The organism is Enterococcus sp. 22-H-5-01, from assembly GCF_050310005.1.
GTDB lineage: Bacteria > Bacillota > Bacilli > Lactobacillales > Enterococcaceae > Enterococcus_A > Enterococcus_A hailinensis.
This window is the reverse complement of the sequence record NZ_CP189993.1, coordinates 864,251-921,921: the sequence shown is the minus strand read 5'-3', so window position 1 is coordinate 921,921 and position 57,671 is coordinate 864,251. Positions and strand designations below refer to the sequence as shown.

At 37.0% G+C, this 57,671-nt stretch carries 55 protein-coding genes, 1 other RNA gene, 1 pseudogene and 1 other annotated feature (2 of these 58 running past the window's edge); of the genes and pseudogenes, 34 read left to right on the top strand and 23 right to left on the bottom strand.

Annotation, left to right across the window (positions count from 1 at the left end; translation table 11 throughout):
* Positions 1-968, top strand: the 3' portion of a protein-coding gene (gene eno, locus ACQKTA_RS04670) for a phosphopyruvate hydratase (RefSeq protein WP_427814369.1). It extends 346 nt beyond the left edge of the window; 968 of the gene's 1,314 nt are visible here — the last part of the coding sequence; its start codon lies off the left edge, out of view; its stop codon occupies positions 966-968.
* A gap of 46 nt (positions 969-1,014) precedes the next feature.
* Here eno and ACQKTA_RS04665 read toward each other — a convergent pair whose 3' ends face one another.
* Positions 1,015-2,640, bottom strand: coding sequence for a SulP family inorganic anion transporter (locus tag ACQKTA_RS04665; protein WP_427814368.1), 1,626 nt, complete (start codon positions 2,638-2,640; stop codon positions 1,015-1,017).
* A 244-nt stretch (positions 2,641-2,884) separates the two neighbouring features.
* On the opposite strand from ACQKTA_RS04665, the gene ACQKTA_RS04660 reads away from it, so the two are divergent.
* The 13 genes from ACQKTA_RS04660 (at position 2,885) to ACQKTA_RS04600 (ending at position 12,416) form a co-directional block, all read left to right on the top strand.
* Positions 2,885-3,334 carry a YueI family protein gene (locus ACQKTA_RS04660; RefSeq protein ID WP_332581201.1) on the top strand — a complete coding sequence of 150 codons (450 nt, stop codon included), beginning with the start codon at positions 2,885-2,887 and terminating at the stop codon, positions 3,332-3,334.
* A gap of 189 nt (positions 3,335-3,523) precedes the next feature.
* Entirely contained in the window at positions 3,524-5,134 is a 1,611-nt protein-coding gene (locus ACQKTA_RS04655) for a CTP synthase (protein WP_332581200.1), read from the top strand.
* Positions 5,135-5,316: 182 nt separating this feature from the next.
* A complete protein-coding gene (locus ACQKTA_RS04650) occupies positions 5,317-6,186 on the top strand; it encodes a class II fructose-bisphosphate aldolase (RefSeq protein WP_427814367.1) in 870 nt (289 codons plus the stop codon).
* A gap of 258 nt (positions 6,187-6,444) precedes the next feature.
* Positions 6,445-7,716 carry a UDP-N-acetylglucosamine 1-carboxyvinyltransferase gene (locus ACQKTA_RS04645; RefSeq protein WP_332581197.1) on the top strand — a complete coding sequence of 424 codons (1,272 nt, stop codon included), beginning with the start codon at positions 6,445-6,447 and terminating at the stop codon, positions 7,714-7,716.
* Entirely contained in the window at positions 7,717-9,012 is a 1,296-nt protein-coding gene (gene rho / locus ACQKTA_RS04640) for a transcription termination factor Rho (RefSeq protein WP_332654251.1), read from the top strand. It abuts the gene before it with no gap.
* 99 nt (positions 9,013-9,111) lie between these two features.
* Entirely contained in the window at positions 9,112-9,375 is a 264-nt protein-coding gene (locus ACQKTA_RS04635; RefSeq protein ID WP_071858506.1) for a type B 50S ribosomal protein L31, read from the top strand.
* A 163-nt stretch (positions 9,376-9,538) separates the two neighbouring features.
* Positions 9,539-9,856 carry a DsrE family protein gene (locus ACQKTA_RS04630; RefSeq protein ID WP_427814366.1) on the top strand — a complete coding sequence of 106 codons (318 nt, stop codon included), beginning with the start codon at positions 9,539-9,541 and terminating at the stop codon, positions 9,854-9,856.
* Between the two features lie 304 nt (positions 9,857-10,160).
* On the top strand, positions 10,161-10,430 hold the full coding sequence (gene rpsN, locus ACQKTA_RS04625; RefSeq protein WP_332581194.1) for a 30S ribosomal protein S14: 270 nt from the start codon (positions 10,161-10,163) through the stop codon (positions 10,428-10,430).
* A gap of 64 nt (positions 10,431-10,494) precedes the next feature.
* Positions 10,495-10,668, top strand: a complete 174-nt coding sequence (rpmF, locus tag ACQKTA_RS04620) for a 50S ribosomal protein L32 (RefSeq protein ID WP_332581193.1) — start codon at positions 10,495-10,497, stop codon at positions 10,666-10,668.
* Between the two features lie 12 nt (positions 10,669-10,680).
* Complete coding sequence (locus tag ACQKTA_RS04615) at positions 10,681-11,058, top strand: hypothetical protein (RefSeq protein ID WP_332654242.1); 378 nt, start codon at positions 10,681-10,683, stop codon at positions 11,056-11,058.
* A 19-nt stretch (positions 11,059-11,077) separates the two neighbouring features.
* Positions 11,078-11,227 carry a 50S ribosomal protein L33 gene (rpmG, locus tag ACQKTA_RS04610; RefSeq protein ID WP_332581191.1) on the top strand — a complete coding sequence of 50 codons (150 nt, stop codon included), beginning with the start codon at positions 11,078-11,080 and terminating at the stop codon, positions 11,225-11,227.
* 27 nt (positions 11,228-11,254) lie between these two features.
* The gene (locus ACQKTA_RS04605) at positions 11,255-12,277 is read left to right on the top strand and encodes a CobW family GTP-binding protein (protein WP_427814365.1); all 1,023 of its coding nucleotides are present in this window, start codon (positions 11,255-11,257) and stop codon (positions 12,275-12,277) included.
* 28 nt (positions 12,278-12,305) lie between these two features.
* On the top strand, positions 12,306-12,416 hold the full coding sequence (locus ACQKTA_RS04600; protein WP_427814364.1) for a putative metal homeostasis protein: 111 nt from the start codon (positions 12,306-12,308) through the stop codon (positions 12,414-12,416).
* Positions 12,417-12,435: 19 nt separating this feature from the next.
* Here ACQKTA_RS04600 and ACQKTA_RS04595 read toward each other — a convergent pair whose 3' ends face one another.
* Positions 12,436-13,935 (bottom strand): helix-turn-helix domain-containing protein, encoded by a 1,500-nt coding sequence (locus tag ACQKTA_RS04595; protein ID WP_427814363.1) that lies wholly within the window; start codon positions 13,933-13,935, stop codon positions 12,436-12,438.
* A gap of 316 nt (positions 13,936-14,251) precedes the next feature.
* On the opposite strand from ACQKTA_RS04595, the gene ACQKTA_RS04590 reads away from it, so the two are divergent.
* On the top strand, positions 14,252-14,869 hold the full coding sequence (locus tag ACQKTA_RS04590) for a PepSY domain-containing protein (RefSeq protein ID WP_427814362.1): 618 nt from the start codon (positions 14,252-14,254) through the stop codon (positions 14,867-14,869).
* Between the two features lie 50 nt (positions 14,870-14,919).
* Here ACQKTA_RS04590 and ACQKTA_RS04585 read toward each other — a convergent pair whose 3' ends face one another.
* From ACQKTA_RS04585 to ACQKTA_RS04575, 3 genes are all read right to left on the bottom strand, one after another.
* Positions 14,920-15,843, bottom strand: a complete 924-nt coding sequence (locus ACQKTA_RS04585) for a LacI family DNA-binding transcriptional regulator (RefSeq protein ID WP_427814361.1) — start codon at positions 15,841-15,843, stop codon at positions 14,920-14,922.
* Positions 15,844-15,864: 21 nt separating this feature from the next.
* Positions 15,865-16,137: a hypothetical protein gene (locus ACQKTA_RS04580; protein WP_407855636.1), complete on the bottom strand. Its 273-nt coding sequence runs from the start codon at positions 16,135-16,137 to the stop codon at positions 15,865-15,867.
* A 73-nt stretch (positions 16,138-16,210) separates the two neighbouring features.
* Entirely contained in the window at positions 16,211-17,074 is an 864-nt protein-coding gene (locus tag ACQKTA_RS04575) for a radical SAM protein (RefSeq protein ID WP_427814360.1), read from the bottom strand.
* Positions 17,075-17,325: 251 nt separating this feature from the next.
* Between ACQKTA_RS04575 and alsS the strand changes: the two genes are divergently transcribed.
* The 4 genes from alsS to ACQKTA_RS04555 all read left to right on the top strand — a co-directional run bounded on the left by alsS (position 17,326) and on the right by ACQKTA_RS04555 (position 20,704).
* Positions 17,326-18,978 carry an acetolactate synthase AlsS gene (gene alsS / locus ACQKTA_RS04570; protein WP_407857423.1) on the top strand — a complete coding sequence of 551 codons (1,653 nt, stop codon included), beginning with the start codon at positions 17,326-17,328 and terminating at the stop codon, positions 18,976-18,978.
* Positions 18,979-18,991: 13 nt separating this feature from the next.
* Positions 18,992-19,705 carry an acetolactate decarboxylase gene (budA, locus tag ACQKTA_RS04565; RefSeq protein WP_427814359.1) on the top strand — a complete coding sequence of 238 codons (714 nt, stop codon included), beginning with the start codon at positions 18,992-18,994 and terminating at the stop codon, positions 19,703-19,705.
* A gap of 176 nt (positions 19,706-19,881) precedes the next feature.
* Complete coding sequence (locus tag ACQKTA_RS04560) at positions 19,882-20,358, top strand: GAF domain-containing protein (RefSeq protein WP_332654207.1); 477 nt, start codon at positions 19,882-19,884, stop codon at positions 20,356-20,358.
* Between the two features lie 118 nt (positions 20,359-20,476).
* Positions 20,477-20,704, top strand: coding sequence for a hypothetical protein (locus tag ACQKTA_RS04555; protein WP_427814358.1), 228 nt, complete (start codon positions 20,477-20,479; stop codon positions 20,702-20,704).
* Positions 20,705-20,772: 68 nt separating this feature from the next.
* On the opposite strand, the gene icd is transcribed toward ACQKTA_RS04555, so the two are convergent.
* Positions 20,773-21,999, bottom strand: a complete 1,227-nt coding sequence (gene icd, locus ACQKTA_RS04550; RefSeq protein ID WP_427814357.1) for an NADP-dependent isocitrate dehydrogenase — start codon at positions 21,997-21,999, stop codon at positions 20,773-20,775.
* A gap of 2 nt (positions 22,000-22,001) precedes the next feature.
* Positions 22,002-24,656 (bottom strand): aconitate hydratase AcnA, encoded by a 2,655-nt coding sequence (gene acnA / locus ACQKTA_RS04545; protein WP_427814356.1) that lies wholly within the window; start codon positions 24,654-24,656, stop codon positions 22,002-22,004.
* A 166-nt stretch (positions 24,657-24,822) separates the two neighbouring features.
* On the opposite strand from acnA, the gene ACQKTA_RS04540 reads away from it, so the two are divergent.
* Positions 24,823-26,166: a citrate/2-methylcitrate synthase gene (locus ACQKTA_RS04540; protein WP_427814355.1), complete on the top strand. Its 1,344-nt coding sequence runs from the start codon at positions 24,823-24,825 to the stop codon at positions 26,164-26,166.
* Positions 26,167-26,206: 40 nt separating this feature from the next.
* Here ACQKTA_RS04540 and ACQKTA_RS04535 read toward each other — a convergent pair whose 3' ends face one another.
* The gene (locus ACQKTA_RS04535) at positions 26,207-26,995 is read right to left on the bottom strand and encodes a Cof-type HAD-IIB family hydrolase (RefSeq protein WP_427814354.1); all 789 of its coding nucleotides are present in this window, start codon (positions 26,993-26,995) and stop codon (positions 26,207-26,209) included.
* 353 nt (positions 26,996-27,348) lie between these two features.
* Between ACQKTA_RS04535 and ACQKTA_RS04530 the strand changes: the two genes are divergently transcribed.
* The 6 genes from ACQKTA_RS04530 (at position 27,349) to ACQKTA_RS04505 (ending at position 34,122) form a co-directional block, all read left to right on the top strand.
* Positions 27,349-28,542, top strand: coding sequence for an amidohydrolase (locus tag ACQKTA_RS04530; RefSeq protein ID WP_427814353.1), 1,194 nt, complete (start codon positions 27,349-27,351; stop codon positions 28,540-28,542).
* Position 28,543: 1 nt separating this feature from the next.
* Positions 28,544-29,791 (top strand): MFS transporter, encoded by a 1,248-nt coding sequence (locus tag ACQKTA_RS04525; RefSeq protein ID WP_427814352.1) that lies wholly within the window; start codon positions 28,544-28,546, stop codon positions 29,789-29,791.
* 64 nt (positions 29,792-29,855) lie between these two features.
* Positions 29,856-30,096, top strand: a binding site (T-box leader).
* A 74-nt stretch (positions 30,097-30,170) separates the two neighbouring features.
* A complete protein-coding gene (locus ACQKTA_RS04520) occupies positions 30,171-31,010 on the top strand; it encodes an SAM hydrolase/SAM-dependent halogenase family protein (protein WP_427814351.1) in 840 nt (279 codons plus the stop codon).
* 35 nt (positions 31,011-31,045) lie between these two features.
* A complete protein-coding gene (locus ACQKTA_RS04515; protein WP_071858525.1) occupies positions 31,046-31,597 on the top strand; it encodes an ECF-type riboflavin transporter substrate-binding protein in 552 nt (183 codons plus the stop codon).
* Positions 31,598-31,613: 16 nt separating this feature from the next.
* The gene (locus ACQKTA_RS04510; RefSeq protein ID WP_427814350.1) at positions 31,614-33,302 is read left to right on the top strand and encodes an ABC transporter ATP-binding protein; all 1,689 of its coding nucleotides are present in this window, start codon (positions 31,614-31,616) and stop codon (positions 33,300-33,302) included.
* Complete coding sequence (locus ACQKTA_RS04505) at positions 33,289-34,122, top strand: energy-coupling factor transporter transmembrane component T family protein (RefSeq protein WP_427814349.1); 834 nt, start codon at positions 33,289-33,291, stop codon at positions 34,120-34,122. Before ACQKTA_RS04510 ends, ACQKTA_RS04505 begins: the two co-directional genes overlap by 14 nt.
* Positions 34,123-34,159: 37 nt before the next feature.
* Here the strand turns inward: ACQKTA_RS04505 and queG are convergent, their stop codons facing one another.
* The 7 genes and pseudogenes from queG to ssrA all read right to left on the bottom strand — a co-directional run bounded on the left by queG (position 34,160) and on the right by ssrA (position 39,524).
* A complete protein-coding gene (gene queG / locus ACQKTA_RS04500) occupies positions 34,160-35,326 on the bottom strand; it encodes a tRNA epoxyqueuosine(34) reductase QueG (protein WP_427814348.1) in 1,167 nt (388 codons plus the stop codon).
* Positions 35,316-35,834: an ECF transporter S component gene (locus ACQKTA_RS04495; protein WP_427814347.1), complete on the bottom strand. Its 519-nt coding sequence runs from the start codon at positions 35,832-35,834 to the stop codon at positions 35,316-35,318. The genes queG and ACQKTA_RS04495 overlap by 11 nt, the downstream gene beginning before the upstream one ends.
* 220 nt (positions 35,835-36,054) lie before the next feature.
* Positions 36,055-36,255 (bottom strand): annotated as a pseudogene (locus ACQKTA_RS04490) (tyrosine-type recombinase/integrase); the annotation flags it as partial.
* Between the two features lie 223 nt (positions 36,256-36,478).
* Positions 36,479-37,288 carry a hypothetical protein gene (locus ACQKTA_RS04485; protein WP_427814346.1) on the bottom strand — a complete coding sequence of 270 codons (810 nt, stop codon included), beginning with the start codon at positions 37,286-37,288 and terminating at the stop codon, positions 36,479-36,481.
* Between the two features lie 72 nt (positions 37,289-37,360).
* Entirely contained in the window at positions 37,361-37,996 is a 636-nt protein-coding gene (locus tag ACQKTA_RS04480) for a glycosyltransferase family 39 protein (protein ID WP_427814345.1), read from the bottom strand.
* Entirely contained in the window at positions 37,993-38,925 is a 933-nt protein-coding gene (locus ACQKTA_RS04475) for a glycosyltransferase family 2 protein (protein WP_427814344.1), read from the bottom strand. Before ACQKTA_RS04475 ends, ACQKTA_RS04480 begins: the two co-directional genes overlap by 4 nt.
* Before the next feature lie 231 nt (positions 38,926-39,156).
* Positions 39,157-39,524: a transfer-messenger RNA gene (gene ssrA, locus ACQKTA_RS04470) on the bottom strand.
* A gap of 236 nt (positions 39,525-39,760) precedes the next feature.
* Here ssrA and ACQKTA_RS04465 point away from each other — a divergent pair.
* Positions 39,761-40,483, top strand: a complete 723-nt coding sequence (locus tag ACQKTA_RS04465; protein WP_427814343.1) for a winged helix-turn-helix domain-containing protein — start codon at positions 39,761-39,763, stop codon at positions 40,481-40,483.
* A complete protein-coding gene (locus tag ACQKTA_RS04460; RefSeq protein WP_427814342.1) occupies positions 40,480-41,949 on the top strand; it encodes an ATP-binding protein in 1,470 nt (489 codons plus the stop codon). The genes ACQKTA_RS04465 and ACQKTA_RS04460 overlap by 4 nt, the downstream gene beginning before the upstream one ends.
* A gap of 31 nt (positions 41,950-41,980) precedes the next feature.
* Here the strand turns inward: ACQKTA_RS04460 and ACQKTA_RS04455 are convergent, their stop codons facing one another.
* From ACQKTA_RS04455 to ACQKTA_RS04445, 3 genes are all read right to left on the bottom strand, one after another.
* Positions 41,981-43,420: an NCS2 family permease gene (locus tag ACQKTA_RS04455; protein WP_427814341.1), complete on the bottom strand. Its 1,440-nt coding sequence runs from the start codon at positions 43,418-43,420 to the stop codon at positions 41,981-41,983.
* A gap of 134 nt (positions 43,421-43,554) precedes the next feature.
* Complete coding sequence (locus ACQKTA_RS04450) at positions 43,555-44,211, bottom strand: hypothetical protein (RefSeq protein ID WP_427814340.1); 657 nt, start codon at positions 44,209-44,211, stop codon at positions 43,555-43,557.
* Between the two features lie 118 nt (positions 44,212-44,329).
* Positions 44,330-46,441, bottom strand: coding sequence for an LTA synthase family protein (locus ACQKTA_RS04445; RefSeq protein WP_427814339.1), 2,112 nt, complete (start codon positions 46,439-46,441; stop codon positions 44,330-44,332).
* A 174-nt stretch (positions 46,442-46,615) separates the two neighbouring features.
* On the opposite strand from ACQKTA_RS04445, the gene ACQKTA_RS04440 reads away from it, so the two are divergent.
* Both ACQKTA_RS04440 and ACQKTA_RS04435 read left to right on the top strand, forming a co-directional pair.
* Entirely contained in the window at positions 46,616-47,785 is a 1,170-nt protein-coding gene (locus ACQKTA_RS04440) for a class I SAM-dependent rRNA methyltransferase (RefSeq protein WP_427814506.1), read from the top strand.
* Positions 47,786-47,804: 19 nt separating this feature from the next.
* A complete protein-coding gene (locus ACQKTA_RS04435; protein WP_427814338.1) occupies positions 47,805-48,554 on the top strand; it encodes a type I 3-dehydroquinate dehydratase in 750 nt (249 codons plus the stop codon).
* Positions 48,555-48,598: 44 nt separating this feature from the next.
* Here ACQKTA_RS04435 and ACQKTA_RS04430 read toward each other — a convergent pair whose 3' ends face one another.
* Positions 48,599-49,636, bottom strand: a complete 1,038-nt coding sequence (locus tag ACQKTA_RS04430; RefSeq protein WP_427814337.1) for a tagatose 1,6-diphosphate aldolase — start codon at positions 49,634-49,636, stop codon at positions 48,599-48,601.
* Positions 49,637-49,767: 131 nt separating this feature from the next.
* Between ACQKTA_RS04430 and ybaK the strand changes: the two genes are divergently transcribed.
* Entirely contained in the window at positions 49,768-50,253 is a 486-nt protein-coding gene (ybaK, locus tag ACQKTA_RS04425) for a Cys-tRNA(Pro) deacylase (RefSeq protein WP_427814336.1), read from the top strand.
* Here ybaK and ACQKTA_RS04420 read toward each other — a convergent pair.
* Positions 50,250-51,506, bottom strand: coding sequence for an NAD(P)/FAD-dependent oxidoreductase (locus ACQKTA_RS04420; RefSeq protein ID WP_427814335.1), 1,257 nt, complete (start codon positions 51,504-51,506; stop codon positions 50,250-50,252). The two genes, ybaK and ACQKTA_RS04420, sit on opposite strands and share 4 nt — an antisense overlap.
* Before the next feature lie 160 nt (positions 51,507-51,666).
* On the opposite strand from ACQKTA_RS04420, the gene gdhA reads away from it, so the two are divergent.
* From gdhA to ACQKTA_RS04405, 3 genes are all read left to right on the top strand, one after another.
* Positions 51,667-53,010, top strand: a complete 1,344-nt coding sequence (gene gdhA, locus ACQKTA_RS04415; protein WP_427814334.1) for an NADP-specific glutamate dehydrogenase — start codon at positions 51,667-51,669, stop codon at positions 53,008-53,010.
* An 84-nt stretch (positions 53,011-53,094) separates the two neighbouring features.
* Entirely contained in the window at positions 53,095-54,441 is a 1,347-nt protein-coding gene (locus ACQKTA_RS04410) for a glucose-6-phosphate isomerase (RefSeq protein WP_427814333.1), read from the top strand.
* Positions 54,442-54,896: 455 nt separating this feature from the next.
* On the top strand, positions 54,897-55,115 hold the full coding sequence (locus tag ACQKTA_RS04405; RefSeq protein ID WP_427814332.1) for a hypothetical protein: 219 nt from the start codon (positions 54,897-54,899) through the stop codon (positions 55,113-55,115).
* Positions 55,116-55,194: 79 nt separating this feature from the next.
* Here the strand turns inward: ACQKTA_RS04405 and ACQKTA_RS04400 are convergent, their stop codons facing one another.
* From ACQKTA_RS04400 to ACQKTA_RS04390, 3 genes are all read right to left on the bottom strand, one after another.
* Positions 55,195-56,748, bottom strand: coding sequence for a glycerophosphodiester phosphodiesterase family protein (locus tag ACQKTA_RS04400; protein ID WP_427814331.1), 1,554 nt, complete (start codon positions 56,746-56,748; stop codon positions 55,195-55,197).
* Between the two features lie 44 nt (positions 56,749-56,792).
* Positions 56,793-57,392, bottom strand: a complete 600-nt coding sequence (locus ACQKTA_RS04395; protein ID WP_407856362.1) for a TVP38/TMEM64 family protein — start codon at positions 57,390-57,392, stop codon at positions 56,793-56,795.
* 111 nt (positions 57,393-57,503) lie between these two features.
* Positions 57,504-57,671, bottom strand: the end of a protein-coding gene (locus ACQKTA_RS04390; RefSeq protein WP_332581500.1) for a threonine/serine exporter family protein. It continues 282 nt past the right edge of the window; only the last 168 of its 450 coding nucleotides appear in the window; its start codon lies off the right edge, out of view — the gene reads right to left on this strand; its stop codon occupies positions 57,504-57,506.

Below are 57,671 nucleotides of genomic sequence, written 5' to 3'. Positions count from 1 at the left end.
TCGCTGTTGCTCGTGCAGCTGCTGACTTCTTAGAAATCCCATTGTATAACTACCTTGGCGGATTCAACACTAAAGTATTGCCTACTCCTATGATGAACATCATCAATGGTGGATCACATGCTGATAACTCAATCGACTTCCAAGAATTTATGATCATGCCAGTTGGCGCTCCTACATTCAAAGAAGCTTTACGTTATGGTGCAGAAGTATTCCACGCTTTAGCTTCAATCTTAAAATCAAAAGGTTTAGCTACTTCAGTTGGTGACGAAGGTGGATTCGCTCCTAACCTTGGTTCTAACGAAGAAGGTTTCGAAGTAATCATCGAAGCTATCGAAAAAGCTGGCTATGTACCTGGTAAAGACATCGTTCTTGCTATGGATGCTGCTTCTTCAGAATTCTACGACAAAGAAAAAGGTGTTTACGTTTTAGCTGACTCAGGCGAAGGCGAAAAAACAACTGAAGAAATGATCGCATTCTACGAAGAATTAGTTGCTAAATACCCAATCATCTCAATCGAAGACGGCTTAGACGAAAACGACTGGGAAGGTACTAAAAAATTAACTGAAGCTTTAGGCGATAAAGTTCAATTAGTTGGTGACGATTTATTCGTTACAAACACTCAAAAATTATCTAAAGGTATTGAAATGGGCGTTGATAACTCAATCCTTATCAAAGTTAACCAAATCGGTACTTTAACAGAAACTTTTGAAGCTATTGAAATGGCTAAAGAAGCTGGCTACACTGCAGTAGTTTCTCACCGTTCAGGTGAAACAGAAGATTCAACAATTGCTGACATCTCTGTTGCTACTAATGCTGGTCAAATCAAAACTGGTTCTCTTTCACGTACTGACCGTATTACTAAATACAATCAACTATTACGTATCGAAGACCAATTGGGTGATGTTGCAGAATACAAAGGTATCAAATCTTTCTACAACTTAAAAAACAACCCATTCATCGCTAAATAATTAGCAAATCAAAGAGCTGTGAGGATATCCCTCACAGCTCTTTTTTTTACAATTGATGCATGGCTTGTAAGGCATGAGCAACTGTTGGGTGTTGCTTTGGTGATTGATGTTTTTGTTTCTCCCATAATTGCTGGAATTGTTTTTCTACTTCTGGTTGCATAGATGTGAAAATTAATTGTTGGTTATTCAACGCTGCGACTGAGAAATAGTCAGCAAAGATATCTAATGCCGTTAAATCGATGCTGGGAACACCGCGTAAAGAGAAAATCAAGCCTTCTTTATCGATGACCTGGTCTAATTCTTTTTTCAACTGGCTGGCAGACATAAAGAACAAGGGACCAGTGATATACATGACAGCCCAATCGGAACCGGCGCTTGAGTTAGGCAGAGCCATGCGATCCCAATCGATTTCTTCCGTTGTAATTGAAATTCGTGCACTTTTAGCAATAAAGAAAATACAACCGCAGATAATCCCGACGACGATTGCGATACTTAAATCAAAAATGATTGTACATAACATGGTGACAAAAAATAAAATTAAAGCCGTACGTTTCTTTTGAGTGATCATATTTTTGATCGTAGCCCATTCATGCATACGCCAACTAGTAATCATTAAAACACTAGCTAGAGCAGCCATTGGAATTTGCGACATGATTGGTGCGAAGATCAACATAGATAGAAATAAGAACAAGGCATGAAAAATTCCAGTTAAGCGGGTTTGTGCACCAGATTTAATCGCGACGCTCGTCCGTGCAATCGCCGCTGTAGCAGGAATACCGCCAAAGAAAGGTAAGATGATGTTCCCAATACCTTGAGCAACTAATTCTTGATTGCTGTCTAAATCTTTGCCCGTCATTCTACCAGCCGAAGCACCGCAGAGTAAACTCTCAATCATTCCGAGCATTGCAATGCTAATTGCCGGAACGATTAAGGATTGAATCATCGGCAAATTCAATTGTGACAATTTCAAGTGGGTGCCGGTTAATAGAGACGTTGGGATCGTCCCGATCTTTGCAACGGGCAGTTTGAAGACGACAGTAACAAAGGTGGACAAGATAATCACCACTAATGAGCCGGGCAAGACTTGATTCCATTTTTTAGGATAAAAAATTAAAATCAATAAAACAATCAGACCTAACAAAACGGTTGGAATATCAGGTGAAAAACCTAGTGACGAATAACTGAGCAGCTTTTTAATTGCTGAATCACCGGTTGATGTAGTCCCGAAAAAGTTATCGATTTGGCCTAAAGCAATAATAATGGCGATCCCTGAAGTAAAACCAGTAATAACTGGTGATGGGATAAACGAAGTTAAACTGCCTAATTTAAATATTCCGGCAAGTAATAAAAAGATCCCCGCAATAAATGTAGCGACTAAAACACCTTGTAGGCCTTGACTAGCAATAATGCCCATTAAGACAGCAGCCATGGCACCAGTTGGTCCGGATATCTGATAGAAACCACCAGAAAAACTCCCAATCACAACTCCCGCAATAATAGCAGTAACCATGCCTGCGGCAGCATCTGCTCCGCTAGAAACTCCAAAAGCTAAAGCTAGAGGCAAGGCAACAGCAGCAACAGTTAGACCAGCTAATAGATCTTTCTTGAGCTTGTCTAAAGAATAATGTGAAAACTCTTGTTGCAATAAATTTTTGTAACGTTTGATTATCATACACTCCTTGTTGAAAACACGACAAAAGCCCGTATGCAACGGACTTTTGGTTGATTTTCAAATTTTTAAAAACCATTTTTAACTATAAAATAGTAGAAATAAAAGTACAATGGTTTTTCTTTGATTCTTAGGAGACTCTTTCTTGTTTGTTAAAAAGTGCGCATGTATTCCGGCAATTATTCAGCATTTTTTGAGTTCTTTTGATATACTTAGAACAATAAAATCAATTTTAGGAAGTGATTGTTTGGCAAAGGATGAATTGCAACAGCATTTGGATAAAGGAAGATATGGTTCTCCTAAAATCAATCCTGATGAGCAAAGAAAATATTTAGGCACATTTCGTGAACGATGTCTCGTAAGTATGACTGTCCGAGAAATGAGTAATCAAACTGACTGTGAACATCTATTGATGGAGATCAAAAAGTATCCGGAGGGTAAGTTATTGATTAATGGAGAAGTAGCGGAAAAGGTGCAGCAAGCCTTTATCAAACTAGCTTCTAAAAACGCAGTTGATTTTACGATTGTTAATGATGCTACTGTTGAAAACGAAGATAGCATTGGAGCGTTACTGGTCACAGATCATGCGGTCAATGAAGAAATCATCGATATTGAAGAAAAATATCCAACGGATAAAACAATTACAGAAGCAGAACCGAAAGAGAAAAAAAGCTTTTTTGGACGGCTATTTGATTAAATAAAAATAAGCTGTAATTAATTTCTGTTGACATTTTCGGCAAGTGTGGGTATTATACTGCTTGGGCACCCTTTTAGTAAGGGTCAAGTGTTTAGTGAATTCATAGCTCCCTATTCAGTTTGGATAGGGAGCTTTATTTGTTTTTTCTAGACGTTTCCTGCAAATTAGTATGAAGGAGTTTTATCATTTATGACAAAGTATATTTTTGTAACTGGCGGCGTAGTTTCATCAATCGGGAAAGGGATCGTGGCAGCTTCACTGGGACGTTTGCTTAAAAATAGAGGATTGAAAGTTACTATCCAAAAATTCGATCCTTACATCAATGTCGATCCAGGTACGATGAGTCCTTACCAACACGGAGAAGTTTTTGTAACAGATGATGGTGCTGAAACGGACTTAGACTTGGGTCACTATGAACGTTTTATCGACATCAATTTAAACCAATACTCCAACGTAACGACAGGAAAAATCTATTCAGAAGTTATTCGTAAAGAGCGTAAAGGCGAATATCTAGGTGCAACAGTTCAAGTTATCCCACATATCACAAATGAGATCAAATCAAAAATCATGCGTGCGGCTAAAATGACTGATTCAGATGTGATCATTACCGAAGTCGGCGGAACAGTTGGGGATATCGAATCTTTACCATTCCTAGAAGCTTTACGTCAAATGAAAGCAGAAGTTGGTGCGGACAACGTAATGTATATCCATACAACATTGATTCCATACTTAAAAGCTGCTGGTGAAATGAAAACTAAACCAACACAACACAGCGTAAAAGAATTACGCGGTTTAGGTATTCAACCAAATATTTTAGTCGTTCGTACGGAACAACCTGTTTCTCAAGGAACAAAAAATAAATTAGCGCAATTCTGTGATGTTGATCCAGAAGCAGTCATTGAATCACGCGATGTTGAAACATTGTACTCTATTCCATTGGCATTACAAGCACAAGGAATGGATCGAATCGTTTGTGAACATTTAAAAATCGATGCACCAGAAGCAGACATGACAGAATGGCGTGCGCTTGAATCAAAAGTCTTGAACCTTAAGAAAAAAGTTAAGATCGCTTTAGTTGGTAAATATGTTGAATTACCTGATGCTTATATTTCTGTTGTTGAAGCGTTGAAACATTCTGGTTTTGCTTTTGATTCAGATATCGAAATCGATTGGGTCAAATCAGAAGATGTGACACGTGAAAATGTTGCTGAAAAATTGGCAAGTGCTGATGGTATTTTAGTACCTGGCGGATTTGGTGATCGTGGGATCGAAGGAAAAATCGAAGCGATTCGTTTTGCTCGTGAAAATGACGTCCCATTCTTAGGAATTTGTTTAGGTATGCAAATGGCCTGCGTAGAATTTGGTCGTAATGTCGCTGGACTTGAAGATGCTCATTCAGCAGAAACAGTTCCAGGTGTAAAACACAATATCATTGATTTAATGGCAGACCAAGAAAATGTAGAAAACCTTGGTGGAACATTACGTTTAGGTCTATACCCATGTAAATTGAAAAAAGGTACCAAAACTGCAATGGCGTACAATAATGAAGAAGTAATCCAAGAACGTCACCGTCACCGTTTTGAATTTAACAATCAATACCGTGAAATGTTTGAAGAAAAAGGCTTGGTCTTCTCTGGTGTCTCTCCAGACAATCGTTTAGTTGAGATCGTAGAAATTCCTGAAAATAAATTCTTTGTCGGATGTCAATTCCACCCAGAATTAATTTCTCGTCCAAATCGCCCTCAACCATTAATCAAAGCTTTTGTCGGTGCATCATTAGAAAGTAAAGAAGCAAAATAGTAAAAAAGACTGAAAGGATTTGAATCCTTTCAGTTTTTTTTTGTAAGAAAAGAAAAAAAGTTGCAATGTAAAGGTTTTATCGGATAGTTGGGAGTAGCAAAGCGGGCGAATATTTGTTAGAATTAACACGTTAGTTAAGCAATGCTTAACCAAATAGTAAAAAACCTTAGGAGGAATTTTTTATGCCAGTAGTATCAGGAGCAGAATTTCTAAAAGCTGCACGTCAAGGCGGATATGCAGTAGGTGGATTCAACACAAACAACTTAGAATGGACGCAATCAATTTTAAAAGCTGCAGAAGCTAAAAAAGCACCAGTTCTAATCCAAACTTCAATGGGCGCTGCAAAATACATGGGTGGTTACAAAGTTGCAAAAGACTTAATCACTAACTTAGTTGATTCAATGGGTATCACTGTACCAGTTGCAATCCACTTAGACCATGGTGACTATGAAGCTGCTTTAGAATGTATCGAAGTTGGCTATACTTCAATCATGTTCGATGGTTCTCATTTACCATTTGAAGAAAACTTGAAATTAGCTAAAGACGTAGTTGAAAAAGCTCACGCTAAAGGTATCTCTGTTGAATGTGAAGTTGGTTCAATCGGTGGTGAAGAAGACGGAATCATCGGCGCTGGTGAATTAGCTGACGTTGAAGAATGTAAACAAATGGTTGCTACAGGTCTAGATTACCTAGCATGCGGAATCGGTAACATTCATGGTGTATACCCTGAAAACTGGAAAGGTTTAGCATTCGACCACTTACAAGAAATCGCTGATGCTGTAGGTTCTGAAGTACCTCTAGTATTACACGGCGGTTCTGGTATTCCTCAAGAACAAATCGAAAAAGCTATCTCAATGGGTATCTCAAAAGTTAACGTTAATACTGAATTCCAATTATCATTTGCTCAAGCAACTCGTGAATATATCGAAGCTGGTAAAGATAAAGAAGGAAAAGGCTTTGACCCTCGTAAATTGTTAGCACCAGGTGCTGCTGCAATCGTTAGAGATGCTGAAGAACATATCGACTGGTTCGGTTCAGCAAACAAAGCTTAATTTGTTTGAATCAAGAAGATGTATGCCAACTATTGGCATGCATCTTTTTTTACATAGAAAAAGAAAAAATTAATTGTTTAAACATTTACAGAGTTATTTAAAACGTTTTTTCTAATATTCATCTTTTAAAGGTTTTTGTAAGGCTTTTCATTTAATAATCTTCTGAGTTTTGGGAATGCTTCCTTTTTATGCTAGTAATAATATGCTAAAATAATTCATGGTCTATCAACTTAAAAATAATTAATTAGGTGAATATAAATGAAAAAAATTGAAATCCATGGCGGAAAGCCATTATCAGGTAATATTACAATCAGCGGCGCTAAAAATAGTGCGGTCGCATTAATTCCAGCAGCAATCATGGCAGATTCTCCCGTGACTTTAGAGGGAGTACCCGATATCCAAGATGTTCATTCATTGATTGAGATTTTAGAGATCATGGGTGCAGAAGTTACTTTTGAAAACAATCGAATGGTCATTGATCCGACGAATGTTAAATCAATCCCGATGCCGAGCGGCAAAATCAATTCTTTACGTGCTTCTTATTATTTTATGGGATCTTTAGTTGGTAAATTTGGTGAAGCCGTCGTAGGATTACCAGGAGGTTGTTTCTTAGGTCCTCGTCCAATCGATTTGCACATCAAAGGATTTGAGAGTCTAGGGATCAATGTATCCAATGAATTAGGAGTAATTTATTTACGAACAGAAGAAGACGGCATGAAAGGCGACCGCATTTTTATGGATGTGGTTTCTATTGGTGCGACTATCAATGTTATGTTAGCGGCTGTAAAAGCCAAAGGAAAAACAATCATTGAAAATGCTGCAAAAGAACCCGAAATCATTGACGTTGCTACATTGTTGAACAACATGGGTGCGAAAATTCGCGGAGCAGGTACAGATGAAATTAGAATCGAAGGTGTTGAAGAATTGCATGGCTGTGTGCATTCGATCATTCCTGACCGAATTGAAGCAGGAACTTATTTAGCTTTAGCAGCCGCAATCGGTGAAGGCGTAACAGTCAATAATGTCATCTATGAGCATATCGAAAGTTTCATTGCTAAGTTAGAAGAAATCGGTGTAGAGATGAATATTTCTGAAGACAGTATTGAAGTCTTACCATCGAAAAACTTGGAAATGGTTGATGTGAAGACATCACCATATCCTGGTTTTGCGACGGACTTGCAACAACCTTTGACTCCGTTATTACTAAAAGCCAAAGGTTCAGCAGAAATCATCGATACAATCTATTCTAAACGTGTCAATCACATTCCCGAATTGGTCCGCATGGGTGCTGATGCACGCGTAGAAGGAAATATGATCGTATTGAATGGTCCAAACAAATTACATGGTGCAGAAGTAGTCGCTTCTGATTTACGTGCAGGTGCGTGCCTTGTGATCGCTGGATTGATGGCCGAAGGAAAAACAACGATCTATAACGTAGAATATATTTTACGTGGATATGATCATATTATTGAAAAATTGACAGCTCTTGGTGCGACTATCGAAATGATCGATGAGGAAGAGGCAGAGTAAATGAGCGATTATTTAACAATGGCGGAACTTGAAAACAAGACGCTAAAAGAAATCTATGCTTATGCTAAAGATTTCAAAATTCCCTATTACAGTCAAATGAATAAAAAAGAATTGTCATTGTCTGTGATTCGTGCTCAAGCAGAAAAACAAGGATTCTTCTATATGGAAGGCGTCTTAGATATCGTAGGACAAGATGGCTATGGTTTCTTACGCCCAATCAATTATGGCTCAAGTGCAGAAGACATCTATATTTCTTCTTCACAGATCCGTCGTTTCGGTTTGCGAAACGGGGATTTGGTTGCGGGGAAAGCGCGGCCGCCGAAAGAATCTGAACGCTATTATGGCTTGATGCATGTTGAAAGTGTGAACGGCAAAGACCCAGAAGAAGCAAAAGAACGACCACATTTTCCAGCTTTGACGGCGTTATATCCGGAAGAGCAATTAGTTTTGGAAACGACATCTGGCCGCTTATCGACTCGAATGATCGATATTTTTTCACCAGTCGGTTTTGGACAACGTGGCTTGATCGTGGCGCCACCCAAAGCAGGTAAAACAACGATTCTAAAAGAAATCGCCAATGGTATCACAGACAATCATCCAGATGTTGAATTAATCGTATTATTGATCGATGAGCGTCCGGAAGAAGTAACTGATTTAGAGCGTAGCGTCAAAGGCGAAGTCGTGTATTCTACCTTTGATCAACAACCGCAAAATCATACCCGCGTTTCTGAATTAGTTTTAGAACGTGCGATGCGTTTAGTAGAGGACAAACGTGATGTAGTGATCTTAATGGATAGCATCACGCGTTTAGCGCGGGCCTATAACTTAGTAGTTCCGCCAAGTGGACGTACGTTAAGCGGAGGGATCGATCCAGCAGCTTTATATAAACCGAAAAAATTCTTTGGTGCCGCTAGAAATATCGAAGAAGGCGGAAGTTTAACGATTTTAGCGACGGCCTTAGTCGATACAGGCAGTCGGATGGATGATGTTATTTACGAAGAGTTCAAAGGAACCGGAAATCTAGAATTGCAGCTTTCTCGTGACTTAGCTGAACGTCGTATTTTCCCTGCTATTGACATCAAAAAATCAGGGACTCGTAAAGAAGAATTATTGATGCCGGCCAATCGTCTCGAAGAAATTTGGAAAATTCGCAATAATATGGTCGGTGATTCACTAGAATATACCGCACAATTTATTAACTTTTTGAAAAAATCTAAGAATAACGAAGAAGTCTTCAAAGCATTCAAGGATGTTTCTTTCGGTGGAAAAACTCCCCGTCGAAATCAAAAAAGATAATTGCATTGTTAGATTATTCATGATAGTATATTCATGTTGCGAATTGCAAAAATAACTCTGAACCAGCAAATGATTCAGGGCAAAGGAGCGAAAAAAACTATGAAACAAGGAATTCATCCAGAATATCACCCAGTAGTATTTATGGACTCAACTACAGGTTTCAAATTCTTGTCAGGTTCTACTAAATCTTCACAAGAAACAGTTGAATGGGAAGACGGAAATACTTACCCAGTAATCCGTGTCGAAGTTACTTCAGACTCTCATCCTTTCTACACTGGTCGTCAAAAATTCACTCAAGCAGATGGACGTGTGGACCGTTTCAACAAAAAATACGGTCTCAAAGACGAAAACGCTGCAGAATAATCAAAACATTGTTAAGACAACGTTTAGCAGACTATCCACTTTGGATAGTCTGTTTTTTTATTTATCTGGTTTGATGTGTGTCTTTTGAAAAAGCGTCATGACTTAAAAAAATTGAAATTATTGCTACAATAGAGTAACAAGTGTTATGGAGAGGATGATTTTAATGAAAGTAGTTTTTCATGTAGATGAATTAGAAAAATGGTCAGAAGCTGCTAAAAATATCAAAAATTTACTAAAATTGAAACCTGATGCTGAAATTATTTTAGTCGTTAATGGAAGTGGGATTCAAAGTTATCAATTAAAAGTAGCGCATGAGTTTATCTCGAGTTATCCAATGGTTTCTTTTCATGCTTGTCAAAATGCTTTGAAAGCTTTTCATTTAGAAAAGTCGGATTTACCTCAGGGGGTAGAAGTCGTACCAGCTGGTGTGATCGATTTAATTGAATTACAGGAAAAGGGCTATGCCTATATCAAGCCTTAGAAACGAAAAAAATCTCTTTGATCCGTCTTAAGCGTAGCTGCTTTAAGAACGTAATCAAGAGATTTTTTTTACTTATTTTAGGAGTTTGATTTTGAGGGCTACTTCCATTTTAGAAAATATTTTGGCTGAAACGTTATCTTTAGAGTGTTTTTAGCACGCTTATATGTTTCTGCATTCATCTGAATAAAATTTCATGTTATTTTTTATTGACAGAAGTGAAATTTATTGGTAAAGTTCTTTTTGTCAAATCGTAACAGTTACGAATTACTGAGTGTAAATCGGAATGGAAGGAAGCAAAAAAAGAATGGCTAAGAAATCTAAAATCGCAAAAGCGAAAAAGCAACAAGAAATGATCGAAAAATATGCTGAAATACGTATGGAGCTAAAAGCTAATAAAGATTATGCAGGTTTAGCAAAACTTCCAAAAGATTCAAATCCAAATCGTCTAAAATTACGTGATCAAATCGACGGACGCCCTCGTGGATACATGCGTAAATTTGGGATGTCACGTGTTAAATTTCGTGAATTAGCCCATAAAGGCGTGATTCCAGGTGTGAAAAAAGCCAGCTGGTAATCAATTAAATAAAAGTATAGCATAAAAAATCAAAGTAACAATATGAATATTAGGAGGAATTACCTTGGCAGTACCAGCTAGAAAAACATCTAAAGCAAAAAAAAGACTACGTCGTACACATGATAAAATTGTAAAACCTGAAATTTCTTTTGATGATGCAACTGGTGATTATCACCGTAGTCACCATGTATCACTTAAAGGATATTATAAGGGCCGCAAAGTAATCGACAAGAAATAAGAGGTGAAGGTCTTGAATATCATTTATCCGCCACTTGTAGAACAAAGTTTTCATTTTTATCGTGAAAATGGTGAAGAACAATTTAGTAAAAGCGAATTATATCGCTCAATGGTGGAAAACCATATTATCACTGAAAATGGTTCTCCCACAGTTGAAGCAATTGAACGAGGATTGATTCAAGATTTTTATGAAGAACAGGGTCTGTCGTTTGATGAATTTTTGACAATCTACCCAATTTTTGAAGCATATGATCCTGAGCTTTTCCAAAACATCGATGGTTTTTGGGAGATGCCTGTATCATTGAAACAAGAATTATTAGCTCAATTAAAACAAGGTCAGTTCGACTATGATAGCAAAACGCAGCTCGAAGAGTATTTTAGCGAAAGATAATAGGAAAAGGTGAGTAAGAATGAGACAAAATATTATTTTAGAATGTGTTGAAACAGGAGAACGTTTGTACTTAACAAGCAAAAACAAACGTAACAACCCAGATCGTTTGGAATTAAAAAAATATTCTCCAAAATTACGCCGTCGTGCGATTTTCCGAGAAGTTAAATAGAAATTTAAAAGAAATAAGGTGGATATTTTGGGAATTCCAGTCACGATTGTTTCCGGCTTTTTAGGTTCTGGTAAAACGACGCTGATTAATCAAGTATTAGCAGCCAGTAATTTACCAAAAGAGGAAATCATCATTATTGAAAATGAATTTGGAGAAACAGGAATCGATCACGAACTGTTATTGCACACGAAAGAGCAAGTTCTTCAGCTGAACAATGGCTGTATGTGCTGTAGCTTAAGAGGCGACTTGATCAATACATTGGAAAGTATTGAAGATGTAACGAGAGAATGGCGGATCACTGTATCACAAATCATTATTGAAACGACCGGGATCGCGGATCCACAACCGATCATTCAAACATTATTGACAGCGCCGACGTTACATAATCGTTACTATATCGATAGTATTTTGACGGTCGTTGATACGCATCATATCATGGATTATCTAAAAGAACCATTGATCATGAAGCAGATCGCGATCGCTGATCGGATGTTTCTTTCTGTTAAAGAAGAAGCAGATAAAGAACGATTGCCAGAAATTGGCCGTCTTTTGTATAGCATTAACCCATTGGCAGATCAGCTTGAATTTTATAAAGATCAAGCCGTCATGGCAACTGAATTTTTCAATTTGAATAAATTTCAGGCACCTGTTTTGATAGAAGAAGAGCACAGAGAGCATGCTGAAGAGCATCATCATGACGATCATGGCCATGAACATCATGAGCACGAGCATCACCATGATCATGATGACACCCATGGTTTCCAATCATTATTACTTGAAACAGATAAAGTTTTGAATAAAGCATTATTGGTACGCTGGTTAGATTGGTTAGTTTTTTCTAATCAAGAACGCCTTTACCGCTTCAAGGGAATGGTCACTTTAAAAGATCAAGAATTGGCAATGGCATTACAGGGTGTCAATCAACAAATCAATTTTCAATTAACGACCTTACCCGCAGGTATGACGAAAATTGTTTTGATCGGAAAAGAATTGAATGTTGAGAAAATCGAGCGCACGTTCGAACGACTTTGTACAGCCAGCAATCAATGAGTTTGATTAAAAACTAGTGGAGGAAATCATGGGAAAAACAGATATTTCAAGTGCATATCGTCGCTTAAGAAGTCCTAATATTAAAACAAGAAAACGAGCGTTGAAAATTATCAAAGAATTTAAACGTAATAAAAAATAGAAAAAAGCGAGCGTCCATCCTAGATGATACGCTCGCTTTTTTCAGTTAGATAAGCTAGTTCACTGATTAATTTATTGATGCGGATGTCATCGATTTTTTTACTTAAGGCAGTCAGATTTTTTCTAGAAGGTACATCAGCAATGACAAAAAGTTTTTCTGCGGGGATATCCTCAGTCGGAAAATTAGTAATGTAGAGATCTGAAGTAAATAATTCTGAAGTAAAATCATTGCCATACGATTGTGGTCGTACGATCAATGAAACTTTCTCATGATAGCTTTTTTCTAAGTAAAAAGCTAGTAGACTAATATGTTTGACGCCTAGATCACTACAAATTTCAGTGACGACCGACTGGCGTAAAGCATCTAATTGTGTAGGCAGATTTTTCCAATGAATAAATAAGCCAAAAAGAAGATGATCGAAGTACATGGAGTACCAGGGAGTCGGATTTTTTGTTTCGAGATTGATCAAGGCTTTTTCTAAGACTTTAGAAAAGACAGTAAAGTCTTTTTTGAGGGTTAAGCTATTGTAGTGTTCGCGATTATACGCAATAAAATTTTCATAAGGATAGACTTTATAAGAAGTGTAGACCGACTTTAATAAATTTAAACAATTTCTACGACTCCTTTTGGAAAAAGTCAGTTTTAAGACGTCACTGACTGTCGTTAATAGATGATCACAAAGCATCTCGACCTGTTGTTCTTCTTCAAGCGAGTCCCAGGCAATCGATTGCCAAAACAATGTGTAAAACAAATCATTTAAGTCTGATTCTTTTAGATAAACTTCCAAATGTCTTGTAGAATCTTTAAGCGCCTCCTGTTGAGCAATAACTGTATTGAGCAAATGTATCGGCTGAGATGGTAAAGTGATGGTATATCCTTGTTCTGATCGAATCAAACTTACGGCAATCAAGAAGGCTAGTTTATTTTGTTCATAGGGTGTTAATTCTAGCTGTAAAATAGTATTGAGGTAGTGGACGGCTTGATCAAGTTGTCCTTTTTCTATGTGAAAAGGCCATTCCAGTGAATCATAGACCTCTAAGAAGTAACTTGTCATAAATAGACGAATTTGTAGTTCATCTGTTCCAGAGATACATAGATCATGACGATCGACAAGGAGTTCACGTCTTTCTAGCCCTTTGTTCAATTGGACGATCCGGCGATAAAGGCTAGAAGAACTTAAAAAAAGTTCTTTTTCTAAGTCAGTTCTTAATTTTCCAGGTTTAAAAAAAAGTAATTCTAGTAATTGAAAACTGGGACTTTCTTTGATCATTTTAGAAAAGATTTCTTGGACAGAACGATTGTCTTTTTCGGATAACCGCAGTTCTGATAGATCATTCTTTTCAATTTGCACAATATCTCCCCACTGAGCATTGATCTCATGACAATTGGTTAAAATTGTTTTTGGTACAGCATCAATTTTTTCGGATATTTCTTTTATTGGGACGAAATTATCAGCATTATGAAGAATCTCGATAATATCGATTTGTCGATTGGTAGTGGAAGATAAAGCGTTTCTCATCATAAATCGCCTCTATTCAGTTAATAATTTTAGTATAAAGCAAAAAAAGCGAACTTGATATAGCAGATTGCTAAATAGATAACTTAATAACAATAAATTTATAAAAATTATCAGCCTAAAATATAAATAAAAGCGAATAAATAATATTAAATAATGGAGTTTGAACTCATTAATTGGTCTAGCTGTAATTTGAATTAATAAGAAATGTTACAAAAAGATGTAACCGTATTCCTTTCTTTATAAAAGACTAGATGATAGTATTTTAAATATGAGAGAGTTGTTATTAATAGAAGCTATTAAAAAAGGAGGATATCTTATGAAACAGATGCTTGTTTTAGGTCTATCTTTAATTGCACTAGGAGGATTAGCTGGATGTGGTTCTTCTTCAACTGGAGATACGAATGAGAGTGCCAGTACTAGCCAAAGTGAATCAGCAATGAGTAGTAATGAAGTAACGAGTAGTAGTGAAGGAACAAATACTAACGGAGAACGAAATGTTAGCGTAGAGGATGCTATTCAAATCTTTAAAGATAACTATTCTGATACAGCGATCACATCACTTGATTTAGAACGATCTTTAGGTAAGTACGTGTATAAAATAGAAGGTGTAGACGATAATAAAGAATATGAACTGCAAATAGATAGCGAAACAAAAGAAGTATCAAAAAAATCAGAAGAATCATTGGATACAGATGAACAAGCTGGCGTGAAACGTAAAGCGGACAAACTAGACTTGAACAAGCTGTTAAGTATTGACGAAGTATCTAAGATCGCAGTCAAAGAGGCCGGCAATGGAGAAGCAATAGAATGGTCACTGGATAAAGATTTGGATATCACTTATTGGGAAGTCAAAGTAAAAGATGGACAAAAAGAAACCGAAGTCAAAATCAATGCACAATCAGGTAAGGTATTGGCAACTGATTTAGACGATTAAAAATACGCTGTTAAAGTAGATAAGTTGTCTACTTTAACGGCGTATTTATTTTAGCGTTCAATAAAATCATGTTGGATACATATTTTTTCTTTTTTATTTTCAAAGAAAGCGTTAAATGCACGTTGCCCAATTTCTGTTAAATGATGATCAATACTAGAAAAGCCCAGTAAGCGACTGACTAGAATATTTTCTCGCCCAACAACTAAAGGAGCTGAATTTCCGTATTGCTCTAAGATAATAGCAGCTACTTCATCACCATTCGTTAAAATTCCGTCTACCTTTCGTTTTTTAAAAAAGGCGGCAGCCTTTTCGCCATCCTGACCATGAACGCAACAATCCCAAAAAATATTTTGTTCATTAAATTGCGGAAAAACCTCTTTTACAACTTGCAAAGTCACCTTTGAATTATGACTGATGTTTTTGCTGCGGCCTAATGTGATCCCAACGTGCTGCACACCATGAGCTTTTAGAAACGTAAAAGCTTCACGTAAAGAGTTATCTAAATTGTAGTACACACAACTAACATCGGCATCAGGTATATTCTCACAAAAAATAATTGGGCCGTAACGATGATAATCTTTAAATGCTTCAATCGGATTTGATTTGGTTGTAACGATCAAGCCATCATACATTTTAGTTGAAAATTCTTCGAGGTAGCGTTGTTCAAGTTGCGGATCATAATCTGTCGGCAACAAAGTAACACGATAATGGTGCTCAAATGCAGCTTCCATGATTCCATTAAGCATCTGATCATAGTATGCATGATTAATGAAAGGCAGTATAACACCAATATTTTTTGTTTTACCATAACTCAGATTCTGAGCCGAACGATTGGGGACATAATTTAGTTCCTTCATCACAGCTAGAATTTGTTCACGTTTTTTTTCATCGACATAAGGATGATTATTGATGACACGTGAGACGGTTGAAACAGAGTAGCCGGTCATTTTTGCAATATCGCGAATATTAGCCATAGAACACCTCGTAGAAATAATTTATGCTGCCAGATTGTCTCTCAAATATTCTGTCACTGCCGGCCCTGTTTCATAAAAAGTATAGCGGCGGTCTTGATAGAAAAAACTAATAATCGGACTACCAAAAGATTCATCGATTATTAAATGCTTGATATCAGCTAAACGCAACGTTGTTGTGATAGGGCGTTTGAAGCCTTGTGGCCGTGTTAGAGTCAATTGGCTTTCAGAAAAGTGTAGAGAAACTTGAAAATGATCCTGTGTTGTATTGCTCTGGATGTTCACATATGTATTCATAAATCTTCCTCCTTTTTCTTTACAAACGAAGTATAGTTTATGAAACGAGTTTCAGAGCAAGTAGTTTGTTTTTCTAAAATAAAGAAAGTTGTTCCCGCTTGTCTTCAAAGGTTTGCAGATACTGGAAAACGTCTTCTGTCTTCCACAGAATACCATGTTTTTTACATGTATCGCTAAAGAGAGCCATTAAATGATCGTGTTGTGGGCTAGTACAAATATAACTATCTCCAAAAACGGATAAATATTTCTGTTTCATACCTGGGAAATATTTATCTAATTGGTGATAAAAATATTCTCGATTTCCAGCACGTAAGGTGACACCGAAACCAAAACACATAATTGCTTTGACGCCTGCTTCGATGCAATAGGCTAAAATACCACGTAAATTCTCTTCACTATCATTGATAAAAGGCAAAATCGGAGAGAGCCAAACGACAGTTGGTACACCGCCTGCTTTAAACTGCATCAAAGTCTCGAAGCGTTCTTTAGTTGTAGAAACATAGGGCTCTAAAATTTTGCATAGTTCTTCATCGTAAGTAGTTAATGTCATTTCTACTACAGCTTTTGTTTTTTGATTGATTTGTTTTAACAGCTCAAGATCACGCAGGATACGAGTGGATTTTGTTTGGATAGCAACTCCGAATTCATAACGTTCAATCAATTCTAAGGCACCGCGAGTGATTCGTAAACGCGGTTCTAATTGAATATACGGATCAGTCATTGCACCGGTAGTAATCATACAAGGCTGTCTTTTACGTTGTAATTCACGCTCAAAAATTTCTAGAGCGTGTTTCTTGATTTCAATGTCTTCAAAGGGATGATTTAATTGATAACAATCACTTCGACTATCACAGTAAATACAACCATGAGTACATCCGCGAAAGAGATTCAAATTATTTTTAGCTGACAAAATGCTTTTGTATTCTTTATAGTGCATAGAAACACCTCCGAACAAATGTTTGCTTAAATTATCTCATAGAAAGGGTATAGGGACAATCAAAATTTATTAACCTAATTTTAAGAAAGGAAAATCTTTTTATATCAATGAAGAAAGCGTTTAACAGAAGATGACCCTTTTTTTACTTTCTAATAAAACAATTATTTTTGATGTTTCATCTTTGATAAATAAAGATATTAGTGCTATATTATCAAAAGTTAGTAATACAGATTTCAAGGAGATGTAGTACAGTGAGTAAAAAAGGTGCAGAAATTATTGTCAATAGTTTAGAAAATCATAACGTTCCTTATATTTTTGGGATTCCCGGTGCGAAAATCGACGGCGTATTTGATACATTAGAAGATCATGGTCCAGAATTGATTTTAGCGCGTCATGAACAGAATGCGGCTTTTATGGCTCAAGCGATTGGCCGTTTAACCGGTGAACCTGGCGTAGTCATCGCTACCAGTGGTCCTGGTGCAAGTAATTTAGCAACGGGATTAGTGACTGCAACGGCAGAAGGCGATCCAGTAGTAGCTTTAGCAGGACAAGTAAAACGTTCAGATCTTTCAAAACTGACCCATCAAAGTATGGATAACGCTGCACTATTTGCTCCGATTACCAAATTTAGTACAGAGATTCAGGACTCGGAAACACTATCAGAAAATATTGCAAATGCTTTTCGAATTGCTAAAACAGCTAAAAAGGGTGCAAGTTTTCTTTCAATTCCGCAAGATGTAACTGATGGAGAAGTAACCAGTGAAGCAATCAAACCGTTATCAGCACCTATATTAGGTACGGCGTCAGATGAAGACATCGCTGATTTGGCTCAACGAATCAGTGAAGCAAAATTACCTACACTATTAGTTGGGATGCGTGCTTCTGGGAAAAAAGAAACCGCAGCAATTCGTAAACTTGTTGAGAAAACCGGCTTACCGGTAGTAGAAACGTTCCAAGGAGCAGGGATTATTTCTCGTGATTTAGAAAAACATTTCTTTGGACGTGTGGGGCTTTTTCGCAATCAACCTGGAGATATGTTGCTAAAACGCAGTGATTTAGTTTTGGCTGTCGGCTATGATCCAATCGAGTATGAAGCTCGAAACTGGAATGCTGAAAAAGATGCACGGATCATTGTGATAGATGAAGTACCAATGGAAATCGATCAATACATGCAACCAGAAGCGGAACTAATCGGGAGTATAGCAAAAACAATTGAAAAACTAAGCGATACGATCACTAATTATCAATTATCTTCAGATGCAGAAAATTATTTAGCGACATTGCAAGAAAGGTTAAGCAACGGGGTACAAAAAAATAAAACTGTAGCTGGCCGTGTCCATCCGTTAGAAGTCATCGACTCTTTACAAAAAAATGTGACAGATGACATGACCGTAACAGTAGATGTGGGCAGTCATTATATTTGGATGGCTCGTCATTTTAGAAGTTATGAACCTCGTCACTTGTTATTTAGCAATGGAATGCAAACCTTGGGTGTGGCGTTACCTTGGGCGATCTCAGCTGCTTTGGTCCGACCAAATACACAAATCGTTTCAATCTCTGGCGATGGGGGCTTCTTATTCTCTGCTCAAGAACTTGAAACAGCTGTTCGTTTGAAACAAAAAATCATTCATTTGATTTGGAATGATGGTAGCTATAACATGGTTGAGTTCCAAGAAGAAATGAAATACAACCGTTCTTCTGGTGTCCACTTCGGACCAGTAGATTTTGTTAAATATGCAGAAGCTTTTGGCGCAAAGGGTTTACGTGCAACAACAAAAGAAGAATTAGAAGCGGCAATCAATGAAGGATTTGCAACAGATGGCCCTGTAATCATTGATATTCCGATCGATTATTCTGATAACAAAGAATTAGGTAAAACGATTCTACCGGATCAATTTTATTAAGAGGGGATTTTGCATGACAGTGAAAACTAAAAAATATATTTATCAACATGGAACACTTGGTGGTTTGATGCAAGATTTGATGGATGGAACAGAAAAAATCGGAAAACTATTAGATAATGGGGATTTTGGTTTAGGAACACTTGCTGGTTCAAATGGTGAAGTGATCATTTTGGACGGTACTATTTATCACGCAAACGAAGCTGGCGAGATCCACCAGCTGTCTGGAGCTGAATTAACACCTTATGCAGCAGTGACTTCTTTTGTTTCGGATCAACAATTCCAAATAAACAACCAGTCTGATGATAAAATAAAGGAAATGATTTTAGCGAAAATCAGTAAAAATTTGTTTTCAGCTGTTCAAATTAAAGGAACTTTTAAAAAGATGCATGTCCGTGTTGCACCTAAACAAGAAAAGCCTTATCCGCGCTTTGTAGATATTACACGTAATCAACCAGAATTCCATGCAGAAAATATCTCAGGAACAATTGTGGGATTCTTTACACCAGAATTATTTCATGGGGCATCAGCAGCTGGTTTTCATCTACACTTTATTAGTGATGATCACCGTTTTGGTGGACATGTTTTAGATTTTGAATTGAATACTGGTGAAGTCGATTTGATGGAATTGGCTGAACTACGTCAACATTTCCCTGTCGATAATGAAGATTATTTGAATAACGAAATTAAATTAGCTGAAATTTCAAAAGATATTGAAGAAGCAGAATAATAAGCAAAAAGCTGAGCCAAAGTATTTAGATACTTTGGCTCGGCTTTTTTGTTAAGAGAAAGGAAATGAAACGATGGTGTTCTTGTTTGGATTACGTTAAAATTAAGCCATCAATTTAGAAAAATTGAAAAAATAGAATTTTAAACAATAAATGATCCATAGTTGGAGGAATAGATATGAGCTGGGAAAATCAGGAAGCCAAAGAAGCGGCCTATCAATTATTATTATTGCAACAAAAAGCATTACTTGAAGGAGAAACAGATTTAATTGCGAATTTAGCAAATTCTTCTGCATTATTGAATCAAACATTGAAAGCAACGATTTTTGCAGGATATTATTTATTTAAAAATGATGAATTGATTTTAGGGCCTTTCCAAGGAAATGTTTCATGTGTGCATATTGCCATGGGCAAAGGTGTTTGCGGAGAATCAGCAGAAAAAAATCAAACATTGATTGTTGAAAATGTTTTGGAGCATAAAAATTATATCGCTTGTGATTCAGCGGCGCGATCAGAAATCGTTGTTCCTATGAAAAAGGGAGAGCAGTTGATTGGTGTGCTAGATTTAGATAGTTCAGAAATAGGCATGTATGATCAAATCGATCAGTTTTATTTAGAACAATATGTCTCATTATTGTTAGATAATCTTGTTTAAAGCACGTATTAAGATTTAAAAAAGAGGGTTATTTAATAAATAGCACCTTTATTGTGGTTTTTTATTATATTTAATGCTATTATATAAATGTATTATAAAACATTAATGAGGTGGTTGAATGAATAAAGAAGCGATTATTGTAGGAGAAAACTATGAATGCCGTAAGACTGATTTTGCTCGGCCAATCATTGGAGAAGTTGTTCATAAAGATGATACTGGTTGTGTAGTAAATGTTGAGCGTTTTAGCGGCTTAGATACTGATAAAATCGATGCTCAAAATGGTCAAGTAGCAATCACATATGATGAAGTGGCGGGAATCGTCACAAATAATAGTTACCTACGTTAGCAAAAACACTTAGCAAACCATTCTTGGTTTGCTAAGTGTTTTTATTTTGTAGACATATTTAGTTAGGATTAATCAGCCTTATTAATTATTTGAATCAGTACATTACCGAATTCATTAGTCGATAGTTCTTTGACTTGCAACATCTGAGCAAAATCATGAGTGACTAACTGATTGTCTAACGCTTGCTCGATGGCTGATATGATTTTCTGACTCGCTTCAGTCCAGCCTAAATAATCTAAGAGCATCGTTGCTGATAACAGCAATGAACAAGGATTGGCCCAACCTTTTCCAACAATATCGGGAGCGGTCCCGTGGGTGGCTTCGAAAATAGCGTGGCCAGATCGATAATTGATATTTGCTCCCGGGGAGATACCAATGCCGCCAACTTGGGCAGCTAAGGCATCTGAAATATAATCGCCGTTTAAATTCGTTGTCGCTATTACTTGATAGTTTTCAGGATAAAGAAGACTTTGTTGTAAAAAATTATCGGCAATCACGTCATCAACGATAATCTTTTTAGCTGCTTTTGCTTGTTCTAACATTTGCTGTGCTTTTAATTTGCCTTTTTCCGTTACTATCAGCTTATATTGGTTCATAGTAAAGATATTTGGATATTCTTGTTCTATCCATGTATAGCCCCAGTTTTTAAAACCACCTTCAGTAAATTTCATAATATTTCCCTTGTGGACTAAAGTGACGCGTGTTTTATGGTGATCAATCGCATAATCAATTGCCGCACGAATCAGACGTTCGCTGCCTTCTTGTGATATTGGTTTGATACCTATAGCACTTGTGTGAGGAAAGCGAATATTTGTCACTTGTAGTTGTGTAGTTAAAAAATCAATTAATTTATTTGCTTCTTCAGAACCTTTAGCAAATTCGATACCGGCATACACATCTTCTGTATTTTCTCTGAATACTGTGATTGCTGTTTTTTCTGGTTGCTTTAATGGAGAAGGGACACCAGCAAAATAGCGAATTGGTCGAACACAGGCGTACAAATCCAATTCTTGCCGCAGAGTTACATTCAAGGAGCGGAACCCTTCGCCAATTGGGGTCGTCAAGGGTCCTTTGATCGCTACTTTGTTTTTTCTGATTGTTTGGATCGTTTCCTCAGGTAACCAATCACCAGTTTGCCGGAAAGCTTTTTCACCGGCTAAAACTTCAAGCCAATTAATCTTTCTTTCGTCAGTGTATGCTGAGGCGATAGCGGCATCGACAACTTTTTTTGTCACTTGCCAAATTTCAGGGCCGATACCATCACCTTCGATATAAGGAATGATTGGATTTGTCATTATTAAAACACCTCTGCATTCATTTTTTTACGAATCACTAAAGGAAGGATTCCTTGATTTTTCCAATAGATGATATCTGCATCAGAATCAAACCGCAGTTTTACTTGGAATGATGTTTCCTTTTCACCTTGGACTGTTACGGTAATCAACTGATTGATTGTAGGTTCTGCAGGAAAATCGAAGCTAAATATTTCAAAGCCAGTTAGACCAAGTGAATCAGCCGTTTGACCAGGTAAATATTCAAAAGGAACCACGCCCATCATGACTAAGTTGCTGCGATGAATCCGTTCATAACTTTCTGCAAGGACAGCTTTTACTCCTAAAAGATTAGTTCCTTTAGCAGCCCAGTCACGGGAAGAACCCATTCCGTAATCTTTTCCAGCTAAAATAATGGTAGAGATATTTTCTGATTGATAATTCATTGCTGCATCGTAAATTGAAAGTTCTTCTCCAGTAAGTCTAAATCTTGTAAACCCACCGCTTGTGTCTGGTGTTAATTGATTTTGAATCCGGATATTACCAAAAGTTCCGCGCATCATTACTTCATGATTTCCTCGACGGGAACCAAAAGAATTAAAATCTTTATATGCTAATCCGTGCTCCTTCAAATATTTTCCGGCCGGTGATCGAAGTCCGATATTTCCGGCTGGGGAAATATGATCTGTAGTGACGGTATCACCAAATTTTGCCAGCACATGAAGATTATTAAGATCTATAGATTTTTTAGTCGTTTGGTCAATCGCAGTAAAAAAAGGCGGGTTAGCAATATAAGTTGAAGTCTCATCCCATTCATAACAATCTCCAGTTGAAGTTTTGATTTTATTCCAACGTTCATTGGAATGATAAATATCTTGATAGGCATTACGAAAATCTTCAGGATCCAAATATTGAGTGATGTAAGAAGCTACCTCTTCTTGAGTAGGCCAAAGATCTTTCAAATAAAGTTCCTTACCATCAACGATTGCGATGGCTTCAGTAGTAAGATCTTTTTGTATAGTTCCAGCTAACGCATAAGCAATTACCAAAGGTGGCGAGGCCAGGTAGTTCGCTTTGATCAAGGGATGGATTCGACCTTCGAAATTTCGATTTCCAGATAAAATAGCTGAGACGACTAATTCACTTTCTCTAAGTGTTGTTTCGATGGCCGGATCTAGCGGTCCAGAATTTCCAATACAAGTAGTACAACCATAACCGACAATATCAAAGCCTAACTGAGCTAACGGTTCTAATAATTGTCCTTTTTCTAAATATTGCGTAACGATTTTTGAGCCAGGTGCCAAAGACGTTTTGATAGTTGGAGCGACAGATAGTCCTAAAGCGACTGCTTTTTTAGCCAAAAGACCTGCCGCCACCATCACAGAAGGGTTGCTGGTATTGGTGCAGCTAGTGATGGCTGCTAAAACTAAATCGCCTGTTTGAATCGAACTATTTGTTCCACCAATAGGTTCTTTGCGAAAGCGTTCATCATTAGTTAGACCAAATCCTTGTGGCCCTTTTTCGTTGGTTAATGAAGTTGAAAAATTTTTAGCGACTTCAGAAAGTATCACACGATCTTGCGGACGCTTCGGGCCGGAAACTGACGATGTGATTGTAGTGAGATCAACTTTGATTATACGAGTATAATTTGGTTGCTCACTTCCATCATAAAAAAGATGGTTGGTTTTGGCATAAGTTTCGACGATTGTAACTAATTCATCTGTTCTGCCAGTTAAACGAAGATATTGAAGAGTCTCTTCATCGATGGGGCAGAATCCGCAAGTAGCACCATACTCAGGTGCCATATTGGCGATTGTTGCGCGGTCAGATAGACTTAAACGCTTATAGCCATCACCAAAATATTCAACAAATTTTCCTACAACTTTTTCATTACGCAAAAGTTCTGTCAGAAATAAAGCCAAATCTGTAGCAGATGCTCCCGGGCTAAGTTCCCCAGTGATTTCAACACCAATCACTTCAGGAGTAGGAAAGTAGGAAGCTTCCCCAAGAATCGCTGCTTCTGCTTCGATACCTCCGACACCCCAACCAAGAACACCTAAGCCGTTGATCATCGTAGTATGTGAGTCTGTGCCCTCTAAAGAATCTGGAAACAATAAATTTTCAGGACTTTTTATAATCACATCGGATAGATATTCTAGATTCACTTGATGGATGATGCCTGTTTCTGGTGGTACGACTTCGAAGTTATCGAAAGCTTGTTGTGCCCACTTTAAAAATTGATAACGTTCATGATTGCGCTCAAATTCTTTTTCAGTATTAAAAGCTAGGCTTTGTTTGCTGCCAGCAGAATCAACTTGCACAGAGTGGTCAACTACTAAAGTTACAGGGATTTCTGGATTGATTACTCGTGGATCACCGCCTAATTTTACGACTGCATCTCTCATCGCAGCTAAATCTACAACTGCAGGCACTCCAGTAAAATCTTGTAAAACAACGCGAGAAGGCCGAAATGGCACGACACCATTGGTTTTTTGCGGATCAAAAGCTGTTAAGTTCTCTAAAGCACCAAATTCTTGATGACGAGCCAAACTTTCGAGTAATATGCGAATGCTATAAGGAAAACTAGCAATACTTTTTCCATAAGAGGCAGTGATAGCTGAAAGATCAAAGTAAGTGTATTGTTCGTTTTTTATTTCTAACGTCTTTTTCCAATCAAACAAAAAATCCCTCCTGATTCCGTTATCTAATATAATTATTTTGGTTTATTATACGAGTAAAAAAAAAGAAAGTAAATCAAATTATTAAAAGTATTTCATTTTAAAACAATGATGTTATAATGTTTTGTAATCGAAATACAATTATCGGCAAAGTGAGGAGGACGTAGTGATGTTAGATTTGAATCAATTAGCTGAAATTTGTCGAACAAGGGATTATCTAGATGCTTCTTTGTATCGAAAGTATGAGGTTAAAAAGGGACTGCGAGACGTTGACGGAAAAGGAGTTTTGGCAGGGCTTACTAATATATCGACCATTCATTCTCAAATAATGAAAAACGGTAAAATTATCTCAAATTTGGGTGAATTAAGGTACCGTGGAATTAACATCAACCAGTTAGTCGATGGTTTTGTATCTGAAAGACGTTTAGGCTTTGAAGAAGTTAGTTATTTGTTATTATTTGGTTCGCTTCCTACAAATGATCAATTGAAAAACTTTAGTACAGCAATTGGTAAAAGACGAACACTTCCAACTCATTTTGTGCGAGATGTTATTATGAAAGCACCGTCGCATAATATTATGAACGTCATGGCTCGCAGTGTTTTAACATTAGGTTGTTATGATCCGCGAGCAGATGATATCAGTATCGAGAATGTTTTGGATCAATCATTGAATTTGATTGCGACTTTTCCGATGCTGGCGGTTTATTCATATCATGCGTATAATCATTATGCAAAAGATGAAAGCATGTATATTCATCGTCCTGACGAATCCCTTAGTACAGCTGAAGCAATTTTAACGATGCTGCGTCCTGATAAAAAATATACTTTTCAAGAAGCGCAAACTCTGGATATGGCTTTAGTTCTCCATATGGAACACGGGGGAGGAAATAATTCGACTTTTACAACACGAGTCGTTACTTCTAGTGGGACGGATACATATTCGACGATCGCAGCAGCGCTAGGTTCTTTAAAAGGTCCGCGGCATGGTGGAGCAAACATCAAAGTGACTCAAATGATGGAATATTTAAAAAGAAGTATAACCAATTGCGATGATGAAGATGCTATTCGAGCATATTTAGAAAAAGTTTTAGCCAAGGAAGCATTTGACTATCAAGGATTGATTTATGGAATGGGCCATGCAGTTTACGCAGAATCAGATCCGCGAGCTGAAATTTTTAAACAATATGTTGAGAAATTAGCGAAAGAAAAAGGTTCCGATGCCTATAAAGAATTTAATTTATACCAAAAAGTAGAACGGATTGCTCCAGAAGTAATCGCACAAAAGCGGAAAGTTTATAAGGGTGTGAGTGCCAATATCGACTTTTTCAGTGGTTTTGTTTATCATATGCTGGCTTTGCCGCAAGAATTATATACACCTATGTTTGCAACTGCAAGAATCGTTGGCTGGTCCGCCCATCGAATTGAAGAACTCGTCAATGCGCAAAAAATTATCCGTCCAGCTTATATGGAAGTTTCTGAGGATAATAGTTATCTCCAATTGAATGAACGATAATCTAAACAGGATGTGACCAATAAAGTCACACCCTGTTTTATTATTCTGAAATTAAATTTAAATGTAAGCAAGCTTTCCAAATGCCATCATCGGAAACACTGTCTGTTACGTAAGCTGCTTTTTCTTTCAAAGAAGGTGTGGCGTTACCCATAGCGATTGGAAAACCGACCGTGTGAAACATAGTAAAATCATTTTCTTCATCACCAAAAGCAAGAGTTTGTACAACATCAATTCCCATAGACGAACAAATTTTTTGGATTCCTTCAGCTTTGGTGCCATTTTTCAAATGAATATTTGCAGTAAAAGGTGCTACCTTTTCTATAATCAAAGGGGAATCTTCAGCCAATTTTAACTGTCTGAGATTTTTTAAGGAAACAATCAATTGAACGATATCTTTTGGTAAAGGATCTTGTTCATTTAGTCTAACTTTTCCAGTCGGATGCTCACCGCGGTAGGTGCTGCCTTCTAAGTAATAAATTCCATGAGGTGTTTCAAGCATAAACTCGATTGTTGCTTGTTTTAATTGTTCAATCAAAGGAATCAATATTTTTGTTGGAATCGTATTTTGATGAATTAATTCACCTCGATAGTGGACGCAGTTACCATTCGAAGAAATAATACTATCGACATCTAGGCTGTGAGCTAGTTCAAGTAACGTTCGATAATGACGACCAGAAGCGATGACAGGTTCAATTTTATTTTCTTTCAATTTTTTTAAGGCTTTTTTGGCTGATTCAGGCACTCTTTCAGTGAATGGTAATTCACGAGGTAATTGATTATCTGCTAATGTTCCATCAATATCGAAAAAAGCGACACGATAATTATCCATAAGATCCCTCCTGATAAATAAACTTTTTCATTAAGTATAAAGGAACAACGAAAAAATGTATAAACAGAAATTTTAATAAGTTTTGACTATCCAGAAAAAGGTCATTTAGGATGATCAGATTATTCAGCGAAAAAGAATAACTATAAAATAATAATTTATTTTTATAAAAATTGTAGCTGTTTTTCTTTCTTAAATAAATGATATAACAATATCTGTTCTTAGAAAAATATTTAAAATGTTGAAAAAACTAGAATATTCATTTTTTTATATCTACTTTAAAACGGCTTGTTTCTGTAGAAAGATTCATGCTACTATTTATTCATCATAAAATATATTCAAATAAGGAGGATATTATGAATAGTTTTGCGGAAAATCTACTAAGCTTAATTGATTCAAAAAAGAAACGTATGGTTGAGATTCGTCGTTATTTACATGCACATCCTGAGTTGTCTTTTGAAGAACAGGAAACAGCTAAATACATCGTGAACTTCTATCAAAATCTAGCGTGTACAGTTAAGAAGAATGTCGGCGGATATGGAGTAGTCGTTGAAATCGATAGTGGAAAACCAGGAAAAAATCTTGCTTTAAGAGCGGACTTTGATGCATTGCCAATCCAAGAAGAAACCGGCTTGCCTTTTGCTTCTGAAAATCCTGGAATTATGCACGCTTGCGGCCATGACGCACACACAGCTTATATGCTGATTTTAGCAGAATGTTTAATTGAATTGAAAGAACAGTTTTCCGGTAAAGTTACTATCCTCCATCAACCTGCCGAAGAAACACCTCCGGGGGGAGCGATTCAAATGATCAAAGACGGCTGTCTTGATGGCGTAGACCATGTAGTGGGTTGTCATGTAATGTCAGGATTTGATTTAGGAACAATCTACTATCACGCAGGTGCGACTCAAACCGGTCGAGCTACTTTCAAGTTGAAAGTACAAGGAAAGGGAAGTCACGGCTCAATGCCTAATGCCGGAATTGATGCTGTACTTGTGGGGAGTCAAATTGTTGTAAATCTACAAAGTATTGTCAGTCGTCGTGTAAACCCATTTGATATGACGACATTAACTGTAGGGTCATTTGATGGAAAAGGCTCTGCAAATGTCTTAAAGGATGCAGTCTTTTTAGAAGGGGACATCCGAATGATGAATGAAGCAAGTCGTAAATTGGTCAAAGAAACCTTTGAAGATACCGTTAGAGGTGTTTGTGAAGTGTATGGCGCTACATATGAATTAGATTATGTAGATGATTATCCGGTCTTGATGAACGATCAACCGTTAACCGAATTTGTTGCTAATAGTTTAGAGCAGCATCCATTTGCAGAATTAAAAAAAGTAGTGGATAGCGGTCCAATCGCTCCTTCTGAAGATTTCGCGTATTATTGCCAAGAACGTCCGAGCTGTTTCTTTTATGTTGGTGCAACAGGAGAAGGACAAGTAGCCTATCCGCATCATCATCCAAAGTTTGATATTGATGAAGCATCTATATTAATTGCAGCCAAAACGATGGCGACAGTTGTTTCAGAGTACTTTAATCAGGAGAAATAGTATGAAAGAAAAGAAAATATTTTATGGTTGGATTGTTGTTCTTGGCTGTGTTTGTATCACTGCGACTGTAGTACCGATGGTTATGTCATTAGCAAATGTCTATCTTTTATCAGTAACAGAAGATATGGCAATATCTCGAAGTGCTTTTACTTTAGTCAATACGATCACACAATCAATGGGGATTATTTTTTCTCCAATCGTAGCTAAAAAGCTAGCGACCGGAGATTTAAAAAAGATCCAAACGATTGCTTTGATTGCTTTTGTGGGAGCCTACTTTAGTTTTTCATTCGCAACTTCCGTTTGGCAATTATATTTATTAGCTATCGTGTTGGGTATTGCCTATACGAGTAGTACTTTGATTCCAGTAAGTATGATGATCACTAATTGGTTTGAAGAAAAACGTGGTTTAGCAATGAGTATTGCAATGGCAGGGATAGGGTTGGGTGGCTTTATCTTCAGTCCGGTATTAAGTTATTTATTGACCACTTTTGGCTGGCGTGCCTCATACCGTATCATGGCTATATTACTTTTAGCTATTACGATTCCAATTTCTTTATTTGTATTAAAGAAGAGCCCTTCAGAAATGGGATTACAAGCATATGGGGCAACGAAAAAAGCAGAACAGACGACACACGAGGAAAAAGAATCTACTTTAACGGTCCATCAGTTGATTAGACAGCCTGTTTTCTTGATGTTAGTATTCGGCATTTTTTGTAATGGTTTATTAAATTCGGGTTCTTTAGGACAATTTCCACCAGCACTAGAAGAAATGCACGGAGTCGTTGTGAAATCATCGATCATTTCCCTATATTCATTAGTTGGGATTTTTGGCAAATTAATTTTAGGCTGGATTGATGACCGATTTGGAACAGTAAAAAGTACGATTTTCGGTTGCGGATTCATGACTTTGGCCTTTATATTATTATTAAATGGCCATCAATTAGTGATGATTTATTTAATGGCCTTCTGCTTTGGACTAGGTACGCCGATCGGAACAGTCTCGCCACCGCTGATTACAGCAAGAATTTATGGCCGAAAGCATTATGCTGAGGTGTATGGAATCATCAGCAGTATTTCCCAAGTAGGGTTGACGTTAGGCTCATTGATTATAGCTAGTATCTATGACAAGACGGGTTCTTATCAAAATGGCTGGAAGTTATTGATTGTTTTAACGATCATTACGATGATAACGTGGATTTTATCAATGCGGATGCCAAGAAAAAAAGGTCAATTATTAGAAACAGAATAAACGAGGTTAAGTTAAACTGAAATTGACAAGTCAAATTATTTCTGCTATTTTATTAACAATTAATGATAACGCGATGAAAAAGAAAGTAAAATAAGATTGTGTGCCAAAGAGAGTTCCTGACTGGTGAAAGGGAATGCAAATGACTTATTTGAAAATGGCTTTTGAGCGGATTTCCTGAAACGTTTAAGGAAATACGGTTGTCCCCGTTAATCAGGCACAGTCTCCAATAATTTGGGTACTGATCGAGGTGAAGTCTGTAAAGTCTTCACATTAAAAGGTGGTAACGCATGTCCAATGCCCTTAGCAATATTTGCTAAGGGTATTTTTTATAGTCAATTTTCAGACATAGAAAGCAGAATAGCAGAAAGGTGGAAAATAAATGGCAGGTTTTTTAGTTGTACAAACAGACTTTGGATTACAAGATGGAGCAGTCAATGCGATGTACGGAGTAGCATACCAAGTGGATTCTTCATTGACGATCAATAATCTAACGCATGAAATTGAACCGTATAATATCCATGACGCGAGTTATCGTTTGTTGCAAGCAGTTAGTTATTGGCCAGCAGGAACAGTCTTTGTTTCTGTAGTCGATCCAGGCGTAGGCTCGACACGCCGTAGTGTAGTAGCAGAACTTGAAGGTGGTCAATATGTCATTACTCCGGACAATGGAACATTGACTTATCTAGCTTGGAATACTGGGATAAAAGAGGTAAGGCAAATCGATGAGGAGACGCAACGTTTACCTGGATCTTCTGAAAGTCATACATTTCATGGCAGAGATGTTTATGTTTATAATGGTGCTCGCTTGGCGAGTGGAAAAGTAGCATTTTCGGAACTAGGTTCAGTGATTAAGCCGGACGAACTTGTCGTCTTTCCCTTGAATCCTCCAATGCAAACAGAAGATTCAATTAGCGGGACTATCGATGTCACAGATATTCGTTTTGGTTCATTATGGACGAATATTCCGGTATCTTTTTTCAAAAATTGGCAAGTTCAATATGGACAAAGTTTATTAGTAAAAATATACTATCAAGGTGTGGTTCGTTATCAAGACGAGGTCATCTTTGGTCGTTCTTTTGCTCAAGTTGCACCCAAAGAAGTGGTTCTTTACATCAATTCATTATTAAATGTAGGTTTAGGTATCAATTTGGATTCATTTTCTGCAGTGTATAAAATAGGTACTGGTAATGATTGGACGGTTGAACTAACAAAGATTTAGCGGATAAGACACTAAAAAATAAAGGGGATAAAAGTATGAATAAAAAATTTACAGTCAAGCATATTGTAGCAATCGGGATTGGTGCAGCAGTTTTCTTCATCTTGAAACGATTCGTGACGATTCCGACGGGAATTCCTAACACAGATATCGCAACAGCATATCCGTTCTTAGCTTTGTTGGGTGTAGTTTATGGACCCGTTGTTGCTGGTTTGGCCGGTTTTATTGGTCATGCCTTAGGTGATTTAACAACTTATGGTGCTTGGTGGTCATGGATCATTGCGACAGGGATTTTAGGAGTATTCTTTGGATTACTAGCAAAACGTATTCCAATCGAACAAGGGATTTTTGGTAAAAAACAAGTAACAACCTTTTTAGTAGGAGAAACAATTGCCAATTTAGTAACGTGGGTGATCATTGCTCCGCTGGGCGATATTTTGATTTATGCAGAAGCACCTAGTAAAGTATTTACTCAAGGTGTCGTCGCAGGGATAACTAATGCAATCGTAACAGGTATCATTGGTTTTATTTTACTAAAAGCATATGCTCAAACAAAAACTAAAAAAGGCAGTCTGAATAAGGAAGCATAGAACGTGAGGATAAATGATGATCAAGTTTCATGATTTTACATTTCAATATGATAGCCAAGCCGAGCCGACATTAAAAGAAATCAATTTGACGATTGATCAAGGCGAAAAAATCTTGATCATGGGGCCCAGCGGTTCTGGAAAATCAACATTAGGAAAATGTTTGAACGGGATCATTCCACAAAATGAAAAAGGCAGTTTCACTGGAACTTTGACCATTAACGATAAAGTTTTTGGCGAGGCTTCGATCTATAATCTTTCTTTAGACGTGGGAACGGTATTGCAAGATACGGATAGCCAGTTTGTGGGACTAACGGTAGCAGAGGATATTGCCTTTTCTTTAGAAAATGAAATGGTCAAACAAGCTGAGATGCGTGAGGCAGTCAATTATTGGGCAGAAAAAACTAATTTAATAGAACAATTGGCAAAACGTCCGCAAGATCTTTCTGGGGGTCAAAAGCAACGTGTGACGATGGCAGGAGTTTTGATCGACGAGACTCCAATCTTATTATTTGATGAACCATTAGCCAATTTAGATCCACAAACTGGTTATGAAGCAATTCAAATGATCGATCAGTTGTATCAATCACAAAAGTTCACAACAATCATCATTGAACATCGCCTAGAAGAAGTTTTAGCAGCTCCGATTGATCGTGTCATTTTGATGGACGAGGGAACAATTATTGCCGATATGACACCAACGGAATTATTAAAAAGTAATTTATTGGCGCAATATGGTATTCGCGAACCGCTGTATATCACTGCATTAAAACGAGCAGGGATTTCTTTAGCAGATTTTGATGATCTGACTAAAGTCGATCAGCTGGTTTCGCCGACAATAGCGGAAGCTTTAAGACGCTCTCAATCAACATTCGATGCTCCAGAAATAAAAGACAAATCATTAGTAACATTGAAGAATGTTTCGTTTGGTTTTCGCACAGATAAGGTCTTAAAAAATATTGATATGACCTTGTATCAAAGAGAAATGGTTAGTTTAGTTGGGCATAATGGTGCTGGAAAATCGACGTTATCAAATGTGATCACAGGTTTTTATCCATTGCAATCAGGTGAATTAATGTGGAAAGAACAATCGCTAGCATCTGAAAGCATCAAAGAACGAGCCGACAAAATCGGCTATGTTTTACAAAATAGCAGTCAAATGCTTTCCAAAAATATGATTTTTGAAGAAGTTGCTTTAGGTTTAGAAAATCGGAATATTGCTCCTGATGTGATCCAAGAAAAAGTTTATGAAACATTAAAAGTATGTGGATTGTATGAATTTCGAAATTGGCCGATTTCAGCGTTGAGTCATGGTCAAAAACGACGGGTAGCGATCGCGGCGATTTTAGTTTTAGAACCAGAGTTGCTGATCTTAGATGAACCAACTGCTGGTCAAGATTATTATCATTACAATGAGATGATGCAATTTTTACGTAAATTAAATCAGTCAGGGATCACAATTTTGATGATCACTCATGATATGCATTTGATGTTAGAACATACAGAACGGACAGTAGTTTTAAAACAAGGAGAAATCATTGCTGATGAAGCACCAGCGTCAGTATTGTCTTCATCAGAATTAGTTGCATCAGCTAGTCTACGGGAAACGAGTTTGTATCGTTTAGCAAAAAATAATCGTTTAACAGATGCGACAGGTTTTGTATCAGCGTTCATCAAACAGGAGGAGGGACTCCATGGAAACCAATAATTTGATCGGTTATATCCCAAAACAAACGATGATCCATCGATTGAGCGGTTTCACTAAGTTGCTCTGCTTTTTGCTGATCTCTGTAGTTGGAATGATTTCTTATGATACACGGTTTCTTTTAGGTTTGGCAGTTTTTTCGGCCATCTTATTTTACTGTGCTAAGATCAGTTATAGCGAAATTTCTTTTGTTTTAAAATTTATTGCCTTTTTCTCTATCTTGAATCTTTTGACAGTGTATTTATTTGCTCCAGAGTATGGGGTGACGATTTATGGAACACGTCATGTGATTTTTGAAGGCATTGGCCGTTACACATTGACTCAAGAACAATTGTTTTATGAATTGAATCTTTTGATCAAATATTTTGTGACGATTCCTCCGGGTCTGATTTTTATTATGACCACTAACCCAAGCGAGCTTGCTTCAAGTATTCATCGTGTGGGTGGATCGTATAAAATCGCGTATGCTTTCTCGTTAGCATTACGTTATATTCCTGATATCCAAGAAGATTTTCGAACGATTTCTAAAGCACAACAAGCTCGAGGAAACGAACTCTCCAATAAAGCTTCGTTGATGAAGCGTGTAAAAGGAAATCTAACGATTGCGATACCATTGATTTTTTCTAGTTTGGAACGGATTGAAACGATTTCTTCAGCGATGGAGTTACGACGGTTTGGTAAGAAAAAAAGTCGTAGTTGGCTATTAGCTAAACCACTTAGACGGAATGATTATCTAGCGATCATCGTCGTTGTTTTATTATGTTCTGTGGGTATTTGGTTATTAGTAGTCAATGGTGGAAGGTTCTATAACCCTTTTAAATAAAAACAGCAGTTCCTTTTAAAGGAACTGCTGTTTTTATTTATGAACGTTTGCGTTTATTTTTCTTTTCTAGTTGTTCAATGGCTTGAGTCAATTCTTGAAGCGCTTCAGGATCGACTTCTTTTTCTAATAGCTCGGTTAAACGTTCGATCCATAACGCAGGTTCTTTATTTCCTAGCCGACCAATTGCCCAAAAGGCCGTTCCACGAATCACCGGGCGAACATCTTGCTGTGCTATTTGGTATAAGTCTGGCAATGCTGTGCGATCACCTAAATTAGCTAATGCAATGATAGCATTTCTTTGCAAGGGTTTCTTTCCACGCCAAGTACCAGATAAATGGCCAAATTGTGTTTTGAATTCCTTGTTAGAAAGACTTAGCATCGGTTTTAATTTTGGATAGACCGTATCGACTTGCGGTTCCATTTCTTGATGAAAATGGAAATCTTTGCCTTGATTGTAAGGACAAACAAGTTGGCAAATATCACAACCATAAATGACATTGCTCATTTTTTTTCGATATTCTTCAGGCATCATCGTTTTTGTTTGAGTTTGGTAAGACAAGCAACGCTTTGCATTCATCCGTCCGTCGCCTAGGAGTGCTTTCGTCGGACAGGCTTTGATACAGCGGGTACACTCGCCGCAACCGAAAGGAACCGGTTCATCGACTTCAAAATCAATATTCGTGACGATTTCTCCCAAATAAACAAAAGAACCAAATTCTTCAGTGATCAATAAGCCGTTTCGGCCAATGAAACCAAGACCCGCCCGTTGCGCCACCGAAACATCGACCAGCTCACCTGTATCTACTTGTGGTCTGAAACGCCATTCTTCAGCTCCGGGTTCGGCGGCGGCTTCTGATTGGATGAAGGCAATCAATTGATTTAAACGATCACGTAAAATGTCGTGATAATCAATTCCCCAAGAAGCCCGAGCAAACATTCCTCGTTTCTCATCTTTTGGAATTTCCTCGTGGATTTTTGTCGGGTAGGCCAGAGCGATTGAAATAATCGTTTTAGGGCCTTCAAATGTTCGTTCAGGATAAATTCGTTCTTCTATTACTGGATGTTCAAATCCAGAAGTATAGCCGCGTTCTTTTTGTTCTCGCAATGAATCTTCTAAATGATCAAATGGTTCTGCAGAAGCAAACCCGATTTTATCGATACCGAGGCGCTGGCTTTCAGCGATGATTTTTTCTTTAAGCGTCATGGTAATTATTCCTCCTTAAATAGTGGTCAAAAACAGTAAGTAAAGGGTGCTTCAATAAAAAATAAAAGACAAGCGTCCCTCCAGCGTGTAGTAGATCAAAGGGTAGACCGCTAAAATAATATGGCCAAAAATGGGTGATTCCAAAAAAAGGAGCTAAAAATAATGAAATTAAAAATCCATAAAGTAAACTCACACAAATACAAGTGATCAATTGCCACGAAAGTTTTTGCTTGAGCGGAGTTATGCGTGTGATTTGATGAATTAAGAGAATCAATAAAATAAATACACCCACTTGGGCAATTGTCCAAATCCCCATTCCTAAATAAAAATTGGTAATAATCATAGATAAAGCACTAATGATGACAGCCGGACGCGGACCCATATATAACGTAATCAATAAAATAATGGCTGTCACTGGCTGAGCATTGGGAATTACTTGCGTCAAAAAGCGCCCAACCACACAAATAGCAGTCAAAAGTGCATAAAGTATTAAATCTTTTGTTTTCATTAGAGCTTATTTTCCTTTACTATAGATAATTCTCATTATAAACGAGAAGAGAGAATATGGTCGACTGATAGATCAGCGAGCAAAACAAAAAGCATTGATCAAAAGATCAATACTTTAGTTGAATAAATCGAATTGGTTTTAATGGAGCTGGCGGGAGTCGCTTAAATGCTCATAAATCAATTTCTAAAGTATGTTGAATGCCATATTGAATGCTATTGAGTTAAAAATCAATGAATTCATTAAACTTATTTGCTAATTTTTCCTTTGCAGATTTAGAAACATGAGAGTAAACATTCATAGTAGTTTGAATGTCGGTATGACCTAAACGATATTGAATATCTTTTAAAAAAGCGCCCATTTCTACAAGGAGACTAGCATGTGTGTGCCTAAATCCGTGTGTTGTAATTCTGTGAATAGGTTTATACTTATCATGGACTCCTGTAAAAAAAACTACAAGATATAATAACGTTAGTTAAAAGTATGTGTATTAACTAGTCCTCTACAATTTTGTAGGGGGCTTATTTTTGTGCTTTCTCGATCGTGATTAGGATAGATATAAAATCATCGTATGCCCACCGGATTCGAATCGAATTTCTAAAGTACATAAAAATACCTCCTCAAAGAGAAGGTACGAGAATTAATAATTATTTTTCTTCAAACATTAAGTATTCAGTATTTTTATATTTAGGTACTATTTTATAATTTTCATTGATGATCTTTTTTAGGCTTAAATTAATTCTCTCGTCAGTATCACTATTTTTTTCAAACGTTTCTTTTCTTAAAACAATGAATTTAGGCGGATTAGATTCCATATCATCTAAAAATTCATTTTTCAAGTGTTTAAATTTTGTATAGTCTAACGATGGTAAAACAAAATATTTTGAGTTGGAATATCGATTACTATACAAATAAATATTCGCATCAATATTATGGATGTAAATAGAGTCGTTTTTATTTGAGTGAGTTTGAATATACTCAGCTTGGTTAATCGTCAGAGATTCTACTTTCTGATTTGGACTAGTTGTCAAAGGTTTTTTTACTAAATCTCTTAGTGATAAGTAACTATAACTCATAGTAAGAGAACATAAAGCGAATAAAAAAATAAAACGTCGAATATCATTTTTAATAAAGCTTAAAAATCCATTTATGCCTACCACAGATATTACTACTACAGGGAAAATCATTGTTATATAGTAGTGGTTATAATATCTTCCAGAAATTATAACCGTAATAAAATTTATTATCAGGTAAACATACGTCACCATAAAGTAAGTAAATTTTTTCGAACTTATAAGATCTTTGTTTAACACTAAATATATAGTCGTTAAGACAATAAGCGGTATTATGCCTATCCTTGAACTAAATTCTAAAAATGATTTCGCAGTGCTAATTTTTTCTATTGTGCTATTGCCGGAAGAGTATTGCGCGTTTAAAACAAATGTTTGGTAAATCATTTCGTGAAAATTATTATGGATTATAGAGTAAATAATAATTACAGCACAAATTAGAATACCACCAATGAATATTTACAAAGCTCTTTCAAAAAGAAGTTTGAAGTTCTTTTCTCGAAAGCTCTCAAAAATAAAATAAATACAAAAAACTAACCAAAGCGCAACCATGTTAGATCGTATAAAAAAAGTTAATGCGCCAGTAATTCCAATTAAAACTAACGACAATTTACTTTGTTTTTCATGCACTAATATCTTTGTAAATAAATATCCGGCAACTGCGATAAAGGACAATGCAAACTCTTCCGAATAATTTCCTCCACTAAAAGGAATTACCATAGCTCCTGTAAGCAGCATAATTGAAAAACTACTAGCAATTTTATTTTCTGTGATAGCCATACAAGTTTTATAAAGAAAAACTAATGTTACTAAGTAAAATAATATTTCGATTATCCATATGCCAGTTGAAAAATTTCCAAACCCAATAGACACACCTATCTGTTGAATCCAAAAAAGGACAATTCCTTTATGATCAAACATATCAACGTATGGAGTCATTCCGTTATTCATAGCTTTTCCAAAATACATAAACATCGTAGAGTCATGCTCGTTAAGTACATTTGAAAAAGGTGAAGATTTAAAACTAAGAATTACAAATAAAAAATTGACTGCAAGAAAAATAATTGGTATCGCAACTTTTAATTTCGGTTTCATAGTAACTCCTTATTTTCAGTTTCTTTGACTATATATATAGGGCGTTTTTTTGTTTCTAAAAATATCTTTCCAATATATTTCCCAATGATCCCTAACGCTAGTAGTTGCGTACCACCGATAAAAAGAATAATCGTGACTAGTGATGGCCAGCCTGCAGTAGGATCTCCAAAAATAAGAGCTCTAATAATAATAAAAATCATTGCAATTCCAGAAGCTACACAAGAGAAGGCACCGATAAATGAAGAAATATTCAATGGTGCATCAGAAAAATTGATGATGCCATCAATGGAGTAATTAAATAATTTCCAGAAGGACCACGATGTTTCTCCGGCTGACCGTTCACGGTTTTCAAATGAAAGATACTCTGTTTTAAAACCAACCCAACTAAACAAACCTTTTGAAAAACGATTATACTCTGTTAATTCAAGAATTGAATCTACCATCTGGCGAGTCATTAAACGATAATCACGAGCGCCATCTACCATTTCAGTATCGCTAATATGGTTGATTAATTGATAGAATCTTTTTGCGAAAAAGCTACGTATTGGAGGTTCACCTTTGCGATCAGCACGCCGCGTGCCAACGCAGTCAATATCAGATGTTTCAATCATATCGATCATCTGTGGCAACAGCTCAGGTGGGTCTTGAAGGTCTACATCCATTACCGTGACTAACTCTCCTTGAGATGCTTGTAATCCGGCATACAAAGCCGCCTCTTTTCCAAAGTTACGTGAAAAAGAAATATAGCGAACAAAATTATATTGAGCTGCTAATTTACGTAGGATATCCAATGTTCTATCCTTTGAACCATCATTAATAAAAATGTACTCGAAATCATGATTAACTTCTTTTTTTACTTTCTCCATTTCTTCAAAATAAATTGGGATAGCTTCTTCTTCGTTAAAACAGGGGACGATTAATGTAATCATAAGACTCTCCTTTCGTTAATAATCCATTATGAAGTATAGCATATTGACGAGTAATAGAAGCCACTAAATCGAAAAAACGAATCCTCTCTAAGAAGATACTAAGTGAATGCCATTTTGAATGCCAATATATATTTTTAAGTGAAATTGATAGAAAATAAAAAACGATCAAAACCCTTATTCAAAAAGGATTTCAACCGTTTAAAAACTACCTGAAAACTATAGAAAATCAATTAATGGAGCTGGCGGGAGTCGAACCCGCGTCCAAACATATCGACCACCTAAAAATCTACGCTCATAGTCATACTATTTAAGTTTCGCTTTGTTCTCTGCCGCATGACTGGCCGCGAACATCGCTAGTCTGATGAGCTCTTTTTCAACTTACAGACGGAAAGTTGAAACGTATCCCACTTAGAATAGGACCCTTACTCGAGCACATGGGCGATACCGAGAGGATCTACGCTAACTGTTTTTAGGCAGCTAAAGCGTAAGAGTTATTGTTGTTTTTAGCAGTTATATTTAACTGTAACGTTTTTACGTAGACGTAACCTACGAAGCGCAATTCAAGCTCGAACTATGCCTGTCGAATCCGTAACAGCCCCTTATTTAATAATTTGTTGCAGAAGAAAGTATACCATTTAAAATGAAAAAAAGCAAAGCAAAGCTAGACTAGTCGTCCATTGAATTAATGCTTAAACATGAAGATTTTGTCGAATTGTACTGTAAAAATTGAAGAAAAAACAAATTGTTAATGAAGATACAGGTAAGGTAATGGTTGATTAAAATAAAATAGAGTATACTTGGAAAAGAGCACCAAATGATACCAGGGGGTTGAACAATGAATATTTTAATGATCGAAGATAATGAATCTGTTTCGGAAATGATGCAGATGTTTTTCCTAAATGAAGGATGGGAAGCTGAATTTAAGTACGATGGAAAAGAGGGGCTAGAAGCCTTCAAAGCCGCTCCAGAAAAATGGGATATGATCACACTAGATTTAAATTTACCAAACATGGATGGCATGGAAGTTGGCCGGGAAATCCGTAAAATTTCTAAGACAGTCCCAATCATTATGTTGACTGCTAGAGATTCAGAGAGTGATCAAGTAATTGGTCTTGAGATGGGGGCCGATGATTATGTAACGAAACCTTTTTCACCGCTAACGTTGATTGCGCGAATCAAGGCGTTGCATCGCCGCAGTGAGTTAGCTAGTGACGCGCAACAAGATTCAGAAGACGCAAGCGGAACTTTTGACATTCATACCGATCACTTCAAAATGAATTTGAAAACACGTGAAGCCTATTTAAATGAAAAATCAATCGATGGTTTAACACCAAAAGAATTTGATTTGTTGTATACGATGGCTAAAAAACCGCGTCAAGTCTTTACGCGAGAACAATTATTAGAATTAGTGTGGGATTACCAATATTTTGGTGATGAACGAACTGTAGATGCCCATATTAAAAAGCTACGCCAAAAGATTGAAAAGGTGGGCCCACAAGTGATCCAAACTGTTTGGGGGGTCGGCTACAAATTTGACGACAATGAGGTTGGTCAATGAAATACCTCTATCAACAACTCTTAGCTTTTGGCGGATTGATCTTGTTGATACTTTTGACTTTAGGGATTTCATTCACGCAGTTTACTCGAAAAACGATTGAAGACAATAATTATAAGAATTTGTTCGATTATGCCGAAGCAATGGAAAAAAATCAAAACGCATTGAGCAGCAGTCCACAATTTGAGGGTAGTTCTTATACGGATGTCTTTCGTTTTTCAATTTTAGTGACTGAACGTAGTTTGGATCAACAAAGTGTGCGGTTTGTTTTTATTGATAGCGATAAAAAAGTATCTTATCCTTCAAGTGATGACGGACAACAGATCAGTGAACATCTAGTGACGAATAAACAATGGGCGGCACTAAAAGCTGGACAGCGTCAAAAGGAAACTAGCGCTAAAAATATTCATGGTGAAAATCAAACAACATCTTATGCAATGGTGCCTTTTGTGGCCAACAATGAATTTTATGGCGTTCTTTTAGTTAGTCAGCCAGCGACCAATGTCGAAAACAGTGTCAATTCAATCGTAGCGGATCTGTTTAAAGCCTTTATCATTGCTTCGATTCTTGCGATCATTGTAAGTTACTTCTTTGCGACTCAACAAGTGAAACGAATCAATCGGATGCGTTCCGCAACGAAAGAAGTAGCAGCAGGGAACTTTGATGTGATTGTCCCTAACCGTAACCGAGATGAATTTGATGATTTAGCAGATGATTTTAATCAAATGACCGTTTCGTTGAAAGCGTCGCAAGAAGAAATCGAGCGGCAAGAAGAGCGACGAAAACAATTTATGGCAGATGCATCTCATGAGATGCGGACACCGTTGACCACGATCAATGGGCTTTTAGAAGGAATGGAATACAATGCGATTCCAGAAAACCAAAAAGAAAAAGCAATCAAATTGATGCAAAATGAAACGTCACGTTTGATTCGCTTGGTCAACGAGAATCTAGATTACGAAAAAATCCGAACGAACCAAATCAGTATCATTTTACAGAAGTTCAATGCGACTGAGGCTCTAGCAACGCTTGTTTCTCAACTGCAAGGGAAGGCTCAGGCGTCTAATGATCAATTGCTTTTAACGACAGAAGAGGCAGTTGATGTTTATGCTGATTATGATCGGTTTGTCCAAGTCATGGTCAACTTGACTCAAAATGCGATCCAATTTACTCAAAATGGAACGATTTCTATTGGGATTTCGACGATCGAGCAAGGAACACAAATCACTATTTCAGATACAGGAATCGGAATGAGTGAGGAGCAGGTCAAAAATATTTGGGATCGCTATTACAAAGCAGATCCGTCACGTAAGAATACAAAATATGGTGAATCTGGTTTAGGGCTTTCGATTGTCCAAGAATTGGTTCGACTGCATAAAGGAACGATCAGTGTAACAAGTGAACTCGAACATGGAACAACCTTTACTGTTGTTTTCCCCAATAAACCTGAAGAAATAGAAAAAGCGTAAAACCATTTGGCTTTACGCTTTTTTCTTTTGTTTATAAAATGGCTAGAATTATAAAATTCAGAATGAAAAGAATATCAACGATCCATAAAATCGGTGAGATTTCTTTGGTTTTTCCTTTGATCACTTTAACGATCGTGTAGAAAATGAAACCAGCGGCAATCCCATAAGAGATACTGTAGCAAAGCCCCATAAAGATGCTGGCAAAAAATGCTGGGACGGCTTCTTCTAGATCCAACCAATTGATATCGGCAAATGAAGCTAACATCATCACGCCGACTAAGATAAGTGCTGGAGCAGTTGCTTGGGCAGGAACGATCGAAATTAATGGTGAGAAGAAGCTACTTAGTGCAAATAGAATAGCAACCACAACAGAAGTTAAACCTGTTCGTCCACCAGCACCGATACCAGCAGCTGATTCAACATACGTTGTTGTATTGGATGTACCGAAAATAGCACCGATCGAAGTAGCGATAGCATCTGCAAATAAGGCTTTATCCATTTTTGTTTTAAAACCACGTGAATCATTGTCCAGCGCTTTTTCATCTTCTTTAGAGAAAATACCTGTTCGACGACCTGTTCCGATGAATGTTCCGATAGTGTCAAATGTGTCTGATAAGCTGAATGCTAAAATCGTCATTAAGACTTGCGGAAGTTTTGATGAATCAGAAAATAGCGAGCCCATTCCTTGTGCACCAAAAGCTGCACCGAAAGTAGTTCCCAATTCATTGATTGAGCTTCCTAATGAATTCGCGTGGAAATCCACCGCTCCTAGTTGCACCACTCCCATAGGAATTCCTAGAGCCGTTGTAACGATAATACCGATCAAAATCGCACCACGAACATTTTTGACAACTAAAATCGTTGTTAAAACTAATCCAATAACAGCTAATAAGATGGGGGCATTATTGAAATTAGCTAAAGCAGGAACGATACCGCTGTTGATCGAAACACCCGTTGCTTTTCCGCCTTCAACGACACTATTGGTGATAGCTGAAGAGTCAGCACTGAAAGAAAGCAGTCCTGCATTTTTGATCCCAACATAAGCAACAAAGATCCCAATCCCGCCACCAATTGCATGCTGCATACTTTCAGGGATCGCGTGAATAATCAATTTACGAATTTTTGTAACTGTGATCAAAATATTTATGATTCCACAAATGAAGACCATAGCGAGAGCTTGCTGCCATGAATAACCTAAACCAAAGACAACTGTATAAGTGAAAAAAGCATTTAATCCCATACCAGGAGCTTGTGCATAGGGAACATTAGCAAATAATCCCATAACTAAAGTTCCAATGACTGAAGAGATGATCGTTGCCAAAAAGACTGCTTGGAACGGCATCCCTGATGCAGATAAAATCGTTGGATTAACGAACAAAATATAACTCATAGCAAAGAATGTTGTGATTCCTGCCATCACTTCAGTTGAAACGGTCGTGCCTTGTTCTTTCAATTTAAAGAATTTCTCCATTTTTTATAAACGCTCCTTAAGAATAAGTTCATTATATTGGTTAAAACCGAATACTTTTTGATTGTATATAATAAATAATCGACTTTCAATAAAAATAAGTGTAAAAAAGAAAATAAAAAGCGTAATGTTCGTGTTTAACGAACATTACGCTTTTTTTTCAATAAATTTATTGTTTTGAATCCAGCAGTTAAAACAACTAAGTTTAAGAGAATATAGAGAATCGATCGGAAGAGCGATTTGAAAAACATATCTAACAGTGTTGCTGATGAAAAATCAAACGAAAGGGAAGAGCGAGTAGAGTAGACGATCCCGTTTGTTCCATTGCTGATCACAAAATTGGGAAGATCACTGATTTGATCAAGGCCTTTATGGTAAATATTTTGTAATACTATTTCGTAAGTTGGTTCAAAAAGAGCAAATAATAAAATTAAAAATATTGTAGCGAGCAATAAACTTAAAAAACATTCTAGCCCTGCTTCATAAATCATCGTATCACTTGTACGATCTTGATTTTTCCAACGTCTGAAACGCAGAATGAAAAAGAGGAACAGAGAGACAATTAAAAAGATACTGCAAGCAATCAATCCGTTTGAGAAATACTGTTGTAATTGATCGATTTCAGCACTTGAAAATAATTTGATCGGAGTAGAGGTATTCAAATGACTCATCGCTACTTTCAAGATACCTAGAGTAGTTAAAGAAAAAAGAGCGAGCCAACAAATCCCTAAAGAAATTGAAAATCGGATACGGTGCTGTTTGATTGTCGACATTGTAGTTGATAAAAATCCCATAAATTCCACCTCTTATAAAGAGTATAAAATCTTAGTTTGAAAGAAATATGAATTCTATCGGAATAAATATAAGAAAAAAAGCCCTTTTCTCGAATATGAGAAGAGGGCTTCTTGATAATTATTGTTGTGCTTTTTCTTGGTATTGTTTATATGTCTCTGTCTTATACAAACTTTGGGTCGTTTTCTTACCATTTTGATCGTAGATGCTTGTTGATTTATCATCAAGCTTGTTCTCAACTTGTTGCAATTTCTTGAGACCGTCTTTGTAATCAAATTGAGTAGCATCGACTGGTTCTAAACCACTCGCAGAATAGAACCGTAATAAATCACCATTGTTAATATTATCGGAAGTACTCAACTGTGTGGAGACTGCTTGTTTCCAAGTATCTGCTTGTTTTTGTAATTCTTCACTTGGATCTGTTACCGGTAATCCAGTTGAATTGTCATATAAATTGCTGCTGTAATACGTATAATTTGGTGTAACGTAATCACCATCTCGGAATGCAACGATTTGATCATGGTCTTCAGATAGTAAATCTTGCCCTAATTGAATATATTTACTAGTATCAACACCTAGTAAATGCAAGAGTGTTGGTAAAGCATCTACTTCACCACCATACGTATGGTTGATACCGCCTTTATCTTGACCAGGAATGTGAACCATGTAAGGAACACGTTGCATTTGAGCATTGTCATAATTTGACCACGTATCTTTTGATTTGCCAAGCAAACTTGCTAATTCAGGATTTCTTGAATTTGAAATTCCATAATGATCGCCGTACATGACGATGATCGAATTGTCATACAAACCAGAAGCTTTCAAGTAGTTGAAGAATTCTTCAACCGCCTTATCTAGATAGTTCGCTGTGGCAAAATACCCATTGATTGTTTCATCGCTAGTCGTTGCACGAGGGAATCCAGCTTCATCATTTTTGAATTCACTATAGGGGTAGTGATTTGAAACAGCAATAAATTTTGAATAAAATGGTTGCTGCAAACGTTCTAAGTATTGAACAGATTGTTGGAAGAACGGTTTGTCATGCAATCCGTATTGGAATGAATTTTCGTCGTTGACATCATAATAGGATGAATCAAAGAAGTAATCATATCCTAGATTTTTATAGGTTTCTGTCCGGTTCCAGAAGTTTCCAGAATTCCCGTGGAAGGCAGCACTTGTATAACCACCCGTTTGTTTCAAGATATCTGGTGCCGCTTGGAACGTATTTTTACCGCCTAATTGTGAGAACAATGACCCTTGGTTCAAACCAAACAATGAATTTTCCATTAATGTTTCTGCATCTGAAGTTTTTCCTGCTTTTACTTGATGGAAAAAGTTATCGAATGAGAATGTACTATTGCTATGAAAGATGCTGTTCAAGAACGGAGTTACTTCATGTTCCTGACCGTTTTCATCCTTCAATTTGTAGTCGATCACAAATTGCTGCAAGCTTTCTAAATGAATCGTGATAACATTGCGTCCTTTAGCAATGCCGTAATAATCACTGTTTGGCGCAGCGTAATGTTCTTTGACATAAGACTCTACTTCTTTTAAATCATTGGGACTAGCTTCGGCTCGAACCTGATTGGTTTTATAGGTTTGGATGCCATCATAAACAGTAAAAGCATTAACCCCAAGATATTTTATCAAGTAATCGCGTGAAAAGGTACGAGTCAATAGTTCGGGACGATCTGCTTCTGCTAAAAATAGGTTTCCTGAGAAAACTAATACAGAAAGAGCAGTCATGGCAAAAGCCATCCGGGCGCGAACAGGACGTTCTTCTTCCTTGATTCCCTTACGCCATAATAAAATTGGTAAGATTACTAGATCAATTACATATAAAAGATCATATGGCCGGAATAGACGAATGGCACTTTCCCCTAAACCGCTAGCAACTTTACCAGCCCCTAAGAAAGTATTGACTGTAATAAAGTCAGTAAATTCTCGGTAGTAAACGACGTTTGAAAAAAGCAGGATACTGGCTAATCCATAAATGACTAGCATCGTTCGATAAGATGCTTTTGCGCGACGTACATACAAAGCAATCGACAGTAAAAACATTGTCGATGCGATCGGGTTAATGAATAGGATAAAGTACTGTGTGAGACTTTCGATGCCCAAATTGAATTCAAAGAGATAAGCAAATATGCTCTTTGCCCACAGTAAGAATGTCAGTAAGGCGTAAAAGCCAAGCCGCTTATTCAAAAATCCAGGAGCTTTTAGTTTTTTCAATTGTAACTTCCTTTCTGCCGTAAAAAAACGGTATGTTCACTTAATAACAGTTTAACTGGTTAGAGCAACCTCGTCAATTCTTATTAAAAGTTGCTGTTTCCGCCTTAAAGAAAACTTTATAAGCGAAAACTGAGATAATTTTTTGCTATAATAAAAAAGAAAGCAGGGATGAATGTGAAAATAGAATTAAATAACTACGGAGTCAAACGGATCAGACAAGGAAACCCTTTGATTCAAGTAGAGGATTTAAAGAAAAAATTAGCCACTGTTCCGATGGAATGGGTGACCTTCGTTGATAATAAACAGCAATATGTAGCGACTGGCTATCTAGGAAAACAAAACAAAGGCTTCGGTTGGGTGATTGACCAATCGAATCGATCAATCGATGATGAATTTTTGATTGAAAAATTTGACCAAGCGATTCAAAAACGCCAACCTTTTTTTGTTGATGAATCAACCACTGCGTTTCGTCTCTTCAATGGAGAAGGCGATGGTCTAGGTGGAGTGACTGTAGACTATTATGCAGACTATTTAGTTATTTCATGGTATAACGAAACGATTTATCATTTGAAAGACAGTGTCGTCAATAGTTTATTAGCAGCTTTTCCACAAGCTAAAGGAACAGTCGAAAAAATTCGTTTTAAGAGTGACCAAAAAGAGAGCCAATGGTTGGCTGGAGAAAAGCCGCAAGAACCATTGCTTGTGCTAGAAAATGGTGTTTCATATGCTGTATACTTAGATGAAGGCTATATGACGGGAATCTTCTTAGATCAAAAAGAAGTTCGTGGAAGATTAACTGAAGGGCTTGCCGCTGGTAAGACAGTTTTAAATATGTTCAGCTATACGGGAGCTTTTTCTGTTGCTGCTGCATACGGTGGGGCCGCAGAAACAACAAGTGTAGATTTAGCGCAGCGCAGTCTGCCAAAAACACAAGAACAATTCCAAGTGAATGGATTGCCGTTAGATCAACAAAAGATCGTTGTTATGGATACTTTTGAATACTTCCGTTATGCTAAAAGAAAAGGCTTTAATTACGATTTGATCATTTTAGATCCACCAAGTTTTGCTCGGAATAAGAAAAAAACGTTCTCTGTTGCGAAAGACTATGGTCGCTTGATCGAAGATAGTGTTGAGATTTTAACTAATGAGGGCATGATCATTGCGTCGACTAATGCCGCAAATCTGCCAGTTAAGAAATTCCAACAATCGATTGAAGCTGCATTGGAAAATAAACACGTTCGCTATCGATTAGTCGAAACATATCGCTTGCCGGCAGATTTTCCAGCTAGTGATTTTGAAGAAAGCAATTATTTGAAAGTATTGTTTTATGAGATAAAAAAATAAAGGAAATGAGTGGCTGTATATGATGGATATTCAAGTGAGAGAGACTCGCTTCGATGCAGGAAAACCTAAAGTTTGTGTACCGCTGACCGGTAGAACTTTTGATGAGATTATCGAACAGGCAACGGAAGCAAAAAAATATGCCGAAGTAATCGAATGGCGTGCGGATTATTATGATGATATTTTAGATGATGACAAATTGAATACCACGTTGCTAGCGTTGCGTGATGAAATCAGGAATATTCCTTTGATTTTCAATTTACGAACAAAAGAATCGGGCGGACAGCTTGAGATCAATTTAAATCAATACCGACACGTAAATGAGTTTGCCGTCTCAACTCGAGCAATCGATCTCGCTGATGTCGAAGTTTCGGTCATCGATCAGCTATCTGTAACATTTATTAAATGGCTACAAGCTTTAGATGTGCGGGTCATTTTAAGTTATTACAATTTTGATGAAACACCAGAAGATGCAGTCATCCTATTCCGCTTAAATTTGATGGAACATTTAGGCGCTGATATTGCTAAAATCGTTTTACAGCCAGAAAGTGAACCCGATGTCTTACGTCAAATGGGGATCGTGATGAAAGCTCAGACATTTGTTACGTTGCCAGTCATCTCAGTCTCATTAGGAAGAATCGGTAAGACATCACAAGTTTGCGGATCTTTAGATGGCTCTTGTATGGCATATGGCTGTCTAAAAGGAAATGTCTATCCAGATGCGCAGATTGAAGCTGAGAAATTAAATTTGATTATTAATGAATTAAGATAAAAAGATGGCATAGAAGCGGTATAAACTTCTGTGCCATCTTTTTTTTATTCCATCACGTCGATGTCAAATACTTCGATATTATCAAGTCCGCCATAAATAGCATACCAAGGTTTTGCATATTGATCTAAAATCGCATTTAGTTCCTCGATATTTTCACGGCCTTTTGTATCTAACCAGTCAATCAAGCCCTTTTTTCCTTTATCAGCGTACACTTGAACGCCATCACGCCAAGTAGCACGACCGCCAAGGATACCGCAATAATTGGCTCCATGCTCGCCAGCGAATTTTAACTCATCACGGAATATGTCTGCTGGAACACCAGCACTTAAATAAATAAATGGGCGGGTAGCTTCTTCGCCGGCCGCTTTGAAGTAAGCAGCGGCTTCTTCTAAAGTATAAACGACAGGTTCACCTGCATGATTATAACCCTCTACATAATTGAATAAGACTGGGACTTCAACTTTTAATACATCGATATGGTATTTATCTTTCGTAAATTCTTTGATTGTATCGATGACTTTTTGCGGTTTGATAGCGGCAAATTCTGGCGAATGATCATCTGTGATCTCATTATCGTACACAATAGGCTCCACAAAAACCGGGATGTCTGCAGCTAAGGCTTCTGTTCCCAATCGTTCTAGGAAAGCATGTTTGTCTTCTAAAATTTCTTTTGGATCATCCGGGTTGTAATAGACCAATACTTTTGCTGCATCGGCACCTTTGGCAATCAAACGATCGAGGGATTCATTTGGTAGCAATTCGGGTAAGCGTCCAGGTGTATTGGCGTCGTAACCTGTTTTTTCATAGGATAAAATCAATCCGCACGTTTGATCTTTTGCGGCAATGCCTTTAAAACCATATTGTTCATCTAGCAAGATAGCACTGACCTGCTTGGTTAATTCTTGCGAAACTAATTCCTTAAATTCGTAGACTTGATCCATTGAGAATCGGTCTTCGCCGACGGCTGTTTGCATCATTTTTTTCATAGAGCCTCTTTGATCGATCGCTAACGCGGCAATGACCCCATGGTCATTTGACAATTTTTGCATTTTTTCGAACTTTCCTCTTGAGATTCTTTTCATGATGTTGACTTCCTTTCTTTACTGATTTTAGTGTAGGCTTTTTGATTTAAAAGGCCAAATAAAACGATCATTTGTTTCACAGGCTTTTTTTTGCTAGACTTTAGAAAATAGTAATGAAGTGAGGGTGCAGCTTGGCAAAGAAGAAGATACAGAAGACCAACGCGATTCGATTAGTAGAACAAAAAAAAATTCCTTATGTGGAACATGAGTATGCTTGGAGCGAAGAAGATTTAGGTGCAGGCCATGTCTCTGAACAAGTAATGATTGAACCTGCCCGTATTTTTAAAACACTTGTGGCAGTAGGAAATAAGACAGGACCAGTTGTTGCTGTCATCCCTAGTGATCATGAGTTAGATTTGAAAAAAATAGCAAAAGCTAGTGGCAATAAAAAAGTAGAGATGTTGCATCTCAGAAACTTAGAAACGACGACCGGATATATCCGAGGCGGTTGTTCACCAATTGGGATGAAAAAATTATTTCCGACCTTTGTGGATGTATCCGCTCAAAATTTTGAGCGGATCGCTATTTCTGCAGGAAAAAGAGGGCTCCAAATGGAAATTGCCCCCGATGCCATAGTTGAATTGACTCGAGGACAATTTATAGAGCTTACGAATTAGGCGAATGCATGGTAAGCAGCATTAGTACCTGCAACGTTTCCGGTACAAAAAGCGGTGGTAATATTATAACCGCCTGTATAACCATTTACATCAAGGACTTCCCCGGCGAAAAATAAGCCGGGGATTTTTTTGCTAGATAAATCTTTTGGATTGACTTCCTTTAGCTCGACACCGCCGCCAGTCACAAATGATTTTTCTAACCCAAAAGTTTTATTGGCAGTCATTTTCCAGTTTTTACAATAGGCGATATAAGCCGCTAGTTGTTCTTTGGATGTTTGGGCATAAGTTAAATCGCTGATACCGACTTGATCTAAGAAGAAGAGTAACAATCGTTCAGGCAACAAACCACTCAATGCATTTTTTAATTGTTTTGTAGAATCATTTAGCTGTTCGTGGATGGTTTCTAGTAACTCCTGTTGTGATTGGCTAGGAAAACAATCTAGGGTCAAAGTAACTGTCTCTTGTTTGCGCAATAATTGATTGACAAAACTTGAACAACGTAATGCAGCAGGACCGGAAATGCCGAAGTGAGTGAACAATAAATCCATTTCATGACTTGCGAGGGTTTTATTTTTTTCATCGATGACAGCTAGAGTCACATCTTGGAGAGAAAGTCCTTGTAACGTTTTAGCTGCAACGAAATCATCTGTTAAAAAGATTGGAGACTCCGTCGGATATAAAGGAGTGACATGGTGACCCACACTTTTTGCAAAGCGATAACCATCACCTTGAGATCCAGTAGAAGGATAAGTGATCCCACCAGTAGTGATCACCACACTTTTAGCCGAATAATCTCCCTCGGAAGTGCGGATACCTTGGATCGTTGCCCCATCAGTAATAATTTTTTCAACCGGTTCTTTAAAATGCAAAGCGACATTCAAGGTTTCAAGTTCAGTTTTTAATGTATTAACGATCGTTGCTGATTTATCTGAGACAGGAAAGATACGCCCATGGTCTTCTTCTTTTAATGCGACACCGCGTTCACTAAAGAAATTCATGACATCCTGATTGTCAAATTGTGAAAATGTACTATATAAAAAGCGACCATTTCCTGGGATGTGAAAAATAAGATCATCCACTGGTCGGTTGTTAGTGACGTTGCAACGACCACCGCCAGTCATCAATAATTTTTTTCCTAAGCGTTTGTTTTTTTCAAATAGCGCAACTTGTGCACCGTTCATTGCGGCCGTGATGGCAGCCATCATCCCTGAAGGTCCGCCGCCAATAACGACCACGTCAAATTTTTTTGTCATAATAAATACCTCATTCATAAATAGATTTCTTCTTACATTTTAAATATCTTAAGCGGAATTACGAACAATTAGCTTACAAATTGAAGTTTAGCATGAATAATTTTTCCCTTCTATTAGAAAATGATGTAAACTATGAGTACAAAATGTGAGGAGGAATTTGATGGAAGTACAAAAATATGTTGAGCAGATTCAAAAAGAGCTAGTGGCTAAAGATCCGAATCAAGAAGAATTTTTACAAGCGGTGGATGAATTTTTACCAACAATCATTCCTTTTCTAGAAGAACATCCAGAGTATGTCGAAAAAAATATCCTAGGGATTCTTATTGAACCTGAGCGATTATTCCAATTTCGTGTACCTTGGCAAGATGATAATGGCAATTGGCAAGTAAATCGCGGTTACCGAGTACAATTTAATTCGGCAATCGGTCCTTATAAAGGTGGATTGCGTTTCCACCCAAGTGTGAATTTAAGCATTTTGAAATTTTTAGGTTTCGAACAGATCTTTAAAAATAGTCTGACTGGATTACCGATTGGCGGCGGCAAGGGTGGTTCTGATTTTGATCCCAAAGAAAAATCAGATTCAGAGATCATGCGCTTTTGTCAAAGCTTCATGACTGAACTATCAAAACACATCGGTCCAAATTTAGATGTCCCCGCTGGTGATATTGGTGTTGGTGGTCGAGAAATCGGCTTCTTATTCGGCCAATACAAACGATTACGGGAATACGATGCCGGTGTTTTAACAGGAAAACCGTTGGGCTTTAATGGAAGCTTAGGTCGTACAGAAGCAACTGGGTACGGTGCAGTCTATTTCGTTAAACATTTATTGGAAGATCGTAAAGATTCTTTTGAAGGTAAAAAAGTTTTAGTATCGGGTAGCGGAAATGTTGCTATCTATGCAATTGAAAAAGCCCAAGCATTAGGAGCGACAGCAATTACTTGTTCAGACTCAAATGGTTATATCTATGATAAAGAAGGGATCGATTTAGCTTTATTGAAAGATATCAAAGAAGTTCGACGGGCTCGTTTAACTGAATATGCGAAAGAACGTCCATCAGCAGAATACCATGAAGGTTCTATATGGGAACTTGAACAAGCTGCTGATATTGCATTACCATGTGCAACTCAAAATGAAATTGATCAAAATAAAGCCGAAATTTTAGTCAATAATGGTATAAAAATCGTAGCTGAAGGTGCGAACATGCCTAGTACAAAAGAAGCGATTCATCTTTATCATGAAAAAGGTGTATTGTATGGACCTGGTAAAGCAGCCAATGCTGGCGGTGTAGCTGTTTCGGCATTAGAAATGAGTCAAAACTCACAACGTTTGGCGTGGACGAAAGAAGAAGTAGATGAAAAATTAGATGATATCATGAAAAATATCTATGAAACTTGTCGGGATACCGCTGAAAAATATGCTGAAAAAGATAATTTTGCCGCTGGCGCAAATATTGCTGGGTTCGAAAAAGTTGCTGCAGCAATGCTTGCCCAAGGATTAGTTTAATTTTTTTTATGTTCTAACTTGAAAAATTTGTAAAAGAAACGTAAAGTATAGGTTGTATGAAGTGACTTTCAAGGAGGAAAAACAATGGCACACATTCATTTCGATTATTCGAAAGTAGCACCATTCGTGAGCGAACATGAAATGGACTACATCAAATCTGAAGTAGCTCTAGCTCACAAAGAATTACACGAAGGAACTGGCGCAGGAAACGACTTCCGCGGATGGATCGACCTACCAGTTGATTATGATAAAGATGAATTTGCTCGCATTAAAAAAGCAGCTGAAAAAATTCAATCTGATTCTGAAGTATTAGTAGTTATCGGGATCGGTGGTTCATACCTTGGTGCTCGTGCAGCAATCGAATTCTTACACCAAAGTTTCTTCAATGTATTGGACAAAGAAGATCGTAAAGCACCACAAGTATTCTTTGCAGGAAACTCAATCAGCTCAACATATATTGCTGACTTGATCGAAGTTATCGGCGACCGTGATTTCTCTGTTAACGTAATCTCTAAATCAGGTACAACAACAGAACCAGCAATCGCATTCCGCGTCTTCAAAGAATTATTGATCAATAAATATGGTGAAGAAGAAGCAAACAAACGTATCTATGCTACAACTGATAAAGCTCGTGGAGCGGTTAAAGTCGAAGCAGACGCAGCAGGCTGGGAAACATTCGTGATTCCTGATGATATTGGCGGACGTTTTTCAGTTCTTACAGCAGTAGGTCTATTGCCTATCGCAGTTAGTGGAGCAGATATCGATGCCTTGATGCAAGGTGCAGCAGATGCTCGTGAAGCTTATTCAAGCGATAATTTAGATGAAAATGAAGCTTACCAATACGCTGCTCTACGTAATATTTTATACCGTAAAGGTAAAGTGACTGAAATTTTGGTCAACTATGAACCAGGTATGCAATACTTCAATGAATGGTGGAAACAATTATACGGCGAATCAGAAGGTAAAGACTTGAAAGGTATCTACCCATCAAGTGCTAACTTCTCAACTGACTTACATTCATTTGGACAATACATCCAAGAAGGTCGCCGCAACATTTTTGAAACAATCGTGAAAGTTGAAAAACCTCGCAAATCAGTTGAAATTCCAGCTCAATCATCTGACTTAGATGGATTAGGCTACTTAGAAGGTAAAGATGTAGACTTCGTAAACTCTAAAGCTTACCAAGGTACATTATTAGCTCATACTGATGGAGGCGTACCTAACTTTGTATTAAACATTCCTACAATGGATGCATATACTTTAGGTTATGCGATGTACTTCTTCGAAATCGCTGTAGGTATCTCAGGATACTTATTAGGCGTAAATCCTTTCAACCAACCAGGTGTTGAAGCATACAAGAAAAATATGTTCGCTTTGCTTGGCAAACCAGGATTTGAAGATTTAGCTAAAGAATTAAACGATCGTTTATAATCGATATTAAAAAGCGCTCATCTGAGCGCTTTTTTTGTTTTATAAATTAATTTAGGTACTAATTTTTAAAAGGTTAATTCATTGTTATTTAGAAAAAAGATCGTAAAATATAAAAATTATCTTAATTATTTTAGTGCTTTATTTCACATATTAGCTGTTAGTAGTCATCATTTTATAAAAAATATAGGAGTACTTACAAAAGTATAATGAATAAAAATACGTTTCTGTTTACGATAAGAAAGTGAAAAAACGATATAATTAAAGAATTGGTTTTTCATAAATTTAATATGAATAAATAATTAAAAATAACAATTGTTTTTTTATTTATCGTTTCTGAATTGTCAGAAAATTATAAATTAAATCCTTGATTTTAAAGCAAAAAAACTCACACAAAACGTTTTCATTTTTTTATTATTGTGTTATTATAAAAACGAAGAAATTAAGGGGGATCTATTATGGATAATGTTGAAATTGGACTTACATATGAATGCAAAGCAATTGGAATCGAAAAAGAAGTGACAGGAGTGGTTGAGCAGCTGTACAATAACACCGTATTGATCAATGTGGTTGATTGCGAGCCGACAGATCGTACAGCGATCATTGAGTTACAAAATCGGTTGCTTGTTAAATATGAAGATATTTCAGCTTGTATCCAAGTTGAATGTACTGCCTGATTTTTTATAAAAGCATGTGAAGTATTTCTTTAGTTGGATGTCTAAAAAGCCTCAGACCGAATATTCGGTCTGAGGCTTTTTAATTCAATAAAAGGATAGAAACAAGTTTATTTGTTAGCGAAGTATTTTTTTTATTTAGAGCAGATAAATCATCACTGATTAAACCATCAGCGTTGTACAAGCGAAAAGCTGAGGCAGTGATTGCTGAGTTCACTGGCCAGACATAAACATTCTGTTGTTGCTGCTTGAGCGCCTGGATGAGCGTGTTAGATGCCGTACGTGACTCGATGGCAACAAAGTCTAATGAGTTACGCGGACTGCCTAATAAATCAAATGGTAAAATATAGCCTATCTGCTGTTTGGGGAAGGCTTGTTTGATTTTCTCAGCTGTTTCAAGATCCATGCTTTGAAATTGATGTTGTTCAAGCTGAGAACGTAAAGGGAGTAATTGTTGGACGATAGTATTTTTAGTTTTAGCTGAGACTTTTAGTTCGATCAATAATTTTTGCTGGATCTCATTAGCGGTTTTTAAATAATCTGAGAATAAAGGAATAGATTCTTGATAGCCATTTTCTTTTAACGTCAGATGTTTCAACTCATCCCAAGACAGTTCGTCGATACGAGCATCGATGTTCGCTAGTTTTTTTAGATTTTCATCATGCATCACTACTAAATGATGATCGGAGGTTTCTTGAATGTCCATCTCGATAAAGTCTGGTTGTTCTTCAGCATGCGTTTTTTTCAGAGCTGTCAGTGAGTTTTGCAGCGCATTATCTGCAGAAACACCACGATGAGAAATGGTCAATGCTTGTGTGTCATTGTGTTGATCCAGTAACTGATAAGAAGAAACAGAATAACATCCGCAACAAATCAGAAAAGAAAAAAGGACACTTAGATGCGTAAATTTTAACTGTATCAATTTGACAGAGTTATTTCCAATAGAAGCTAAATAAAATAAAAATACTAGCTGAATCCCATTTTTTAATAGGAGATAAGCGGTCAAGAATAAAATAGCACTAATATTGTTATGCAATAATTGAGATAAAATAATAAAACATAGTTTCAACAAAATAGGACTTACTAGAATAGAGGCTGGGACAACAAAAAATTGTAATAACTGGCGTCTTACGGGTTGAATCGTCTTTTTCCAGCTTAATAATAAAGCTGTCTTTAAAGTAGCACCGTCTTGAATAAAAAGTGCTGCTAAAATCAAACGATAAACAAGATATAACAGTCCAAAATACAAAATCATAACGATCGGAAGAATTTTCCAACGATAAAGGAAAATAAAAGATAAACATTCGGCTGGTAAAGCCCGCCAGATTAAAAAGAGTTGATAAAAACGCCAGTATAAAATAGGCGATAGAAAAACAATAATTAAGATACGTAGTCCAAAAGCTTTTAACGAAAAAGGGTGTCGAAGTGTTTGATTCCTAGATTGTAAATAAGTAAAGACAACAGCGGATAAGCCAATCAAAACAGGCAGCCCTAAATAATATAACCAGAAAAACTTATTATATTTAAAAGCATGTTGATAAAGTAAATACAAACTTTGATTAAAAAAAGCTAAACTAAAAAAAATAGCTAGATTCGAATGGAGAAAAGTGGAAAAATGAATACGTACAGTTGACATGAAACCTCCTAGAAACAATTTGAGACATAAAAAAAGCCCACTGATTAGTGGACGAGTAAGTGAGATAAGAAGCTGCCGCCTTGTAACAAAGCCCAACTATAAAGAAAAATCGATGCTGGTTTTGCTAAAAAGATGATAGCACTATATTTTTTAAAAGAAATATTTGTCAAACTAGCCATCAAACAAAGTGCGTCATCTGGTGCAACGGGTAAAAAGATCGCTAAGGCAAACATTTTTTCAAAACGAGATTGGTCATCCAGCCAATGATTATACTTTTGATAAACCTTATCACTAACTAAGTGAGTAATCAAGGGCTTGCCATAGTGGCGACCTAGCAAAAATAAGATCAGGGAACCGATACAAATACCTAAATAATTATAAGCAAAACCCCAGTATGGGCCGAAAATCAATACACCGGCAGCTAAACTAATACCACCAGGAATGATCGGAATCACCACTTGAATGATTTGGATCAAGATAAAAATCAAAGGGCCTGCAATTGGTGAACTGCCGACAAGCTGCTGGAGTGAATTAACATCTTTAAAGACTCCTAAATGATAGAAGTAAATAGTCAAACTTATTGAGACGGCTATTCCCATCAAAGAAACAATATTTAATAATCTTCTAGATTGCACGACACTCATCGCAGTCAACTCCTTTTCTTTCTAAATAAAGTATAAGGGATAAAAGAAAAAATGGCATAGGTCTAAAGACGGAATTTTCTAAAATCAAATCAATCTTAAACTATTTTTAGATTATTTTGGCTGGAAACTTGAGCGTGTTCGTTTCAGAGCGCGTTCAATTAAGTTCGTAAACATAAAGCCTAAAGCAATCGCGCCAGAAGTAACTAAAACAACGACGACTTTTTCCATTGATTCCGTAAATTGTTGATTCATCATAAAACGAACAGCCATATAAGCCGG

Bases quoted from the DNA above. Each gene is read 5' to 3' on its own strand.
- ACQKTA_RS04530 (WP_427814353.1), top strand. From the start codon at position 27,349: ATGAATAGTTTTGCGGAAAATCTACTAAGCTTAATTGATTCAAAAAAG.
- ACQKTA_RS04590 (WP_427814362.1), top strand. From the start codon at position 14,252: ATGAAACAGATGCTTGTTTTAGGTCTATCTTTAATTGCACTAGGAGGA.
- ACQKTA_RS04510 (WP_427814350.1), top strand. From the start codon at position 31,614: ATGATCAAGTTTCATGATTTTACATTTCAATATGATAGCCAAGCCGAG.
- ACQKTA_RS04520 (WP_427814351.1), top strand. From the start codon at position 30,171: ATGGCAGGTTTTTTAGTTGTACAAACAGACTTTGGATTACAAGATGGA.
- budA (WP_427814359.1), top strand. From the start codon at position 18,992: ATGACAGTGAAAACTAAAAAATATATTTATCAACATGGAACACTTGGT.
- ACQKTA_RS04450 (WP_427814340.1), bottom strand. From the start codon at position 44,211: ATGGGATTTTTATCAACTACAATGTCGACAATCAAACAGCACCGTATC.
- ACQKTA_RS04645 (WP_332581197.1), top strand. From the start codon at position 6,445: ATGAAAAAAATTGAAATCCATGGCGGAAAGCCATTATCAGGTAATATT.
- gdhA (WP_427814334.1), top strand. From the start codon at position 51,667: ATGGAAGTACAAAAATATGTTGAGCAGATTCAAAAAGAGCTAGTGGCT.
- ACQKTA_RS04455 (WP_427814341.1), bottom strand. From the start codon at position 43,420: ATGGAGAAATTCTTTAAATTGAAAGAACAAGGCACGACCGTTTCAACT.
- ACQKTA_RS04580 (WP_407855636.1), bottom strand. From the start codon at position 16,137: ATGAATACATATGTGAACATCCAGAGCAATACAACACAGGATCATTTT.
- ACQKTA_RS04485 (WP_427814346.1), bottom strand. From the start codon at position 37,288: ATGATTTACCAAACATTTGTTTTAAACGCGCAATACTCTTCCGGCAAT.
- ACQKTA_RS04460 (WP_427814342.1), top strand. From the start codon at position 40,480: ATGAAATACCTCTATCAACAACTCTTAGCTTTTGGCGGATTGATCTTG.
- ACQKTA_RS04435 (WP_427814338.1), top strand. From the start codon at position 47,805: ATGATGGATATTCAAGTGAGAGAGACTCGCTTCGATGCAGGAAAACCT.
- ACQKTA_RS04555 (WP_427814358.1), top strand. From the start codon at position 20,477: ATGAATAAAGAAGCGATTATTGTAGGAGAAAACTATGAATGCCGTAAG.
- ACQKTA_RS04495 (WP_427814347.1), bottom strand. From the start codon at position 35,834: ATGAAAACAAAAGATTTAATACTTTATGCACTTTTGACTGCTATTTGT.
- ACQKTA_RS04420 (WP_427814335.1), bottom strand. From the start codon at position 51,506: ATGACAAAAAAATTTGACGTGGTCGTTATTGGCGGCGGACCTTCAGGG.
- ACQKTA_RS04585 (WP_427814361.1), bottom strand. From the start codon at position 15,843: ATGGCTAATATTCGCGATATTGCAAAAATGACCGGCTACTCTGTTTCA.
- ACQKTA_RS04560 (WP_332654207.1), top strand. From the start codon at position 19,882: ATGAGCTGGGAAAATCAGGAAGCCAAAGAAGCGGCCTATCAATTATTA.
- ACQKTA_RS04630 (WP_427814366.1), top strand. From the start codon at position 9,539: ATGAAAGTAGTTTTTCATGTAGATGAATTAGAAAAATGGTCAGAAGCT.
- ACQKTA_RS04600 (WP_427814364.1), top strand. From the start codon at position 12,306: ATGGGAAAAACAGATATTTCAAGTGCATATCGTCGCTTAAGAAGTCCT.
- ACQKTA_RS04505 (WP_427814349.1), top strand. From the start codon at position 33,289: ATGGAAACCAATAATTTGATCGGTTATATCCCAAAACAAACGATGATC.
- ACQKTA_RS04405 (WP_427814332.1), top strand. From the start codon at position 54,897: ATGGATAATGTTGAAATTGGACTTACATATGAATGCAAAGCAATTGGA.
- ACQKTA_RS04535 (WP_427814354.1), bottom strand. From the start codon at position 26,995: ATGGATAATTATCGTGTCGCTTTTTTCGATATTGATGGAACATTAGCA.
- ACQKTA_RS04410 (WP_427814333.1), top strand. From the start codon at position 53,095: ATGGCACACATTCATTTCGATTATTCGAAAGTAGCACCATTCGTGAGC.
- rpmG (WP_332581191.1), top strand. From the start codon at position 11,078: ATGAGACAAAATATTATTTTAGAATGTGTTGAAACAGGAGAACGTTTG.
- queG (WP_427814348.1), bottom strand. From the start codon at position 35,326: ATGACGCTTAAAGAAAAAATCATCGCTGAAAGCCAGCGCCTCGGTATC.
- ACQKTA_RS04430 (WP_427814337.1), bottom strand. From the start codon at position 49,636: ATGAAAAGAATCTCAAGAGGAAAGTTCGAAAAAATGCAAAAATTGTCA.
- ACQKTA_RS04395 (WP_407856362.1), bottom strand. From the start codon at position 57,392: ATGAGTGTCGTGCAATCTAGAAGATTATTAAATATTGTTTCTTTGATG.
- ACQKTA_RS04525 (WP_427814352.1), top strand. From the start codon at position 28,544: ATGAAAGAAAAGAAAATATTTTATGGTTGGATTGTTGTTCTTGGCTGT.
- ACQKTA_RS04475 (WP_427814344.1), bottom strand. From the start codon at position 38,925: ATGATTACATTAATCGTCCCCTGTTTTAACGAAGAAGAAGCTATCCCA.
- ACQKTA_RS04400 (WP_427814331.1), bottom strand. From the start codon at position 56,748: ATGTCAACTGTACGTATTCATTTTTCCACTTTTCTCCATTCGAATCTA.
- ACQKTA_RS04650 (WP_427814367.1), top strand. From the start codon at position 5,317: ATGCCAGTAGTATCAGGAGCAGAATTTCTAAAAGCTGCACGTCAAGGC.
- ACQKTA_RS04480 (WP_427814345.1), bottom strand. From the start codon at position 37,996: ATGAAACCGAAATTAAAAGTTGCGATACCAATTATTTTTCTTGCAGTC.
- ACQKTA_RS04595 (WP_427814363.1), bottom strand. From the start codon at position 13,935: ATGAGAAACGCTTTATCTTCCACTACCAATCGACAAATCGATATTATC.
- ACQKTA_RS04665 (WP_427814368.1), bottom strand. From the start codon at position 2,640: ATGATAATCAAACGTTACAAAAATTTATTGCAACAAGAGTTTTCACAT.
- ACQKTA_RS04635 (WP_071858506.1), top strand. From the start codon at position 9,112: ATGAAACAAGGAATTCATCCAGAATATCACCCAGTAGTATTTATGGAC.
- ACQKTA_RS04515 (WP_071858525.1), top strand. From the start codon at position 31,046: ATGAATAAAAAATTTACAGTCAAGCATATTGTAGCAATCGGGATTGGT.
- ACQKTA_RS04575 (WP_427814360.1), bottom strand. From the start codon at position 17,074: ATGCACTATAAAGAATACAAAAGCATTTTGTCAGCTAAAAATAATTTG.
- ACQKTA_RS04655 (WP_332581200.1), top strand. From the start codon at position 3,524: ATGACAAAGTATATTTTTGTAACTGGCGGCGTAGTTTCATCAATCGGG.
- icd (WP_427814357.1), bottom strand. From the start codon at position 21,999: ATGACAAATCCAATCATTCCTTATATCGAAGGTGATGGTATCGGCCCT.
- rho (WP_332654251.1), top strand. From the start codon at position 7,717: ATGAGCGATTATTTAACAATGGCGGAACTTGAAAACAAGACGCTAAAA.
- ACQKTA_RS04465 (WP_427814343.1), top strand. From the start codon at position 39,761: ATGAATATTTTAATGATCGAAGATAATGAATCTGTTTCGGAAATGATG.
- ACQKTA_RS04540 (WP_427814355.1), top strand. From the start codon at position 24,823: ATGTTAGATTTGAATCAATTAGCTGAAATTTGTCGAACAAGGGATTAT.
- rpsN (WP_332581194.1), top strand. From the start codon at position 10,161: ATGGCTAAGAAATCTAAAATCGCAAAAGCGAAAAAGCAACAAGAAATG.